Genomic DNA, 57671 nt, shown 5'->3' with positions numbered 1-57671 from the left:
GCGGCGGGAAATATTTCAGGTTTCAGACCTCAGCCTGCATGCCGTGCTTTCAGTGCCTATCTGGCTAACAAGAATTTAGGGAGTGGATTTGGAATTTATTCAGCAGAATATCTTATACGTCGCAATGGCCGCCATCAGCGGCAGCCTCTTTTTATTTTTGACGTTTCGCCGTCCCGACGCCAAGTACATGATCGATGCGGCGCGTGCGACACAACTGATCAACCGTGAGGATGCGGCGATCGTCGATGTCCGTGAAATGTCGGAATACGTCGAAGGCCATTTGCCGCAGGCGCGTAATATTCCCCTCGGGCAGCTCGAACAGCGTCTTGGCGATCTGGAAAAACGCAAGGATGCGCCAGTTATTTTGGTCTGCCAGTCGGGCGGGCGTTCGGTCGAAGCGGGCAAGAAGCTCGCAGGACTGGGTTTTTCGCGTGTTTACGTTCTGGAAGGCGGCGTTGCGGCCTGGCGCAGCGCCGGCATGCCACTCAAGAAAGGAAGCAAAAAATGAGTACCCCTCAGGTTGTAATGTATTCGACGGGAGTATGTCCCTATTGCATGCGCGCCGAACAACTCCTGCGCGCGCGCGGCGTCACTGAAATCGAGAAAATACGCATCGATTTGGATCCGGCGCGGCGCGATGAAATGATTGCGCGCACTTCACGGCGTACCGTGCCGCAAATTTTTATCGGCGATACCCATGTAGGCGGTTTCGACGATCTTGCCGCGCTGGATCAGGCTGGCAAGTTGGCGCCGCTGCTTGCCGGGGAATCACCGGCCTGAGCATCTGCCTGCCTCGGCGGCTTTTGGAGTATTTACGCCCTATTTCCCCATCTGACAGGAAACCTTCATCATGACTACGGAACAAGAACCCGCAGCACAAGAAACCCCGGCATTTGCCATTGAAAAACTGTATATCAAGGATCTTTCGGTGGAAGTGCCAAACGCGCCGGCCATTTTCCTTGAAAATCAGGGGCCTGAAGTGGCTCTGCAATTGCAAACCAAAGCGCAGCACCTGTCCGACGAGGCTTTTGAGAGTACGCTCACCGTGACGGTGACGGCCAAAATTGGCGAAAAAACCGTATTTCTCGTGGAAATCAGCCAGTCGGGCATTTTCCTTATCCGTAACGTTCCGGAAGAAAATCTCGAGCCGTTGCTCTCGATCGCTTGCCCGAACATCCTGTTCCCTTACGCACGAGAAGTGATTTCCGATACGGTTGCGCGCGCCGGCTTCGCGCCGGTCATTCTTCAGCCGGTCAATTTCGAGGCGCTCTATGCCGCGCAGCAGCAGGAACAGGCGCAAAAAGCCGCCAATGGCGCGACAGAGCCGACCCCTTGATTTTTCGGCCGCCTGGCGGAGTGGTGAGAGCTTTCTCCATAGTGGCATTCGATGAAAGAACTGCAATGAAACCTGTGACGAAACGTATACCGCTGCTATTGGCCGTATGTTGTGCGCTGCCTGTTGCTTCGCCCGTTTTTGCCGCCGATTTCCAAACGGTCGATACGGCGGCCATCCTGTATGACGCACCCTCGCAGCGCGGCAAAAAGCTGTTCGTCATCAGGCGCGGTACCCCCGTAGAACAGGTCGTCAACCTCGAAGCATGGGTCAAGGTACGCGATGCTGACGGCGGTTTGGCCTGGATCGAGAAAAAACATCTGTCGGGTCGGCGTACCGTCATCGTGACGGCCGCGCACGCCGAAATCCGCGAGCGTCCGGACGCGAGCGCGCCGCTGGTATTTTCAGCCGAGCAGAAAGTCTCGCTTGACTACCAGGAGACCGCGCCGGGCGGGTGGGTCAAGGTGCGTCATCGTGACGGCCAGTCTGGTTACGTGCGCACGAACCAGATCTGGGGCGTCTAGGTTTTGCGCCTTACGGTTGCGGGCGCGGGCGCCTGGGGCACGGCGCTCGCCATCACCTTCTGCGCCAGACATCACACCACCTTGTGGGCGCGGGATGCCCATGCTGCGCGCAGACTGGCAACGATCCGGGAAAATCAACGCTATCTTCCCGGCTGCCGCTTACCCGAGGCGCTCAATATCGAGGCGGATTTCTCTGCCGCAATTGCCGAGACCGATCTGCTGATATTGGCCGTGCCGCTTGCAGGCTTACGGCCGCTCTTGCGCCGTTTGCGCGATCTCCATTACGCCGGGCCGCTGCTCTGGGTCTGTAAAGGTCTGGAGTCGGAAACCGCTTGTCTCCCCCATCAGATCGTCAATGAGGAATTGGCGGGAACGGGCGCTTCCGGAGACGGACGTTATGGTGTCCTGAGCGGCCCGAGTTTTGCCCAGGAGGTTGCGCGGGGCTTGCCGACTGCGCTGACGCTTGCTGCCAACACTCTCGCATTTGCACAGCAAACGGCCGCTGTACTGCATAGCCCGCATTTGCGCATTTACGCCAATAGCGACCTGGTTGGCGCGGAAGTCGGCGGCGCCGTCAAGAATGTCATCGCGATTGCTGCCGGCATCAGCGACGGCCTGGGGTTCGGCCACAATGCACGGGCAGCCCTGATCACGCGCGGCCTGGCTGAAATCGCCCGTTTAGGCATGGCCCTGGGCGGGCAGCCGGAAACCTTTATGGGGCTGACCGGCATGGGTGACCTGCTGCTGACGTGTACGGGCGACCTTTCACGTAACCGGCGCGTCGGGCTGGCGCTGGCTGCGGGTAAGAAATTGCCCGAAATTCTTGCCGATCTTGGGCATGTTGCCGAAGGCGTCAATACCGCGCAGGCGCTCATCCGTCTTGCTGAGCGGTTGGCGGTCGAGATGCCGATTACGCAGGCGGTAGATGCCATCCTGAATCACGACAAGCCGGCGGTGGATACCGTCGCGCAGTTATTGCAGCGCAACCCTAAAACAGAAGCGCTGTAATCACCGGCCGCCCCGGCCCATAGGCCGCGCCGCGCCGGGGTGAAGCATCACCGTCCGAAGCACAGCCGCCGCGACCGAAGACCCGCAACGACGCCTACCCCGAACCCCGCGTAAAACGGGCATCTCCGGAGGGACTGCCCGCTAGCCCAGTGTTTACGGGCGCTCCAGACCTGCCTATCCGCAAACCCAGTATTTACAGGGGTTCCCGGGCTACCTATCTTCAATCCCACTGTCTACGGGCACTTCCAGCCTGCCTGCCGGCAAACGCCCGACTGACACGGGTTTTGGAAGCGATCGGGCTGAAACGCCCAAAAGACGCGGGGTCCAGGCCGGCCGACCTAGCCAATTCCAGCCAACTGCGCATTACCGCCGGAACACGCGGATAAGGCAGCGCAACATCGCCGCAGAACGAGCAGCGTTTCTCGTCGCCGTTGCTACGAACCAGCGCTTGCCAACGCGGACGCGAAAAAAGCGAAGGCAAAGTTCCAGTGACTGAAGACCGGCAACGACGCCTACCCTGAACCCCGCGTAAAACGGGCATCTCCGGAAGGGCTGCCCGCTAGCCCAGTGTTTACGGGCGCTCCAGACCTGCCTATCCGCAAGCCCAGTATTTACAGGGGTTACCGGGCTGCCTATCTTCAATCCCACTGTTTACGGGCACTTCCAGCCTGCCTGCCGGAAAATGCGCGACTGACACGGGTTTTGGAAGTGACCGGGCTGAAACGCCCAAAAGACGCGGGGTCCAGGCCGGCCGATCTAGCCAATTCCAGCCAACTGCGCATTACCGCCGGAACACGCGGATAAGGCAGCGCAACAGCATCGCCGCAGAACAAGCAGCGTTTCTCGTCGCCGTTGCCACGAACCAGCGCTTGCCAACGCGGCCTCGAAAAAAGCGAAGGCAAAGTTCCAGTGACTGAAGACCGGCAACAATGCCTACCCCGCAGCCCGCGTAAAACGGGCATCTCCGGAGGGGCTGCCCGCTAGCCCGCATTTCTCACAGATAGAAGGTGCATCGCGGCCGGAGATATAAGAAAGTTTTTTTGCGAGAACGACTTAACCATATCTCTGAGGAAGCCGCGATGCCGACACAGTGTACCGTAGTCAGCCCATGCGCGAAGCGTATTGATGGCCGCCAGGTGGCGGTGGATTTCGACGGAGGGCAGATCAGTTCGGATGCGGGCGCGCTGTTGCTGCGCGAGGTCGATCGCACCTTGCGGCTGACCGAACGGGTGGCGGCCTGCTTCGAGGATGGGCGCGATCCGGAGCTGATCGAACACACGGTGCACACGTTGGTGATGCAACGGATCGTGGGGATCGCGCTGGGCTACGAGGACCTGAACGATCACGATCAATTGCGCCGTGACCCGGTACTGGCCACGCTGGCCGGTAAGCTCAGCGCTCGGCGCAAGGGCTGCGAGCTGCTGGCGGGCAAGTCGACCTTGAACCGGCTCGAACATGCCCCCGACACCAAGGACGGTTCGCGCTATCACAAGATCGCTCACGATCCGGCGGCCTTCGAGTCGCTGTTCGTCGCGTGCTTCATTGAGGCGCACGAGCAGGCACCTGACGAGATCATCCTCGATCTGGACGCCACCGACGACCCGCTGCACGGCCAGCAGGAAGGGCGTTTCTTCCATGGTTACTACGGCGGCTACTGCTACCTGCCGCTGTACATCTTCTGCGGCCGACATCTGCTCGCCGCCAAGCTGCGCCGGGCCAACACGGATGCCTCGGCGGGCAGCATCGATGAACTCGAACGCATCGTCACCCAGATCCGCCGCCACTGGCCGGAGGTGCGCATCGTGCTGCGTGCCGACTCGGGCTTTGCGCGCGATGCCTTGATGAGTTGGTGCGAGCAGACGCACATCGACTTCGTCTTCGGGCTGGCCAAGAACGACCGGCTCAAGGCCCAGATCGAAACCGAGATGAGCCAGGCGCAGGCCGAATGCACCCAGACCGGCAAGCCCGCACGGCGGTTTCGCGACTTCACCTACCGCACCCTTGACAGCTGGTCGTGCGCCCGGCGGGTCGTCGGCAAGGCCGAGCAGCTGCCGGGCAAGGCCAATCCGCGCTTCATCGTCACCAGCCTGGACGCTCAGCGCTGGCCGGCACGCGAACTGTACGAGGCGCTGTACTGCGCCCGAGGCGAAATGGAGAACCGCATCAAGGAGTGCCAGCTACACCTGTTCGCCGATCGCACCTCAACGGCGACGATGCGGGCCAATCAGCTGCGGCTGTGGTTCGCCTCCTTCGCCTACGTCATGCTCGAAGCGCTGCGCCGCATCGGGCTGGCTGGCACCGAACTGGCCGAGGCCACCTGCGAGAGCCTGCGCCTGAAACTGCTCAAGATCGGCGCACGGGTCAAGATCAGCGTGCGCCGCATCCATGTCAGCATGGCCAGCAGTCATCCGTTCCAGACCACCTGGCGCCTGGCCCAGGCCAGACTCGCCCCCGGCTGATCCGCCACGCCACCGTGGCCCTGCTGATCCGATCGCGCTCCCGTTCGCGCGAGGCGGTCTCATGCCCAAACAGCGCCGCTTGCCCCCTCAACGCACCTGACCGCCCGCAGAACCTCACCCGCCTGCACTCCATTGGCCGCTCGCGGGCCTGAATCCTCGCGGTCACGGCAACGCGTGAAGGAAAAAGCCGCGCCAACGGGGGCCGAACCGTGAGAGTGTGAGAAATGTGGGCTAGCCCGCTATTTACGCGGGTTTCCGGCCTGCCTATCCGCAAGCCCACTGTTTACGGGCACTTCCAGCCTGCCAGCAAAGGCCCGAATTTGGCGACATGAAAAGGGTTTTGTGGCGCTATAACAAACTGAAGCAAGAGCCAGATACCAGGTACGGTTTATAAGGAGTTATTTTTCGAGAGAATAAGGTTAAGTCTGGACATTAAGGTGGGAAGGCGGTGCGCTGAAGATAGTACGGCTCGTGCGGCAAGGCGCAGCAGCGCATTGATATTATTTTTTGGATGGGGAGGTGACTTTGCGCAGGCGTTTTGGCGATTAGCGGCAAACGTCTCGGGGAAAGCATGAAATTTAGCCAGTACCCAGATTTGCCCTGCCGCATAAAAAAGGCTTGCCTTTGGGCAAGCCTTGAACTGCGGGGAAATCGTGTTCAGGTGAGATTCTTACCAACGACGCAGGCGCAGATTGCCAGTGAGACGGCCCCTGCGTCGGGGTGGCCCAGGCTTCTCTGCGTATGCGCGCGCGCCCGGCCGAGCTTCGGCGCGAGCTGGGCAGTTGCCTCAGCCGCTACTGTTGCTGTCTGTGCGGCATTTTGCCAGGCTGTTTTGAGCGCCATGCCTTTGCCGATCTCAGCCGCCAACGAAGTGACAAATGGCTCGAAGGCATCCACCAGCGTCTTGTCGCCAACCTGAGCGCGGCCGAGGCGCTTGACCGCATCCAGTGCTATCTGCGCTCCCTTGACCACGGCCGCCGCATCCAGCGCCTGCTGGTCGCTGAAGGCAGTGCTCCAGGTTCGCAGCATCAGCCCCCATAACGCGCCCGATGTGCCGCCCGCCCGGTCGACCCAGGCATCGCCGGCGGTGGCCAGCGTACTGGCCAGCCCCGCGCCGGCGGCGACAGCCTTTGCGGCTGCTTCGGCGGCTGCGGCCGAGCCGCGCGCCATTCCCATGCCGTGGTCGCCGTCACCGGCTTGTGCGTCGATCTTACCCAGCGTGTTTTCTGCCTCATGCATGGCATTGGCGATTTCATCAATCAGTTTGGCAACACATTGGGCGCTTTCATGCGAAGGCGCGGCGGCTTCCGGAAAGTGAGTGGTTTCCGGTGGGGTTTCGGAGAGCGGTTCTGCCGGCTGTGTCGGGATAATGTTGCCGCGCCGCAGAACCGGGGTGTCCGATGGCGCGCACCAGTATTCTTCCAGTTCCTCATCAAGCCAGGCCAGCGTCAGCGAGCATCCAGCCATGTCCAGGCTGGTGACGAACTCACCCACCTCCGGCATGACGGGGGTCAGCCCGGCGTTCTTGAGAGCCGCCTCGACGCTGACCCAGAGGACAAACAGTTCCTCATATTTGGTGCAGCCCAGGCCATTCAGGATAACGGCGACGCGGCCGCTCGCTGTGGCGGGTTTTTCTGCCACCAGACGGCTGACCAGTTTTTCTGCCAGCGCCTTGGCCGGCAAGATATCTTCTTCGCTGATCCCCGGCTCGCCGTGGATGCCCAGGCCAACGCCCATTCGCTTGGGCGGTACGGTGAACAAGGGCTGCTCGGCGCCGGGCAGCGTACAGCCGGTGAAGGCGACGCCGAAAGTTACGGTGCTGGCGTTGGCTTTGCGTGCAAGGCGTTCGACTTCGTCGAGATTGAGCCCCGCTTCGGCCGCTGCGCCGGCGATTTTGAAGACGACCAGATCACCAGCCACGCCGCGCCGCAGCTCCGGCTTGTCCGCCGGGCCGCTGGCGACGTCATCGGTAACGGCCATGATGCGCACGTCGACGCCTTCGGACTGGAGGCGTTCGGCCGCCAGGCCAAAGTTCATCATATCGCCCGCGTACTTGCCAAAGCCGAGCAGAATGCCGCCGCCACGGTTTGCCATACGGCTCACGTGCGCTACGCTATGCGCCGACGGAGAGGCAAAAATATCGCCCGCCACGGCGGCGTCGGCCATCCCCGGCCCGACAAAACCGGCAAACGCCGGATAATGGCCGGAACCGCCGCCGACGACCAGCGCTACCTTGCCTTGCGGCGTTGCCGTTGCCCGCACGACGCCGCCCGTGATCAGGCGGACTTGCCTGGAATTGGCAGAAGCGAAACCGGCCAGCGCGGTCGTTGCAAAAACTTCGGGGTCGTCATGAATGCAGGTCATGGGATTTCTCCGTTGGGTACGTTGGGTAGTGGGGGCGAGCAATGTGATGGGGTTTTGTAAAGCTTCCGCAGCTTCTTTTTCACGCGCCAGGCGATCAGCCAGCGCTTCCCGATGATGCGCGGCTTGCCGGACCAGATCGATGATGCGGATGAAACCTTCGGGTTTCCAGGCGGCGCGGCCGACGAACAGACCGTCGACATCGATGATTTCCAGGATGGCTTTGCCGTTTTTCGGCGTCACCGAGCCACCGTAAATGATGCGCGTTTCTTCCGCGACTTCCGCGCCGTAATATTTGCGCAGAATTTCACGCAGAGCGCCATGCCGCGCTGCAATGTACTCGGGTGAGGCCGCCTCGGCGCTACCGATGGCCCAGCGCGGTTCGTAAGCGAGCACGACATCGGGGATGCGCGCACTCGCTTGTCCGGTCAATGAAGTCAGCAGTTGTTCCTGCAATACCGTGTCAGCACGGCCTGCGGCTTTTTCTTTCTGGAGTTCCCCCAGGCAGATGATCGGCGTTAAGCCGGCGGCCAGCGCTTTGTCGACTTTCAGCCGAACGCAGGCGTAGGTTTCGCCAAAGAACTGCAAACGTTCCGAATGCGCCAGTTCGACATAACGACAACCGGCCTCGACCAGCATCGGCGCGGAAATTTCGCCCGTCCAGGCGCCCGCATCCTGCCAATGCATGTTCTGCCCGCCGATGGCGACAGGGACGCCGGCAAAAGCCGCGTGTGCGGCGTGCAGCGAAGTAAAGGGCGGCAGGACGAAAATATCGATGTTCGACAGCGCCTTGCCTGTCGCCCAGGATGAAATTGCTGCGGCGTAACGCCGGGTTTCGGCAACGGTGTTGTTCAGCTTCCAGCCGGTTCCGGCAATCAGGCGGCGCATGGTAGTCCTTTCCGGGCGATACGGTTACTTGCGGTACTTTTCATCGAGTGCGTCAATGGCTTTGACATTGTCGGCCGAGGCGCCTTGCGGATCAAATTCGGATGCCAGCCAGGCATTGACGATGGTTTTTGCCAGTTCCGCGCCGACAACCCGGGCGCCGAGCGTAATGATGTGCGCGTTATTGCTCTTGGCGGCGCGTTCGGCGGAATAGGTATCGTGCGTTTGCGCCGCGCGGATGCCGGGCACTTTGTTGGCCGAGATCGCTACGCCGATTCCCGTGCCGCAGCAGAGAATGCCGCGGTCGTATTCACCGGCCAGAATGGCTCTGGCCACCCGTTCGGCGATATTGGCGTAATACTCGCTGCCCCCGCTGGGCGAGCGGCTCAGGTCGGTGACGTCGACCCCTTTGCAGCCGGCCAGATGCTTGGCCAGAACTTCCGACAGGACAATGCCGGCGCTATCACCGGCCACTGCGATTTTCATGGGCAGATCCTTTCCTGATTCTGATCGAGACAATAAAACGGCGTTCCGGATGCCGGGCGGGCGTCTGTCGAACGCCCATCCAGTGGCAGTGTATTGTTTTTATATTTTCATCACAATATCTCCGCTCCCTGTGCCGGCAAAATGATCCGCGCCATACGCCGCTGCAAGCCTGCCGGCGTCCATCCGGCAGGCAATTAGAAACCGTGGCGGCATGGTTTGGGTCCCTGTCAGGGAACCCGGCGAATTCGGCGAAACCGGAACTTGAACTTGGTCGATTGGCAAACCATGACTATGCGGCGGCTTCCCGATGAGCGCGTTTCATTCGCCGGAGAAGCGCACTGACTGCCGGCCACATCAGCAGAATGAAGGCCAGGCTCATGATGGCCGCGACCAGCGTGGAATTCGTCCAGAAGATCGACAGCGACCCCTTAGACATGATCATCGACTGACGGAACGCATCTTCGGCTTTATCGCCCAGCACCATCGCCAGCACCATGGGCGCGATCGGATAGCCGAGTTTCTTGAAGGCGTAGCCGAGCAGACCGAAAGGCAGCGCCAGCCAGAGGTCGAGGCGCGCGCCGCTGATGGTGTAAGCGCCGATAAAACAGACGACGACGATCATCGGCCCGATGATCGAAAAAGGAATGCGCAGGATGGCGGCGAATATCGGCACGGTCGCCAGCACCAGAATGACCGCCATGACATTGCCGAGATACATGCTGGCGATGGTGCCCCAGACGAAATCGGGGCGTTCGATGAACAGCATGGGGCCGGGCGTCAGTCCCCAGATCATCAGGCCGCCCATCATCACGGCCGAGGTGGCCGAACCGGGCACGCCCAGCGCCAGCATGGGCAAAATGGCGCAGGTGCCCGCCGAGTGGTCGGCGGTTTCCGGCGCGACGACGCCGGCTGGCTCGCCTTTGCCAAAGCGCTCTTTGTTGCGCGAAAAGCGTTTGGCCAGGCCATAGCTCATGAAGGAGGCGGCCGTCGGCCCGCCGGGCGTGATGCCCATCCAGCAGCCGATGAACGCGCTGCGCAGGAGCGTCAGCCAGTGACCGGGCATCGAGGCCACGGCCTTGAAGACGTCACGGACGCGGACGCGCGCGCGAATGCCGTCAAAGCGCAGGCCTTCCTCCATCGTTTGCAGCAGTTCGCCAATGCCGAACAGGCCGATAACGGCAACCAGAAAGCTGATGCCCTTGACCAGTTCGGGGAATCCAAAGGTCAGCCGCATATTGCCCGAGATGCCGTCCATGCCGACGGTGGCGAAGGCAAAGCCGAGCATCATCGACACGATGGCCTTGAACGGAGAGCCGCTGCCCATACCGATGAAGCTGGCGAAGGTCAGCAGAAATACGGCAAAGTATTCCGGCGAACTAAATTGCAGGGTAAACTGGGTGACCCAGCCGGAGAGCAGCGTGATCACCACCACGCCGAACAGCGCGCCCGTTCCGGCGGACATGAAGGCCAGCGTCAGGGCGTGTGCGGCCTGCCCCTGCTGTGCCATCGGATAGCCGTCGAACGTCGTCGCCACCGACGACGGCTCGCCCGGGATATTGAAGAGGATGGAGGTCGTCGAGCCGCCGAACAGCGCGCCCCAGTACATGCTGGTCAGCAGAATGATGGCGGATACCGGATCCATGACAAAGGTCAGCGGCAACAGCAGGGACACGCCGTTCGGCGCGCCCAGACCGGGCAGGACGCCGACCAGAATGCCGAGCAGGACGCCGCCCGCCATGAGCGCAAGATGGAACATGGAAAAAGCGATGCCGAATCCATCCATCAGGTTGCTGAAGTTTTCCAAGACAGAACTCCTGTGCAGAATGGGCGCTTGCCTGCCGGATGGGCGTCAATGGATGCCCAGCAAGGCTTCGAGCGGCCCTTTGAGCAAGGGCACCTGAAACCAGATCTCGAACAGGCAGAAATTTACTGCGGCGGCGGCCAGGCTGATGGCGGCCGCTTTCATCACGCTGTAGCCGCCCTGAAAGACCATGGCGCCGAATAGGTACAAAACCATGCCGACGTAAATACCGAGGAAGGAAGAGACCAGCACGAACAGAAGCATCGGGCCGAAGAAAGCGAGAATGCGCCGGCCTTGTTCGCGTGTCAGAAAAGCCTCGGCCGCATCGCGCCGGTGACGCACAAAGGCCATAATCAGATTGACGGCGCTGGCGGCGATGATGAGCGTGCCGACGTAGAAGGGGAAATAGCCCGGTTCCGGGCCGGCGTCGCCCCAGCCGATGCCGAACTCCAGCGAGCCGTAGCAGACGATGCCGCCGATCAGGCCGGTCAGCAGGGCGATCGCCGCTTCCATGGCGAAGCGGGACAGTAAGCTTGCGGATGGATTTTGCATGCAGCCTCCCAGTCGGGTTTGTTCAGGTTAAAGATTCGGGTCGAAGCAGTCGTCGGGCTGTTGCCGCGCATCCGGCATTGGCCGGAGCCCGCGTCCTTTGGGCTTCTCCGGGCGCCTGCCCGGAGATCCTTTATCCATGCGGGTTTCCGGAGGGGTCTCCGGAGACGCCCTGTTTACAAGGGGTTCCGGGCACCTCCTCGGAGATGCCCTATCCACGCGGATCTCCGGGCAGCCACATCAGCAAGGCAACGGATCAGCGCGCCAGCCACTTCTCGCGCTCGAAAACCCCGCGCGCCCGCGCCGTGTCCTGCTCAATATACTTGCGCAGTTCATCGCCGCTCATGAAGGTTTCCGTCTGCGAGGTCCGCTCGATGTAAGCCTTCCATTCCGGCGTGTGGCGTACCTTGTCCATCACCTCGGAGTAAAAGCTCACAACCTCCTGCGGCACGCCGGCAGCCAGCCAGATCGTGCGCGGCATCTGATAGGCGTCAATCGGTACGCCGGCTTCGCGACAGGTCGGGATCTCCGCCCAGCTCATGGTCTTGGTGACCTTCGGGCCGGCGGCCATGCGCTTGCTGCTGAATACGCAGAGCGGGCGAACCATGTTGGCCTTCCATTGGCCGATGTTCTCGTTCGGGTTATTGACGTTCGAATCAATGTGTCCGCCGGCCAGCTGAACCGCCGCTTCACCGCCGCTTTTGAACGGGATATAGGTAAATTTGCCGCCCGTGGTTTCGCTGATGATGCTGACCAGCGTCTGGTCGGTATCCTTGGATTGCGAACCGCCCATGCGCAGTCCATCGCCCTGCTTTGCCGCGTCGATGAAGCTCTTGGCGTCCTGGATCGGCGACTTGGCGTTGACCCAGATCAGGAATTCATCAAGCGCCATGGCGGCGACGGGCACGAATTTGTCGGCGGAATAGCCCATTTTGGCGACCAGCGGCAGCAGATATTCGTTGTTGGTGCCAAAGGTCACGCGGTGCGGATTGGTCTGCTCGCTGGAGCCATAGACAAAGCCTTCGCTACCCGCGCCGCCGCCTTTATTGACGACCACGATCGGCACGTTCATCAGCTTGTTCTTGATAATGATCGACTGGATGGTGCGGGCAAAGGTATCCGTGCCGCCACCCGCGCCGCTGGTGACGACGAATTCGACGGGTTTTTCCGGCGTCCAGGCGGCTTGCGCCGTCGCGCAGAACAAAGGGAGTGCCGTTGCCAGTGCAACGGTCAGCGTTTGGGTTTTGAACATGAGGGCGCTCCTTGAAAATTGCAGTGGAACCGCATGGTTAAAAGTGCTGCGTGCGTGAATCGAAGGCCACGGCGTCGTGCCTGATCGCCTCAGGCATTGCCGGCAATACACTTTTCCGCGGCCATTTTTGCTGCCATCAGGAAGGCGGCGCGGGCGCCGCCGACGTTGGCAATGCCTTTCCAGGCGATGTCGTAAGCCGTGCCGTGCGCAGGCGTACAGATCGGGAAAGGGAAGCCGCCCAGCAGTGTGACGCCCCGGTCGAAGCCCATCAGCTTCATGGCAATCTGCCCCTGGTCGTGATACATGGTCAATACCGCGTCGAAGGCGCCACCGCGGGCGCGGACGAAAACGGTATCTGCCGGATAGGGGCCGGAAGCATCGAAACCGCGCGCCACGGCGGCCTTGACGGCCGGTTCGATGATCTCGATTTCCTCGCGGCCGCAATTGCCGCCGTCGCCGGCGTGCGGGTTGATGGCGGCCACCGCAATGCGCGGACGGGTAATTCCGGCGGCGCGCAGGCAGCGATCAGCCAGTTCCAACTCGGCCAGAATATTTTCGGTCGTGATTGCCGAGGCGACTTTCGCCAGCGGAATGTGCGAAGTTACCCGGGCGTTCCAAAGACCTTCCAGCACATTGAATTCACGCGCGATGCCCGTAAAACCGATGGTGTCGGAAACAAAACCGATTTCGTCCTCGTAACCGGGATATACGTAGCGCATCGCCTGCTTGTTGAACGGCGTAAAGCAGACGGCGTCGACCGCTCCGGCGTGTGCCATGTGCAGGGCGCGACTGAAGTTATCGATGGCGAAGGCGCCGCCGACCTTCGTCGCCTTGCAGCGCTCGACCTTATCCGGCGAGAGGTTTTCCAGATCGATGAAATGCGGGTCGGGGGCCGAAGTCAGCGGCTGCCCCTGGCGGAGATAGACCAATGCCGGATCCACGCCGGCAACCTGGGCGCCCTGCTCGAAAATACGGCGGTCGCCGAGGACAACGATTCTTGCGGCGGCGCGGATTTCATCCAGCGCCAGCAGTTTTGCCGTCAGTTCCGGGCTGATGCCTGCCGGGTCACCCATCACGAGGGCAATGCGAGGAAGTTCTGAGGCCAAAATCCTTCTCCTTATAGAAAATTCGATATGACCAGACAAAAACCAACGACCTTGCTGATTATGTAGCATTCCGCATGCGCGATTCAATGGCGACAGGCCGGCTAGGCGGGTTTTGTATGAAGCCGGTCTGTCCGGGCGGTCGCATAGCCTTGTGTGCCTTGTTTCTCATACCGTCTATGCCAGGCGCTTGCTGCGTGCCCGCTTTTCGTTGCGTTGTGAAGGAAGTTGAAAGAAATGGGCTAGGTGTTGCCGGCGACGGGGGGCAATGGCGAGGCCGTGAACGCGGCGTGTTTTTCTGAACAATCCGGGCGTTCGGACGGGGCGCGCGAGTTACCGTGTAATGTCTCCTCTGGCAGATTGCCGGCACGCGTTCCGACAATTTCCCGATAGAATCGCGCCGTGAAAAAAATTCGAGCACCGCGCCATGTGCGCTCCATCCTGATCGTCGGTGGCGGCGATATTGCGCGCCGGACATTGCCTGTTTTGTGCGGTCGCTATCGCCTGTTCGTCGTCGTGCGTGATGTGGCGCAAATGGCCTTTTGGCGCGCGCATGGGGCGTACCCCTTGCCCGCCGATCTGGATGAGCGGCGCAGTCTGAAGCGTTTGTCTGGCCTGGCCGATATCGTCCTGCACTTTGCGCCGCCGCCCCGGCATGGGGCGGGAGACGCGCGAATGCGCCGCCTCCTGGCTGCGCTGGCGTGCGCGGCGCGGCCGCCCGGACGCATCGTGTATGTCAGTACTAGCGGCGTCTATGGAGATTGCGCCGGGGCGCGGGTGGATGAAACGCGCCCCGTGCATCCGGCGACACCGCGCGCACGGCGCCGTGTCGATGCCGAGCGCCAGTTGCGGCGTTTTGGCCGGACGCTGGGCACGGCGGTCAGTATCCTGCGCGCGCCGGGCATTTATGCCGCCGGGCGTCTACCGCTCGAACGTCTGCAACGCGGCGTGCCGGCATTGCGTTCGGAAGACGACGTATTTACCAATCACATTCACGCCGATGACCTGGCGCGGCTGGTGTGTGCCGCGCTGCGGCGCGGCCGCCCGAACCGTTGCTATAACGCCTGTGATAACTCCGAGCTTAGAATGGGCGACTACTTCGATCAGGTGGCGGATGCTTTTTCATTGCCGCGTCCGCCGCGCATTGCCCGTGCAACGGCGGAAGACACGCTTTCCGCCGCCCAGCTTTCTTTCATGAGCGAGTCGCGGCGGCTGGATAACCGGCGTCTGCGCCGTGAGTTGGGCGTGCGTCTGCTGTACCCACAGGTTGCGGCGGGTATCGCGGCGGCTCGGGCGGAAGCGTGCAGGCAGAACATGGCAGAGGGTATGCCGCAATAGAAAGTGGAATACCCTGGATTCAGGACATCAGGCATAAGGAAACACGTTTGGAAAATTTTTTTGCCACTTGCCCGCGCGGGCTGGAAACGCTGCTTGCCGAGGACCTTGCGGCGATCGGTGCGCAGGGTGTTCAGTCTGTACCGGGCGGCGCCCATTTCAGCGCCGACTGGGATGCCTGCTACGCCGCCAATCTGCATTCGCGCATCGCCACGCGCATTTTGTGGCGCGTAGCGCAGGGGCGCTACGCAAAGGAGGAGGATATCTATCGGCTGGCGTATGAAACGCCATGGCCGCGCTGGTTTGCCCCCGAGCGAACGATTCGGGTCGATGTGACGGCAATCAAAAGCCCGCTGAAAAGCCTTGAATTCGTTACCCTGCGCATCAAGGATGCCGTATGCGACCGCTTTCGCGCCGACGCCGGACGCCGCCCTGACATCGATACGCGTGCGCCGGAGGTGCGCGTGCATGGCTTCCTAACTGCCGATGGCTGCACGCTCTATCTGGACACGTCGGGCGCGCCCCTGTATCAGCGCGGCCTGCGCCAGAAAACCGTCGATGCGCCGCTCAAGGAAAATCTGGCGGCTGGCATTTTGCGGCTGTCTGGCTGGCAGCCCGGTGTACCGTTGCTCGATCCGATGTGCGGTAGCGGTACGTTTCTTACCGAGGCTGCACAGATTGCGCTCAATATTGCACCCGGCGCGGGCGGGCGTAGCTTCGGCTTCCAGCGCCTGAAAAATTTCCGGCTGGAAACCTGGAAGCATCTGCTCGACGCCGCGCAGGAAGCCGAAAAACCGGCCCGGTTCGCCCAGATTTGGGGCAGCGATATTTCGCCGGTGGCTGTGCGCGCCGCGCTGGCCAATCTCGATCGCGCTGGCCTGCTGCCGGCGGTCACGCTGAGCGCCGGCGATATCCGGGAAATTGCCGCCCCTGCATCGTCCGGTATTCTTGTCGCCAATCCACCCTATGGCGAACGCCTGTCGGAACAGGATGATCTGGTGGCGTTTTACCCGCAGCTGGGGAGTGCGCTCAAGCGTAATTTTTCGGGCTGGGATTGCCATATTCTGACTTCGGATCTCCGTCTGCCCAAGTTGATGCGCCTTGCGCCGAGCCGGAAAACGCCGCTCTACAACGGCGCTATCGAGTGTCGCCTGTTCCGGTTCGTCATGGTGGCGGGGAGCAACCGTTAGACATCAAGGTCGGGCATCAGGCGGCGCGGCGCCGGAACATGATGCCTGACGGCACGCGCATGCAGCGTCTTATGCCGTTATGCGGATTTGAGTGATTTTTTCGGATAGATGTCGAAACGGCTCGACTGGCCGTGCAACGTGTATCCAGGCGGCTGGCCGTCGAGTGGCGGCGCTTGGCGCGGCCGTTTGACGACGACGCGGTGGGAGGCCAGATCGAGCGCGGCCGCGAGCAGGGCCGAAGCATCCCTGTCGTCGCCTGCCAACGGGCGCAGCAGACGCATTTCTTTTTTGACCAGTGCGCTTTTCCGGCGGGGCGGGAACATCGGATCGAGATAAATGACCTGGGGAATATCAGGCGGAGCGCTGTCACTATGGCTGTCCCCATGACCGTGGCGCCAATCGCGCATGAGCGTGATGGCGTCGCCGACGATCAGGGACATGCGGGCAACGATGGCCGCCAGTTCGGCGTTTTCCGATGCGCGCCGCAGCCCGTCTTCAAGCAAGGCGGCAATCAGCGGCTGTCGCTCGATCAGCCTGAGCGGGCATCCGAGTTGCGCCAGGACAAAGGCGTCGCGGCCCAGCCCGGCGGTGGCGTCCAGCACCGTAGGGCGAAGGCCGGGTTGAATGCCGACCGCCTTGGCGATCATCTGGCCGCTACCGCCGCCGAAATGCCGTCGGTGAGCGACGGCGCCGGAGAGAAAGTCGACACGGACGATTCCCGACGTATGGGTGCCGTCCGTTCCGGACGGGGGCAGGTACAGCTGCAATCCCTCGGCGCCGACCTGCAATTGCATGCCGGCTGCCTCAACCGGGTCAACGAGGCGGGAGGAGGACGGAGCCGCGCATCTGTGCTCTGCCGGGTGTGGTGATGGCTGCGGCAGCAGCGGCAGATGCAGGCGTGTTGCCCAGAAGGCCGCCTGTGCGGCGTATTCGGGCAACAGCGGAACGACGTGGATTTGCGACGAGGGCGACAGAATCATGGGTGTGTGTGAGTGTGTGATTCTATGAAAAATGTACGCGAGATTATGCGGGCGACACAGGTTTGACGGATTGAACGAAATTGGGTGGAATTTCTCGCGATCGGAAAATAACCTGATTTCCAGGCGTTTTCCAAAGATTCCCAAACGGCGATCAAAATTCTTTCCGCCTGCTAGCGCCAAATTCCCTAATACTTTCTATCCAATTGATTTGTAAGCGATTAAATTTGTGTGCGCTCACAATCGGTTACGAAAGAATGGAACTTCTGCCACAGACGGTTTTAGGGGGCGGACGTAAACTGCAGCCGTTGCTTCGGTCTCTGCCGCGAGCAACGTTTTGACCCTCCCTGACCCATCGCAACGATGGGATTTACATCCCGTGCCACACCGGCGCGGGATTTTTTTATCCATATCGGTCGTATTTGCTGGCTATTTCGCCGAATTTTCCTGAAGTTTGACCAGCATATGCAGCAGACGATTAACCGGCACGTTGATGTCATGCACCTGCGCGCGGGCAACAACATAGCCGTTTAGACAGTCGATTTCCGTACGGCGGCCGCGCCGCAAATCCTGCGCGGTCGAAGAATACTGGTGAGGCATCGTTTGCGCGATGCTGCTGACCGTATGCTGAATATCCGCAGGCACACTGATGCCGTCTGCTGCGGCGACCTGCAAGCATTCCGCCAGAATGGCGCTCATCGTTTCCGGCGCGCCGGGGGTTTGCACGAGCTGACCATAGGGCAGGCGGGTGATTCCGGACAAGGCGTTATAGACGCAATTGACGATAAGTTTGGCCCACAGATCCTCGCTAATTTTTGGTGAAATGCGTGCCGGAATGCCGGCCTCGCCGAATAAGGCGAGCAACATCTGGCGATGGCGTGTTTCACCGATGACCAGCTCGCCGCGACCGTGATGGCGCATATGGCCGGGGCCGGCCATTTCGGCGGCGACATAGACTGCCGTCGCAATGACTTCCTGCGACAAGTGCTGGCGTAGTCGTTCTGCATTGTCGATGCCATTTTGCAGACTGAGCACGATGGCCGAGGGAGCCAGATGCGGGGCGAGTTGTGCCGCTACGGCCGGCGTATCGGTCGATTTAACGCAAAATAGTACGATGTGCGCAGCCTGCGCCGCTTCGGATTGAGTGCTGGCGGCTACGGCAATTCGCTCGGAGAACGTTGTGGTTTCCAGCCAAAGGCCGTCGCGGCGGATGGCATCGACATGGCTTTCGCGGCCGATCAAGACGACATCATGGCCGGCGCGCGCTAACAGGCCGCCATAGTAACAACCCACGGCGCCTGCGCCCATCACGGCAATTCTGGTCGGTTCATTCATTTTCATACCTCCTGTAATCCTGTTGTTCACGTCGCGATGCCCCGCATACTTCGGGTAGATTTCAGGCAGATGAAAAGATTGTAAACGCGGGCTTTCTCAGGATGTTTTTCCTTTCTGCCATGAGCCAGCCGATGCAGCATTTTCATATGGATGCGGGATCTTCCGGAATCGCCCAAATCGCCGGAATCGCCCGTTTTCCGATCGCCGCCCGGACTTGATGGGCGGTGACCTTACGCCATGCATCGCCGGCTTCTTCGATCGTCAATGCAAAAGTGGCTGGAATGCCGGTCGGCTCGCCCGGTGCGCAGAATTATAGTGAGGGGAATCCGCTTCCAGACTATTTGCCGTCCGCAAAATCCATGCAAAGTTAATGAAATGGCGCAATGACGGGCAATGGTACTGGGTTCGACGGTACCCGCCGGTTTGCCTCATAATCCGGCTTCACTTCCGTGCGGTATTTGTTGGTGTTTCGGCCGTCTATCCGCGCCAGCTGGCCTCGCCGGGCGGGTGTTTTTCAGAGCGCGGCGGGTGAGGGTATCCGCCGTCGTTCAACGACCTTTTTATGAATTACGAACTTTTCTCTTTTTTTATGCTGGGCGTTGCGGCGCTGTTTGCCGGTTTTATCGACGCAGTGGTCGGCGGTGGCGGCCTGATTCAGGTGCCAGCCTTGTTTTCGTTGTACCCGGATACAGCGCCGGCGAGTCTGTTCGGCACCAATAAGATTTCCAGTCTTGTCGGCACGAGCAACTCCGCCATCCGCTACGTCCGCAGCGTCAGAATGCCGTGGCGGGCCGCCTTGCCAGCGGCTGCGGCTGCCTTCATTTTTGCCTATCTCGGCTCGATGTCGGTCGCCTGGCTGCCGATCCGCCTCCTGCGCCCAATGATTCTGGCGTTGCTCATCGGTGCGGCGATCTATACGTTTTGGCGCAAGGAATTTGGCACGGTTCATGAGCCGCGGCATTGCGGGCGCCGCGAATTTTTTCGCGCCCTGCTGCTGGGCGCGGCGATTGGTTTTTACGATGGATTCTTCGGACCGGGTGCGGGCAGCTTCCTGATCTTTCTCTTCATCCGCGTGTTCGGCTTCGATTTCCTGCATGCTTCTGCGGCATCAAAAGTTGTCAACGTCGCCACCAATCTGGCCTCGATCGGATTCTTCATCCCGCATGGCTATTATCTGCCGCTGGTCGCCGTCATGATGGCCGCCGCCAACCTCACCGGTTCGTTCATCGGCACGCGCATGGCGCTCAGGCACGGCAGCGGCTTCGTCCGCCGTCTGTTCTTCGGCGTGGTCTGCGTGCTGATCATCAAGTTCGCTTGGGACACCTTCGCGTGAAGAGTGTCGAATTCCGCACCGACAAGCGCTTTATCCGCCGGGCGCGCGAGCTGAAAACCGTCGGCGCCATGGTGCGTCTCTATTGCCGCGCGCACCACCACACCCTTCAGGGCCTGTGCGGCGAATGCAGCACCCTGCTCGACTACGCCCGGCGACGGCTGGAAGCCTGCCCTTTCGGCGATGCCAAGCCGGCGTGCAACAAGTGTCTGGCGCACTGCTACAGCGCCCATCACCGCGAACAGATACGCATCATCATGCGCTGGGCGGGGCCGCGCATGCTGCGCTACCATCCGCTGATGGCGATCCGTCACCTGCTTGCTGCCCGCCGGCCGCCGCCGCGCCTGCCGGAAAAGAAGGCCAGGGTGCGCAAGATGGCGAACTGATGGACACGGCCGAAAGAAGGGTGCCCGCAACCCCTTATGGATAGGGCGTTTCCGGGCAGGTGCCTCTGAAGCCCTTATAAATAAAGGGCTGGCGGGCAGGTGTGCCGGAGAAGCCCTAAATACGCGGGCTTCAGGCCACCGCTTTTTAGAGATGCGCCTGCGCTTTCGCCCCAGCGTTTTCCAATTCTCCCACTGTGAGGGAGACGTCCCGAAACCCGCGCGGATAAAGGACTTCAGGGCAGTGTGCCCGGAAGAACAAAAAACAAGGATTGAAAGGATTGTTTGACTGTAGGCGCTGTCTCCGCCCGCGAGGGTTTCTTTTGATGCCGTTGCGCTGAGCGGCAGCGCGCCCCGCTGACTTTCTTTGCCTCGCCAAAGAAAGTCAGCAAAGAAAGGCGACCCCGAGGCGCAGAAAACCCCTTGTCGCGGGTTGCTTGGCGGCGGGCTTGATTAACTCGCGGCGCTCAGACAATCAGCCCTTGTTCCCGCCAAGCCGCCCCGCGCCTGCGGCTGCGCCTAAGGGGTTTGGGGGCACTCCGTGCTTGCCTTATGCGCGAAAGGGTATGCCCGGAAACCCCTGTGGAGTGGGCGTTTCCGGGTAGATGCCTCTGGAACCCTTATAAATAGGGTGTTTGCGGATAGGTGGCCCGGAGATGCCCTAAATACGGGGGCTAGCGGCCAGGTGCCCTGAGACACTTTAAATATAGGAATTGCCAAGGTCTGTGCGCTGACTTTCACCCACGGAACTTCTCTTAATGCCGTTGCGCTGAGCGGCAGCGCGCCCCGCTGACTTTCCTACCTTCTTTCTTTATCTCGCCAAAGAAAGTCAGCAAAGAAATGCGACCCCAGGTGCAGAAGACTCCTTGTCGCGGGTTTGCTTGGTGGCGGGCTTGATCACTCGCTTGCGCTCAAACAATCAAGCCCTTGTTCCCACCAAGCTGCCCCGCGCTTTTCTGAAATAGCGGCTTCCTTTGCCAAAATACCGCGTTGGCTCGCCTTGCCGTACTAAACGTACTGTCAGCGGCTCGCCGCCTTGTCTTTTGGCAAAGTCGAGCCGCTATATTTAGGGCGTCTCAAATATGGGTACCCTGAACCCCGCGTAGATAGGGTGTTTCCGGGCAGGCACCTCTGTAACCCTTATAAATAAAGGGCTTCAGGGTAGGGTGCCCAGAGATGCACTGTTTACAAGGGTTCCGGGTATCCTTGGAGATGTCCGAGCATAAAGGGTTTCAGAGGGTTGGTCGGGTATGGTGTTCCAGTTTATGTTTTTTGATGCCCTGAACCCCTTTATTTACGGGGACCTCCGGGCATTTTATGTTTTCTACCCTGTTTTTACGGATTTCAGAGGGGTGCTACAGAAGCTTAATGGCGGCTCGACTTTGTTAAAAGACAAGGCGGTAAGCCGCCGGCAGACCACGCAGTAAATGGCGATCCGTCACCTGCTTGTTGCCCGCCGGCCGCCGCCGCGCCTGCCGGAAAAGAAGGCCAGGGTGCGCAAGATGGCGAACTGATGGGCACGGCCGAAAGAAGGGTGTCCGCAACCCCTTATGGATAGGGTATCTCCGGGTATGTGCCTCTGAAGCCCTTATAAATAGGGCGTTTGCGGGCAGGGTGCTCTGGGATGCCCTGTTTGCGCGGGGTTCAGCGCATCTATATGTAAGACAGCGCAAAATATAGCGACCCGACGTTGCACAAAGACAAGGCGAGCCAACGCCGTATTTTGGCAAAGGAAGACGCTATGGCTTGACGTTGCCAAAGACAAGGCAGTAAGTCGCCGGCAGATCATTCAGTACGGCAAGGCTAGGCCAACACAGCAACGCCGTATTTTTCAAAGGGTGCCGCTATCCCTACCCCTCGCCCCAGCGCGCGGCAAGTTGGTGTGGGACGTTCAGCTGGTCGAGGATGCGGGCGACGACGAAGTCGACGAGTTCGGCTGCCGTGCGCGGTCGGTGGTAGAAGCCCGGGTTGGGCGGCAGAAGAACGGCGCCGGCACGTGACAGCCGCAGCATGTTTTCCAGATGGATTGCCGAGAACGGCGTTTCGCGCGGCACCAGAATCAACGGGCGGTTTTCCTTGAGCATGACATCGGCGGCGCGCTCGATCAGATTGCTGGCCAGTCCCTGCGCAATGGCGGCGAGTGTGCCCATTGTGCAGGGGCAGACGACCATTGCCGAGGGCGGGTTCGAGCCGCTTGCCATCGGAGCAAACCAGTCTTCGTGCCCGTAAACATCGAGTCTGCCGGGCAATTCGGCAAAATGTGCGCGTAATTGTCGTTGCGCGTCCGCCGCCCCTTCCGGCAGGGTGACATCGGTTTCTTGGCGGGCGACGATCCGCGCTGTCGGAGAATACACGAGCTGCACATGGCGGCTGGCGTCGAGCAGGCATTCGAGCAGGCGCAGGCCGTAAGGCATGCCGGATGCGCCGGTCAGGGCAAGGCAGACGGCGGCAGTGGGCCGGGATGCGGAATTTGCGGAATTGGCCTCAGGCATGGCGCGTTTTTGCAGGCTGCAAGGCCAGGGTTTCTGCCGGCGGCAACGGTGGCGACGGTGGTAATTCGCGGTGGCGAACGAGAACGCGCACCTGCTGCGTTTCTTGCACATACGACTGCGCCTGAAAATGGCTGGCCAGCCATTCGGCCAGATAAACCGAGCGATGGCGGCCGCCCGTGCAGCCAATGCCGACGGTCAAGTAATTGCGGTTGTCGCGGATGTAACACGGCAGCCAGGTTGTGATGAAGCGGGTAATGTCCTCGCGCATGCGGCGTACCTCGGCCTCGCCATCGAGGAACGCAGCAACTGGCGCATCGCGCCCGGTCAATGCGCGCAACGCCGGGTTGTAATGCGGATTGGGCAGGCAGCGGACATCGAAGACGAGTTCTGCATCGAGCGGTACGCCGTGTTTGAAGCCGAAAGACTCAAAAAGTAGCGTCAGCGTTTGCCGTTCGTTGGGCGTAATGAACTGGCGGATCCATTCGCGCAGCGCGTTGGGCGCCAGTTCGCTGGTATCGATGCGGTGGCCGAGGTCAGCCAGACGGGCCAGTCGTCGGCGTTCTTCGCTGATCGATTCGACAAGGGTGCGCGAGTCGCTGGCTAGCGGATGGCGACGCCGCGTTTCGGAATAACGTTTGAGTAATGTCTCATCCTTGGCGTCGAGAAAAAGGAAGTGGACTTCGTGTCCGGCTTTACGCAGGACATCAGGCTGCTGCGGCAGCGCGGCGATGCTGTCGCCGCTGCGGCTGTCGATGGCGACGGCCGCTTTACCGACGCCCTGGTGGACGAGCTGGTCGATGAGCGTCGGCAACAGCGTGGCGGGCAGGTTGTCGACGCAGTAATAAGCGGTGTCTTCAAACAGGTTGAGAGCGATCGTCTTGCCCGAACCGGATAGCCCGCTGATGATGATGATGCGCATGGCCGCCAGCATAGCGGAACGACAGGCGTGCCGGCAAGCGGCGGCATGGGGAGCGGAATACCGGCGACCCGGCGGGTGGGATGTCGGAAGCGGCGGGATTCGCTATACAATGGCTCCGTCACATTTGCCTGTGTAATTGAATCATGACGCCATGCCTTTCTACGCCTCCTCTGCTGGAGATCCCGTTTCTTTCCGACATCATTGCCATCCGCCACGATCTTCACGCGCATCCCGAACTGGCTTTTAATGAGGCGCGTACGGCGGCGCTTGTCGCCCGGGAACTGGCCGCCTACGGACTGGAAGTGCATGGCGGCCTGGCCGGCACCGGCGTGGTGGGGGTCTTGAAAAAGGGGACGGGTCAGTGGCATGGGCAAAGCGATGGCATGCGGGCGATCGGCCTGCGCGCCGACATGGACGCTTTGCCGATCATGGAAATCAGTCAGGCCGACTATGGCTCGACGCAGGCCGGCCGGATGCACGCCTGCGGCCATGACGGGCATACGGCGATGCTGCTCGGCGCAGCGCGTTATCTGAGCGCGTACCGTGACCGATTGGATTTCGAAGGCGTTGTTTACTTCATTTTCCAGCCGGCGGAAGAAGTGGGCGGCGGCGCGCAGAAAATGCTGGAGGATGGCCTCTTTCGCCGGTTTCCGATGGATGCGGTGTTTGGGTTGCACAACTGGCCGGGGCTGCCGGTCGGACAGATCGCTGCTTTTCCGGGGCCGGTCATGGCAGGCTCCAGCTGTTTTGAAATTACGGTGCGTGGCCAAGGCTGCCATGCCGGCATGCCGCATCAAGGCATCGACGCGCTGGTCGTTGCCAGCCACCTGACGCTGGCTTTGCAGACGATCGTCGCGCGCGAAATCGATCCTGGCGAAGCGGCCGTCGTCAGCGTCACGCAGATTCACGGCGGTGATGCGCTCAACGTGATTCCCGAAGCGGTTGTGCTGCGCGGAACAATCCGCACCCTGCGCCCCGAAGTCGAACGGCGCGTCGAACAGGCCGTGATGCGCCTCGGCGCGGGCATCGGGCAAACCTTCGGCGCCTCCGTCGAAGTGAGTTTTCTGGAACGCTACCCGGCCACGATCAACCACCCCGCCGAAACGGCCTTGTGCCAGCGCGCTGCGGCGCAGGCGATCGGCGGTGAGAACCTGCGCACGAGCGCAGCGCCGTCGATGGGCGCGGAAGATTTCGCCTATATGCTGCGCGAGAAGGCCGGATGTTACGTCTGGCTCGGCAATGGAGACGAGGCGGGAAGCGCCGGCGCGTATACGCTGCATAATCCGCGTTACGATTTCAATGACGCGGCGATTCCGTTCGGTGTGACTTACTGGGTCCGGCTGGTCGAATGCGCGCTGGGCGCTGCGGCGCAGAGATAAAACGGGGCGCGGCATTGGATGATAGACCTCTCTGATAGGCGCCTCTGGAGCCCGCGCCAATAGGGCGTTTCCGGGCAGGTGCCCGGAAACCCTCGTGGATAGGGCATCTCCGGGCACCTCCCCCTGAGATGCCCTGTTTATAAGGGGTTCAGGGCGCCCCCTTTGGAGATGCCCTAAATACGCGGGCTTCAGGGCTGCGGGTTGCGGAAGTTCGCCGACCAAGCCAAAAGCAGCGCGCGGCGCAAAATTGTCCGCTGCGCCGGCCTCTACGCCGGGCGAAGCGAGCCTAAAATGGATAATATTTGTGAATCTGTCACGATTGGTTGAAAAAACCCTTTAGAATCCTGACACGATAAACACAAAAGTCGGGCTGGTGTCGTCGGCTCGACAGGTGCGGAAACGTTGGTGGAAAACGGCTGAGCGTCGGTGTTGGTTGCCGCCGTGAAAGAAAGCGCTCCGGACCGCAGTGTTCGTCGGCTTTTCAAGGTCGCCAGCGGGCGGCGGATATTCTTGCATTTTCAAACAAGAGAGGAAACTTCGATGAAGCTGAAGAAAATTCTGATGACGTGCCTGGCGCTGGCGGCTGCAAGCAGCGTGTTTGCCGCGCCGGTGACCATTAAAGTCGGCGACAACTGGGGGAATACGCACCCGATGGCGGCGGCGCTGGATACCGTATTCAAGCCGCAGATCGAGAAAGGGACAAACGGCGCCATCAAGGTCGATATTTATCATTCCGGCACGCTGGGCAACGAGGCCGACCTCTGGAACGGCGTACGCAACGGCACCATCGAAGTGGCCGTCATCGGCTCGAACATGAATCAGGAATACCCGACCATGTTGATTACCGACTGGCCGTTCCTGTATCGCGACCTGAATCATGCGAAAAAAGTCTGGACCGGCCCGATCGCCGATGAACTGAGTGCAGATTTCCATAAGAAATTTCCCGCCGTTCATCTGCTGAGCTGGGGGCCGAACAGCGCGCGCACCTTTACCAGCAATAAAAAACTTACTTCGGTGGCCGATTTCAAAGGCCAGAAATTCCGTATGCCATCCAACCCGATCCACGTCGGTATCGCCAAGAATCTGGGCGCCAGCGCCCAGGTCATTCCGCTGGGCGACCTGTTCAGCGCGCTGGAAACCGGCGTCGTCGACGGCCAGGATAACGGCATGGTGACGGTTATCAGCGAGGCCTTCTACGAAGTGCAGAAGTATCTTTACGAAACCAACCACATCATCGCCACGCTGGAAGTGATCGTCAGCGCACCGTTCTTCGACAAGCTCAGCCCGGAGCATCAGAAGGTCGTGCGCGAGGCCGCCAAGGCAACCGCCGTAACCGCGTGGGATAACTATCTTGCCAGCGTCGACAAGGATCGCCAGTTCCTCAAGAGCAAGGGCGTGACGGTGACTTCCGTGACGGATGCTGACCGGCAGAAAATCATTGAAATGCTCAAGCCGCTGACCGACAAGTTGTATGCCGATCATGCCTGGGCGAAGCCGCTGACCGACAAGATTCGGGCGGTGCAATAAAAAGCCGCCTGGTCGCCGGGCGCAGCCGGAAAAGCCCATCCGCAAACCCTCATGGCCTTATGGCGGCGCCATGAGGGTTTTTCATCCCGTCGGGGCCACAGGCCCTACCAGGCCCGACCCCTACTGCCGCGAGGATTGTGATGAACCGACTTAACCTCAACCTGCTCTTCCGCAGCATAGAAGCGCTGATGGCCTTCTTTCTGGCGGTGATGATCGTTTTGGTTTTTACCAATGTGGTGCTGCGTTATGTTTTTTCGACCGGCTTCGAGTGGTCGGAAGAAATCGCCCGCCTCTGTTTCATTTATCTGGTTTATCTGGGCGCCATTGGCGCCATGCGCGAAAACCAGCATCTCATCATCGATAGCGTGCTTTCACGCATCCCCGATATTTGGCAAAAGGCTATTTATTTTCTGGTGCAGGTCGGCATCATCTGGATGATGGTTGTCCTGATCCGCGGTAGCTGGCAACTCGTCATGCAAAACCTGGGAGATCGTTGGGTGGCGACACAATTCCCCATTTATCTGGTGTATGCCGTCGGCCTCGTCACCGGCGTTTCGATCATCGTCATTGCCTTGGCGAATCTCTACCGGCTGGTCGTGCTCAAGCGACCGGTCGGTGAATTGCTCTCGGTGCGTCATGAACCCGAACAAGACGCCATGCAATAAGGACTGGAGAACGCCATGACCCTGATCGTTTTGTTCCTCGTTTATCTGTGCGGCGCCATGATGCTGGGCATGCCCATTGCGTTTTCCCTGCTGCTCGGTTCCGTTGCTACAGCGCTGCACATGGGCGGCAGCGCGACCAATCCGCAGATTATTGCGGCGCAGCTTATGCGCGGCGTCGACAGCGTGACCATGATGGCGCTGCCGTTCTTCATCATTGCCGGCGAATTGATGAACCGGGGCGGGCTGACCCGTCGCATCATCGATTTCTGCAATATTTTCGTCGGTGGTATGCGCGGCGGGCTGGGCTACGTCACCATCCTCGCCTGCCTGATTTTCGCCAGCCTGGTTGGTTCGGCCGTCGCCAGTACGGCGGCGCTCGGGGCTATCCTCATCCCCATGATGGCCGATTCTGGCTATAGCCGCGCCAAGGCCGCCGGTCTGGTCGCCGCCGGCAACATGGTGGCGCCGATCATGCCGCCTTCGGTGCCGATGATCGTTTATGGCGTCGCCGCCGGCGTATCGATCAAGTCCCTGTTCCTCGGCGGTATTGCGCCGGCGGTCTATCTGACGCTGATCATGGGCCTGGCCTGGTTTTTCATCGCCCGCAAGGAAGGCATCACGTCGCACATGCAGCGGCCGACGCCGAAGGAAATGCTGCGCATCTTCATGAGCGGCCTGTGGGCGCTGCTGCTGCCGGTGATTATCATCGTCGGGCTGCGCGGCGGCGTCTTTACCGCTACGGAGGCCGGCGTGATCGCCGTGGTTTATGCGCTGCTCATCGGTGTTTTCGTCTACCGCGAGCTGACGCTCAAGGATATGTTCAAGGCGCTCACCAATGCGGCAAAGACATCCAGCGTCGTCATGTTTCTCGCGGCTGCCGCGCAGGTAGCCGGCTACATCATGACGATCGCCCGTATGCCGCAGCTCATCACCGCGCTGCTTGATGGGCTAGTCGACCGCCCGCTACTGCTCAACTTCACGCTGATGGTCGTCGTACTGCTGGTGGGTACGGCCATGGACGTGGTGCCGACGATTCTTATTCTGACGCCCATTTTCTTGCCGCTGCTCAAGGCGGCAGGCATTGATCCGGTTTACTTCGGGATCATTTTCACCCTGGTCAATGTACTCGGCCTGCTGACGCCACCAGTGGGGCCGGTGCTCAATGTCGCCTGCGCCGCAGGGCGGGTCAGGATGGAGGAAATATTGATGCCGGTGATGCCCTATTTCACGGCGCAGTGCATCCTGCTGCTGGTGATGACCCTGATCCCCGAAACGATCCTGACCCCGCTTAAATGGATTGCCGGCTATGTGCCGAGAGTGCCGCCGCCGTCACTGCTCAATTATTTCTAGCGCTGTACGGCTTCGTTTCTAAATCCAGGGTTGGCGCCGCCGGATAAGCCGTCCGGCGATCACCAGCCCGGTTTGATCGTCGATCCGTTCAGATGCCGCTTTAGGCGCGGCCGGCTGCCTGACGGCGCTGGCGGATGTTTTCCATGGCGCGTTCGCGCTCGGCGGGCGTCATTAGCGCCCAGGAAACGATCTCATCCATATGGCGGTAGCAACCGCCGCAAATCTGGGTTTCCGGATCGATCGAGCACATACCGATACAAGGCGGTTCAACACCGATTAGGCGTTGACGTTCGGCGTCGGAAAGTGGTGTGCTAGTATTCATTGACCGACTCCCTTGAAGGAAAAGAAAAACGGGAAAACAGCAGACCTAATTGTACTCTCGTCCTTGCCACGGCGCTTTGTGTGTGGGGTGTGGCATGAGGGCGCACCGTGTAATGGTGTGTTCCGGAATTCGGCTAAACGCCCGTGCGACGTGGGTTTGCGGGCAGCGGTTTTGGCTATAATCCATCGCTGGAAGACCGGATGCGGGAGCGCGTATGTACAGGATAACGAAAGGGTGGAGATGACAGATTCGGCCAAGCGGGCACATGCCGACCGGATGGTCGTCGAAGCTGTTCAGCGCCGGCAGCAGCGCGAAATGGGCTACCGCGAACAGGCATTGAAACTTTTTCCCTGGGTGTGCGGCCGTTGTGCGCGCGAATTCACCCATGCCAACGTCCAGCAATTGACCGTGCATCACCGCGATCACAACCATCACAACAACCCCAAGGATGGCAGCAACTGGGAGCTGCTGTGCATCTATTGTCACGAAAATGAGCACGCGCGCGAGCTGGATGCGGCGGCGAGCGCAGGGCCGGGCAGCGCGGTTGATGGCAAGGCGCCTGCCCGGCCGGCGACCTCGCAGCCCTTGGCTAATCTGAAAGCATTGCTTGAACGAGCGGGCAAATGATGAGGGGTCGGCGCATTGTTGGTAAATCTGTCCGGTTTTCTCTGTTTGGCGTTGCTGGGATTTTTAGAAGATTCTTAGGAGATTGACGATGGAAGTGATGAGTCTGATGATGCTTGGCCTGCTGGCCGTGGTCGTCATTTACGCCGTTCAGCTTTACAACGGGCTGGTTTCGCTCAAACATAACGTCGATAAAGCCTGGGCGAACATCGATATCCTGCTCAAGCAGCGCCATGATGAGCTGCCCAAGCTCGTCGAAACCTGCAAACAATACAAACAGTTTGAGCAGGAGACCTTGCAGCGTGTGATTACGGCGCGTTCGCAGGTGCAGGAAGCGCGCCAGGCGCAGGATATTGCGGCGCTGGGCGGTGCGGAACATGCATTGCGCAGCGGTTTGGGACGACTGTTCGCGGTGGCCGAGGCGTATCCGGAACTGCGGTCGAACGAGAATTTCATGCAGTTGCAGCAACGTATCAGCAGCCTGGAAAATGCAATTGCCGACCGCCGCGAGCTGTATAACGAGTCGGTCAACCTCAACAACGTGCGCATTGAACAGTTTCCCGAGGTGCTGCTTGCCGGAATGTTCGGCTTTACCGCCAAGCCGCTGCTCGAGTTTTCCGGTGCCGAGAAATCGGATGTCGATCTCAAGCAGCTTTTCAGCTGAGCGGAGAGCGGGGCAAGCTACGCACTGCCGTGAGTCGTCAAAAAACGGCGAATGGCCGCAATGCCATATCTGTAAGCCGGCCGGCACGATAGCGCAACGACGGCAACGTGACGCCATGATGCGGCCAGTACGGGGGGAGTAGGGCGCTTGAGAACGTTGCCGGTCATAGTGCTGTCGTGGCTGATCTCTTTTCTGCCTTCATTCGGTCAGCCCCGTCTTAGCCAGTTCATTATTTCAGGCGGACAGATCTGCCTGCTGATTTTGTTGTTCCAGTTCGATGATCCGACATGGCGGACGTTCTGGCTATCCACCATGGCTGCGCTGAGTCTGCTCGGCTGGACGCTGGCCTTGCGCCGCCGCCGTGCAATTACCGACTGCCCTGTATCACCGATCGCTTCTGCCGCGCAGGGCTACGTCAGCCTGCATGGCCGGGGGAAGCCGCACGATCCGCCGCTGCGCTCGCAGGTCTTCCAGAGGCCCTGCGTGTGGTATCGGTTCGAAACGGAGCGGCGGGAGTCAAACAACCGCTGGGAGCATGTTGCCAGCGGCGAGAGCGAGCTGGATTTCCTCATTGATGACGGCAGTGGCGAATGCGTGGTCAGTTGTGACGGTGCGGAAATCGAAACGACGCATCGGGAAACGCGGGAACACAGCAATTACCGCACGACGGAGTGGACGCTGCGCATTGACGACAAAATTTACCTGCTGGGCTACCTGCGCACACGCAACCACATGGCCGAACTCGATACGCGCGAGGATATGAAAATACTGCTTGAGGAATGGAAGCGGGATCCGGACGCCTTGCTCAGACGCTTCGACCTCGACAAGAATGGTGAGATCGACATGCAGGAGTGGGCACTTGTGCGCCGCGCCGCCCGTCGTGAAGTAGAAAAGCAGCACCAGGAGGCGCGCGAACTGGCCGATACGCACCTTGTCGGGCGCCCGCCCGACGGCCGGCTTTACCTGATTACCAACCGCGATCCGTCGCGGCTGGTGCGCCGCTATCTGTTATGGATGATTTTTCACCTGATCGTTTTCTTCGGCAGCCTGATCGGGATTGCCGCGGTGCCGCATTTCACATAAGAAAATTGTTCGGATGTGTTTACCGATAAGCAGATATTAGCGCTTTCCAGAAACATAGAATCACATCCCACCTGTTAGTTAGCAGAAGATAGATGCTTGCTTGATCTAATATGTTGTGGTGGTCCATGAACTAGAAACTAGAAAAATTCAATTAATCCAGCTGCCAGAACCATACCTCTTTTGAAGAGAAATAGCATGCTGAATTACATACATGCATGCTATTTGCTGTTTCGATCAAATCTATGTGGCTACCTCCATAGCCATCAATCTTCCAAAAAAATACTATCCCCTTTTTCCCTGCCAATTTGGTTGGTGCGTCGGATGCGTCGAATATTTTTGGTTTGCCCAGGATTTGTGGCTTTGCAAGCTGATCGGCGAGAAGTTTTGCACCAGACTCAACCTTCAGTCCTTTATATTTCCCCTTTTTGATCGGTAGGCGTCCATCAAAGAGAACTCCAGATTTGATCAATGCTAAACTCATTCGTGTTGCGCAAGTATTTTTATACGCATTATCTTGTGTGATCAATGTTTTTTGATCGTATCCAATCTCATTATAGAGATCTTCTCCCGACACGTAGTCGGATTTATATATATCCGAAGTATAGTGATTGCTCTTCAGAATTGAATATAAAAGTTTCATTTATTTTTAGCCTTGCAGGAAAGATCTTTCTTCAAAATATCCATAATGACAAGCGCGGCTCTCTTCTGAAGAAAAACTGGGTCCGCTTTTTTCAAGCCTTCATAAATAGTTTCATTTAGAGAAATTGTTTTGATATGATAATAATCACACCATACGGTTCCTTCAGTAGCATCGAGAACACCAAGAAGGTACATCTCGGCATAACGTCTTTCAACTATATTTTTACTCATGAAGGCTGCAAAGAATTCAGCGGCAGTTAAATTATTATTCTCAATAATCAATGATTGGGAATCTGGCAGTGGCCGCAGTAGCTTGGTTTCAGCATAAACATGAACAGAAATACCAAGGAATAGCAACATAATTAAACAGCGGACGTTTAGTTTGAGCATAAGTTTTTATCCTTCTGTATTGATAAAAGAATAGATTTGATTTTCACATTTTATCAATCAATGTATATGGGTACCAGTCAAATAGCTATGAACTTCAGATGCCCGATAAGGTAAATCCTATTGTTTTATTTCAGCAAATAGTAGGCATATCTCGGAATTTCGGCCATTCAAGGGCATCCAGCATGTTTTTGACGATCAGGCCGAGTTCGGTGTCGCCTTCAATGGAAAGCTGTCGGTTGAAGAACAGCGTATCCGGGTCTTCCTGGCGCACGGCCAGTTGCAGAAAGGCCGAAAGATCGGCGCGGAAGGCAAGATCAGGCGTTTCCGGCAGCGAGAACAGCGGGCAGAAGCATTCGTCGCGGTAGGTGAATGCAGCCTTGCCGCCGGTGTCGAGTACGTCGATCAGGAAGGTTTTTCCGGCCAGCGGCTGCAAGTCATCGCGCGACAGCAGTTTGGTACGCAGCGCGCCGTTCAGAATCGCTGTCAGTACGCAGGCGTGTGGCCATTGTGGCAGGCGGCCGCCAATGCGGGCGATGAACGCCGGCAGTGTGAAGTGCGGGATGGTCGGCAGTTTGAAATGGTTTCCGGACATATTCAGACTCCTTGCAAAGTGTTGAGCGCCATTTGGTGCTTGGAAACGATGCCCGCCTCGCCAAACCAATAGCCATCAACAAAGCCATTATCTGCCCATTCCTGTTTAGGCGCGGGTACGATGCCCTCCATCGTACCCGCCACGTGGCGGGCGGTGTCGAAGGCGGCGATGATTTCCGGCATATACGCCGGTTGTGGACTCAGACGCAGGATATCGATCCCCATCGCCTGCATGTCGGGAACTTCGGCCAGCAGGTTATAGGTTTGCGCCGACATCGTTTGAATGCCGTTGAGCGCAAGGAAGGGCTGGCCTTCGCGGGTTTTCAGCGTGGCCGCTTCGGGGTGCTCGATGCATTTGAACTGACAGTTATCCTTGTTAAGCCCGTAGTGGCGCGCGGTAAAGCAGCGCGCCGAAAAAGCCAGCGGCAGCTTGCCGAAAACGAACACTTCGGTTTCGACGCCGGCTGGCCGGTGCGCGTGCAGGGACTGGATGTGCGCACGCGAGGCTTCCAGCGGCGGCACCCAGCGCGTCAACCCGTAACGGTGAAAAGTAGCGAGCGTCGCGGCGTTGTAAATGTTCAGGTGCGGGCCGGCGACGAAAGGGCGGCCGGCGGCGACGTTGACTGCGCCGAGATCATTGGCTTCAACCTTGCAGCCGGCGCCGTCGATCAAACGGCGCAGCGCTTTTAAATCACCTTCCGATTCAAGTAGCGCCTGCGCCGAGACGACCACTTCTTTGCCAGCATCGGTCAGCTGACGCGCCAGTGTCAGCCAGTCGGCGGTGCGCAGCAGCTGGCGGCGCGAACAGACGACTTCGCCCACGTAGATAATGTCGAGCGCGGCGATCTCGGCCATCTCGGCGTAGAAATCGAATACGCGGGTCTTTGGCCAGAAAAAAAGCAGCGGACCGAGCGAGAGTCTCATGGCCGTTTGTGTTCAGCGCCAGGGCCGGTCGTAGGCGCCGAGCGTGACTTGCGACCCTTCGGAGACTTTGCCGAGTTCGGCCTGCCAGGCGGGTTTAACGCTGAAATGATCGGCATCGCGGCCCAGTTCATCGAGCGCCGCGCGTAAGGTGCGCGTCACCTGTGCAACGTAGGCTGGGCTGCGCTGACGCCCTTCAACCTTGATGGCGGCAACACCGATGCGGGCGATGTCCGGCAGCAGCTCGAGCACATTGAGACTGGTCGGCTCTTCCATCGCGTAATAGGTTTCGCCGTTGACCTCGAAGCGCCCTTTGCACAGCGTCGGGTAGCCGGCCGGTTCGTTGTCGCCGTAACGGTCGATGAGAATGCCGTTCAGGCGGGTATTCATTACGCCCGGTTTTCTTTCCCATTTGACGAACTTGGCCGGCGAGCAGGCGCCGACAGTATTCGGCGACTCGCCCGTGGCGTAGGACGAGAGCCAGCAGCGCCCCTCGTTCATGACGCACAGGCTGCCGAAGCCGAAGACTTCGATCTCGACGGGCGTGTTCCGGATGACCAACTCGACCTGCGCCAGCGTCAGTACGCGCGGCAGCACGGCGCGCCGGATGCCGAATTCGCGATGGGCGAAATTGACCGCCTCGTAACTTGTCGCCGAGCCTTGCACCGAAAGGTGCAGGCGCAGCTGCGGGTGGCGCCGGCTGGCATAGTCGAGCAGCCCGACATCGGCGAGAATCACGGCATCGACGCCCAGGTCGGCGGCGCCGTCGACCGCGCGATGCCAGTCAGCCTCGCGCCCTGGCTGCGGGAAGGTGTTGATCGCCATCAGCACGCGACGGTTACGCCGGTGCGCGTAATCGATGCCCTCGACCATCGCCTTGTGATCGAAATTCAGGCCGGCGAAATTACGCGCGTTGGTGTCGTTCTTGTAGCCGAGATACACCGTGTCGGCGCCATGATCGACGGCAGCCTTGAGCGCCGGCAGACTACCGGCCGGGCAGACGAGTTCGGGAATCTTGTGTTGCGGCATGGCGTTGCTTGGCATCGTCATTGTTTATCGATATTCGGAATCGGCAAGTATACCGGCCACGCGCCCCCGGCGCATGGGCGTTGTGATGCGTGATTGGACGCAGGGCGGCGGCTTTTGTTCCGCGCGGGCAGCGCGGCTTCCTTTGTCAAAAGATAGGGCGGATCTCGGGTAATTTTCCGTTTTATGTTTTTTGATGCCCTGAAGCCCTTTATTTACGGGCGCTTCCGGGAAATTTATATTTTCTGACCTGTTTGAGCAGGTTTCAAAGGAGCACCCCAGAAGCGCATATGGCGACCCTTTTTGTCAAAAACAAGGCGAAGCCAACACCGTATTTTTAAAGGCAAGCCGCTACAGAACCTTCGGCTTGCGCGGCGCTTTCGCGAACAGTCGGTCATAGAAGCCGTTAGGCAGCAGACGCAGCACTTTGGCGACGATTCCCATTTGCCAGGGAATGACGGTGTAGCTGACGCCCCGGTCGATGGCGCGGGCGAAGCGCTGCGCGGCCTCGTCCGCCGACAGCAGAAAAGGCATGGGGTAGGGATTAACCGCCGTCATCGGCGTTTTGATATAACCTGGGGCAATGGTCACGACTTTGATACCGGAGCTGCGCAGTTCGACGCGCAGGCTTTCAAGATACGTGATGGCGGCGGCTTTCGAGGCGCTGTAAGCGCCCGCGCTCGGCAGACCACGGATGCCGGCGATCGAAGCGATGCCGACCAGCCGGCGGGCACGGCCATCCCCGACCGCATTGCGCATGGCGGCGATAAATGGCGAAAAGGTTGCGCTCAGGCCGAAGACGTTTGTTTCGAGAATGCGCCGGAAAGCGGCAAGATCTTCGGCATATTCGGTCAGCGTGCCGGAAGATACGCCGGCATTGGCGATGACAATGTCGGGCGCACCGTGGCGGGTGATGAAATCCTCCGCGGCGGCCTGTAGCTGCGCTGCATCGGCGACATCAAGCGGATAGCAGGTAACCTGCCGTGCACCCAGCGTTGCCAGGGCTTTCGCTACCGTGACCAGTTTTTCGTGATCTCGCGCCGCCAGGCCAAGCGTGCCGCCGCGCGCGGCGTAATACTTCGCCAGCGCCTCACCGATGCCCGATGAGGCACCGGTGATAAACAGGCGCGGCGGCGCGTTCATTCACCGTTTATTTTTTGCCGGTTTTCGGTGCGGCTTTCGACGCAGTTTTGGGCGCGGTTTTGGCTGCGCGTTCGGCACGCCGCTTTTCGATGACCAGATCGGTGCGCGTGAGCAGTTCGTGCGCTTCCTTGATGCCTTTGGTCAGCACCCGGTAACGCCCATCGACGACGAGGGCGGGTACGCCGGGAACGCCGGCGGCCTGCGTCATCTGGTCGGCGCGCCGGGTTTTGCTGACCACGCCAAAGGCATTGAAAGCGTCATGGAACTTCTTGGCGTCAACACCTTGTGAGGCAACCCAGTCGGCCAGGCTTTTTTCATCGACAAGCTTGAGCCCCTTCATATGAATGGCTTCAAAGGCGGCCTTGTCCAGGCGTTCCAGCTCGCCCAGCGCTTCCAGCGCGTAGTAGAAGCGCGCCATCAGCTGGTAGTACGGCTGGTTGAAGCCGACGGGCACACGGTAGAACGTGACATCGGCCGGCAGTTTGGCTGCCCAGCGGTTGAGGCTGAAACTCAGGTCAAAGCAGTGCGGGCAGCCGTAGGAGAAAAATTCGACGACCTCGATTTTGTCCGGATTGTCGGTCGTCAGCGGCGGATCAATGGCGACGTAATGCGTACCGGCGACGGGTCGTTGCGCCTGCGATTGCGCCTGCGCCGGCAGAACACAAGCCAGGAAAGACAGGCCGAAAGCGGCCAGCCAAAGAGAAATGCTGCGTTTCATGAACTATTCCTTTTTAACGATGGATGCACTAATACCCTGTTTGGCCAGTTCGGATCGCATGCCGTTGATTTCGTCAAGCCGGCGGAACGGGCCGAGGCGAACGCGATACCACACTTTGTCCTGCAACATCACCTGCTGCACCGTTGCTTCCATACCCAGCATGGCCAGACGCGCCTTCTGGTTGTCGGCCTCGGCCGGGTTTTGATAGGAGCCGGTTTGCAGATACATCGGTTGTGTCAGCGCGCCGGGTTTTTCCTTTTCCTTATTGTCCGCGGTTTTTGTCTCCTTCCTTTCTTCTGGCGTCGCCTCGCCTTTGCCGGGCAAAATCTTGTAAAAATCAAAGCGTGGCTTGTCGCCCTCATTGCCGCCATCGGCGCGTGTCTGGGTCTGCGGCGCCGGGTCGCCGGGCTTGCCGGGCAAGGTGAGCGGCCCTTGCGGCACCGGCTTGTCGTCGGCCTGTCCATCGTTCGCTGCGCCGGCCGTTCTGGCGGGCGGCTGGATTTTGTTGGAGAACGGTGCGGGCGTCTTGAAGATGTACCAGACGACCGCCGCTGTCGCCAGAACGCCGATGATCAGCCCGACGAATAGACCCGTCAGCACATTGCCGGCCGAAACGGAGGGCTTGCTTAGGCGTCGGCCGCTACGCGCTTGCGCTTTCATATGAGACTTCTTCCTTATGTCTATTTAGCCGAAACGGTTTGCATACAGGTGCCAGTTCTTGATGCTGCAAGTCGGCAGTTTACATGGATTGCGGGCAACTGACGCCAATGATACCCATGCCGTTGCGCAAGGTCTGACGCACGGCCGACGCCAACGCAACGCGTGCGTCTTTCAGTGCGGCGTCCTCGACCAGCATGCGCTCGGCATTGTAATAGCTGTGGAAGGCGGCGGCCAGATCCTTCAGGTAGAAGGCGATCATGTGCGGCGCCAGATCGCGCGCCGCCGCTTCGACGACTTCAGGAAATTCGCGCAGCTTTGCCGCCAGCGCCAGTTCATACGGGCTGTCGAGCCGCGCCAGGTCGATCTGGCCGAGCGTAGCTTCATCGCCGTCCCATTGCATCAGTACCGAGCAGATGCGGGCGTGCGCATACTGGATGTAATAGACGGGATTTTCGTTGGTCTGGCTGGTGGCTAGATCGAGATCGAAATCCAAATGCTGGTCGGATTTGCGCAGCACGTAGAAAAAACGGCAGGCGTCGTTGCCGACCTCGGCGCGCAGTGCGCGCAGAGTGACGAATTCGCCGGAGCGCGTCGACATCTGCGCCTTTTGTCCGTTGCGGTACAGCACGGCGAACTGCACGAGTGCGATGTCGAGCTTGTCAGGATTGAGGCCGAGCGCTTGCAGGGAACCCTTGACGCGCGGGATATAGCCGTGGTGATCGGCGCCCCAGATATTGATCATGCGGTCAAAACCACGCTCGTATTTGTTCAGGTGATAGGCGATGTCTGAGGCGAAGTAGGTATACAGACCGTTGTCGCGCTGGACGACGCGATCCTTTTCATCCCCGAAGGTGGTTGAGCGGAACCATTTGGCGCCGTTCTTGAGATAAATGTGCCCGGCAGCCTCCAGGCGGGCGACGCAACGCTCGACGAGTCCGGCATCGAACAGCGCTTTCTCCGAGAACCAGACTTCATAGTGCACGCCGAATTCGGCAAGGTCTTCGCGGCAATCGTCGAGCTGTTCGGTGAGAACGTAATTGTGTACGTACTGCCATTCCTCGCCGAGCAGGCGTTTGGCATTGGCGATCAGTGCGTCGAGATACGCTTCGTGCTGCTGCTTGGCCTCGTCGTCGCTGCCCCCGGCCTCGGGCAGGCCCGGTGTGTCTGCGAGTACGTCCGCTGCCTTATGCAGCAGGGCTTCGCCCCGCGTCTGCTTCATGGCGGCCGCCATGGCGCGCACATAGTCGCCTTGATAGGCGTTCAGCGGGAAGGCCACCTGCTCGCCGCACAGTTCGAGATAGCGCAGCCATGCGGAAAGCGCGAGGATGTCCATCTGCCGGCCGGCGTCGTTAACGTAGTATTCGCGCGTCACGTCCCAGCCGGCGAAGGCCAGCAGGTTGGCCAGGCTGGCGCCATACGCGGCGCCGCGCCCATGACCGACATGCAGCGGCCCGGTCGGGTTGGCTGATACAAACTCAATTTGAACTTTCTGTTTGCCGCCAAGCGTTGAGCGGCCAAAGGCATCGCCCTGCGCCAGGACTTCATGCACGATGGCCAGTTTGGCGGCTGGTTGTAGGTGGAAATTGATGAATCCTGCCCCCGCGATGTCGACCTTGGCGACGAAGGGGGAGGCGGGCAGTGCGGCGACCAGTCCTTGCGCCAGCTCGCGCGGATTGCGCTTAAGCGCGCGCGCCAGCTGCATGGCGGCATTGCAGGCGAAATCGCCATGTGCAGCCTGCTTGGGGCGTTCGAGAAGAATGTCGGTGCCTGCCTGGTCAGGCGCAATGTGCGCCAATGCGGTGCGTATCAGGTCGGCAAGATGCGTCTTGATGTTGTGATTCATCGGAAAAGCGGTGAAAAAATAAAGCTAAGCTGTCAACAGCAGAGAAAAAATTCGGAAAACGGAAATAGGAAAGCAGGTGCGAAAAACGGCTATCAGGCGCTACAAAAGGGCCGGGCGCCGATTATACGATGCCCGGCGCGCGCAAGGGCGTATTTTCAAATGCGCTGCCTGCGGATCGTTTTCTCAACGCATGATTTTGCTGTTTTTGCATGATGGGCCCGTGTGGGCCATAAATCAGCGATGTATTCAAACTCAACCGTACCCTTGCGTTGGTAGATTCGCGCTCACCCGCAGGTAGAAAATACGGGTTATCGACACAATTGTTTACATTTCACTGGGGGTCGCACGTGGACAGCCCTTCCGGGCTGACCTAGACTGATTCATACACGCCGATGCATGAAAGGATGAGCATCGTTGACATGATGAGGATAAAAACATGAATGCAAATAAGCGCAAAAAATGGCTGCTGGCCGGCGCGGTGCTGCTGGCGCTGGGTTCGGGCAGCGTCTGGGGGCATGGGCGCGTCCATTTCGGCTTTGGCTTCGGGCCGGGCTTTTGGGATCCGTGGCCGTTTGACTATTACCCGCCACGGCCGATTTACTACTATGACTATCCGCCGATCATCATCCAGCAACCACCGCCCGTCTATATCGAACGCGCCCCTGCGCCAGCGCCGCAGCAGTACTGGTATTACTGCGCCGCTTCGCGCGCGTACTATCCGCGCGTGAAAACCTGTCCGGGCGGCTGGATGCCTGTCCTGCCGGAAACGCCCTAAACACAAGGGATCCAGGCATGCTGTTTGCCCTGCCTGCACGGCGGGGCGCCGCATGAAATGAGGAATTTTGTTGCTGAACCGGAGATATTTCATGAAACGGATTGCAGGCATGACGGCGCTGGTCGCCATGGGTATTCTGTCCGGCTGCGCCACGGCGCCGACGGGGCCGAGCGTGCTGGCCTTGCCTGGCACGGGCAGAAGTTTCGAGGACTTTCGGGCGAGCGACACGCAGTGCCGCGCTTATGCCTGGCAGCAGATCGGCGGCACGGCGCCGCAAACCGATCCCGGTGTGCGCGATGCCGTCGTCGGCACGGCGGTAGGGGCTGCCGCGGGCGCGGCAATGGGCGGCCACCACGGGGCAGGCATCGGCGCCGGTGCGGGGCTGCTGCTTGGCTCCGCGGTAGGCGCGGGGGATAGCCGGCATTATGGCTATGATGCCCAGGAACGCTATGACAACGCCTACATCCAGTGCATGTATGCCAGCGGGCATCGGGTGCCTGTCCCGGCTTCCATGGCGCAGATCCTGCGCGAGCCGACGCCTGCATTCGCGCCCACACTGTCTCCCGCCACGCCTGCCGCAGGCAGCATCCCGCCGCCGCCCAAAGGCAGGCCGCCGGCCTTGCCGCCGCCGGATTACGTCCCGCCGGTACGATAGCGGTTTTCCTTAACAGCGTCTTCCTTTGCCAAAATACGGTGTTGGCTCGCCTTGCCGTACTGCTTGTACTGTCAGCGGCTTACCGCCTTGTCTTTTGCAAAGTCAAGCCATAGCGGCTTCCTTCGCCAAAATACTGCGTTGGCTTCGCCTTGCCGTACTAGGCGTACTGCCTGCGGCTCGCCGCCTTGTCTTTTGGAAAAGTTAAGCCGCTATGTTTTGGTCGTCTCAAATATGGGTGCCCTGAACCCCGCGTATTTAGGGCATCTCCGGGCACCCTACCCTGAAGCCCTTTATTGATAAGGGTTCCAGAGGCACCTGCCCGGAACGCCTTTATCCGCGTCGGGTTCGGAGTACCCCAAAAAACCCTTACCCTTTGGGAGAGGATAAAAAAGCAAATAAAGCGCAGGAGAAAAATCAAATCCCATCTGAAGTAACAGAAGCCAAGCCTTTGGCGTGTTGCCCTCTCTGCCCCTTCGGGGCATCTCCCCCACAGGGGGAGAATTAAAAACCCATCGACCGCCGATGCGACGGTTCCGTGACGCCTTCCCCAAAAGGGGGCTGCCCGCAAGCCCACGTATTTAGGGCATCTCCGAGAGGTATGCGCTGAAACCCTTATAAATAGGGCGTTCCAGAGGTGCCTGCCCGAAAACGCCCTATTCACGCGGGGTTCAGAAGTGTGCCCCGAAAGCCTCATAGCGGCTCGGCTTTGCCAAAAGACAAGGCGGCGAGCTGCAGGCAGTACGATTAGTACGGCAAGGCGAGCCAACGCCGTATTTTGGCAAAGGAAGCCGCTATTTCAGGGACGCGGGGCAGCTTGGCGGAATCAAGGGCTTGATTGTCTGAGCGCAGCGAGTTATCAAGCCCGCCGCCAAGCGACCCGCGACAAGGAGTTTTCTGCGCCTCGGGGTCGCTTTCTTTGCTGACTTTCTTTGGCGAGATAAAGAAAGAAGGTAGGAAAGTCAGCGGGGTGCGCTGCCGCTCAGCGCAACGGCATCAAGAGAAGCCTTGCGGGCGGAGTCAGCGCCTACAGTCAAACAATCCTTTCAATCCTTGTTTTTAGGTTCTGCCGAGAGACTGCCCGCTAGCCCGCGTATTTAGGGCATCTCCGAGGGGGATGCTTTGAAACCCTTATAAACAGGGCATCTCCGGCACCCCTGCCCGCCAGCCATTTATTTATAAGGGTTTCAGAGGCGCCCGCCCGCAAACGCCCTATCCACGCGGGTTTCCGGGGAGGTGCCCTGAATGATGTTTCGGGGCGGGATGCAGTCCGCCCGCTGATTCGGGATAAACTTGTGTCTTTGCTTTTTCCATCAGTCCGATGCGTCTTTTTCGCTTCATCAAGATTATCGCGGTGGCGCGCCGTTACGGCGTCGATACGCTGATTCTCGAACAGGAACCGGGCGGCTGGCTGGGCCGGGCGGCCCGCTTTTTCCGCGTATTTAGCGCCCGCGCTGCCCCCTTGCCGCGCGGGGAGCGGATACGCCGCATGCTGGAAGATCTCGGCCCGATTTTCGTTAAATTTGGTCAGGTGCTGTCGACGCGGCGCGACTTGTTGCCTGTCGATATCGCCGATGAGCTGGCGAAGTTGCAGGATCGCGTGCCGCCGTTTTCCGCCGAACAGGTGCGCGCGCAGATCGCCGCCGCTTACGGCGGGCGTCGGGCAAACGAGGTGTTTGCCGAGTTCGAGGAAACGCCGGTAGCCAGCGCTTCGGTGGCGCAGGTGCATTTTGCCCGCCTGCGGGCGGAGGATGGCGGTCATGAGGTTGCCGTCAAGATTCTGCGCCCGGGTATGGAAAAGGTGGTCGCCAACGATCTGGCGCTGCTCGATTCGGCGGCGGGTCTGCTGGAAGCCGTCTGGGCCGATGGCCGGCGGCTCAAGCCGCACGAAGTAGTGGCCGAATTCGCCAAATATCTGTACGACGAGTTCGACCTGATGCGCGAGGCGGCCAACGCTTCGCAGCTGCGCCGCAACTTCGCCGGTTCTGCGCTGTTGCGCGTGCCGGAAGTGTATTGGGATCTATGCACGACGACTGTGATGGTCATGGAGCGCATGCATGGCCTGCCGATCAGCCAGAAGGATGCGCTCGTGGCGGCCGGCGTTGACCTCAAGGCGCTTTCGCGCGCGGGGGTCGAGATTTTCTTCACGCAGGTATTCCGCGACGGTTTTTTCCATGCCGACATGCACCCGGGCAATATCTTTGTTGCCGTTGATCCGGAACATTTCGGCAAATACATCGCGCTGGATTTCGGTATCGTCGGTACGCTGTCCGAGCGGGACAAGGATTATCTGGCGCAGAATTTCCTTGCCTTCTTTCGCCGTGATTACCGGCGCGTTGCCGAAGCGCATATCGAAGCCGGCTGGGCGCCGCCGGAAACGCGCGTCGATGAATTCGAAGCAGCCATTCGTGCCGTTTGCGAGCCAGTATTCGATCGTCCGCTGCGCGAAATTTCCTTTGGCAAGGTGTTATTGCGCCTGTTCCAGACGTCGCGCCGGTTCAAGGTCGAAATCCAGCCCCAGCTCGTCATGCTGGAAAAGACGCTGCTCAATGTTGAAGGCTTGGGGCGGCAGCTCGATCCCGATCTCGATTTATGGACGACGGCCAAGCCTTTTCTCGAACGCTGGATGAGCGAACAGCTTGGCTGGCGCGCGTTGCTGCGTAATATGCAGCAGGAAATGCCGCTCTGGTCGCGCAGCCTGCCACAGTTGCCGCGCCTGGTGCATCGTGCCTTGGCGCATGGGTCGGCAGACGATCTGGCGCCGTTGCTGGCCGAGTTCAACGCCAGCCAGCGCCGGCAGAATCGGCTGCTGGCGGCGATTGCCGTGCTGCTCGCAGCGGCGCTGGTATTCCTGTGCTTTTTCTTCCTGACGCTTCATTGATATTTCACTGCCGCAACAAGGTTTTCCCGCGATGTCCATACAACTCAATCCGCCTCAGCGGGAAGCGATTCATTATCTCGACGGCCCGCTGCTCGTGCTGGCTGGCGCGGGGTCGGGCAAGACGCGCGTCATCACGGAAAAAATTGCCTATCTAATCCGCGCGTGCGGCTTGTCGCCGGCGACGATCGCCGCCATCACCTTTACCAACAAGGCGGCGCGGGAGATGCGGGAGCGCGTCGAAAAGTTGCTGGGTAGCCGGCCGGAGGGGCTGACCATTTCCACCTTCCACGCGCTGGGTATGCGCATTTTGCGCGAGGAGGCGCGGGCGCTTGGCTACAAGCCGAACTTTTCGATTTTTGATGCGGCCGATGCGTTGGGCATCGTGTCCGACTTTGCCGGCAGCGCCGACAAGGCGACGATCCGCCGCCTGCAAACGCAAATCTCGCACTGGAAGAATGCGCTCGTTTCGCCCGATGCGGCACGCCGCGCCGCTGGCAACGAATCTGAAGCACGAGCCGCACAGGCCTATGCGGGCTATGTGGCGACGCTGAAAGCCTACCAGGCGGTGGATTTTGACGATCTGATCGCGTTGCCGGTCATGCTGTTCGAGACCTTTCCCGAAACGCTGGAAAAATGGCAGCATCGGCTGCGTTATTTGCTCATCGATGAATATCAGGATACGAACGCTTGCCAGTATCGCCTGCTCCGCCAGCTGGCCGGCGTGCGCGCCGCCTTTACCGCCGTGGGCGACGATGACCAGGCGATTTACGGCTGGCGCGGGGCGGATATCGAGAATTTGCGCGGGCTGCCGCGCGACTACCCGCAGCTCAAGGTCATCAAGCTCGAACAGAATTACCGCTCGACGGTGCGCATCCTGAAAGCGGCCAATGCGCTGATCGCCAATAACCAGAAGTTGTTCGAGAAGAAACTCTGGTCCGATCTGGGCTACGGCGATCCGATCCGCGTCACCGCTTGCAAGGACAATGAAAAAGAGGCCGAACAAGTAGTGATGAAGCTGCAAGCGCATCGGTTTGAGCATCAGGCGAAGTTTTCCGATTACGCGATTCTTTATCGCGGCAATTTCCAGGCGCGCCTGCTCGAACAGCATTTGCGCGACCAGCGCGTGCCCTACATTCTGTCCGGCGGGCAGTCGTTTTTCGACAAAACGGAAATCAAGGACATCACGGCGTATCTGCGCCTGCTGACCAACCGCGACGATGACCCCGCTTTCATCCGTGCCGCGACCACGCCGCGGCGCGGCATCGGCAGCGCGACGCTGGAAGCGCTGGGAGCCTACGCCGGCGAGCGCCGCCGTTCGCTCTTCGCTGCCGTGGGTGAGGAGGGCTTTGCGCAGCGCGTGCAGGCGCGCCAGTTATCGGCCTTGCAGGATTTTTGCCGGTTCATCGACCGCCTCGAACAGCGCGCCCACCGAGAACCGGCCGAGCGCGTGATGAATGACCTGCTCGACGCCATTGGTTACGAAGCCTGGCTGCGTGGGGAAGACGAGCGTAAAGCGGCCGAGACGCGCTGGGCTAACGTGCAGGAACTGGTGCAATGGTTGGTGCGGCGCGGCGAGGAAGACGGAAAGACGCTGATTGAACTGACGCAGATGATCGCGCTGATCAATCTGCTCGATCGCCAGCAAGAGGGTAGCGCCGGCATGCCGGATGCCGTACAGCTTTCTACGCTGCATGCGGCCAAGGGCCTGGAGTTTGGGCACGTATTTCTGATCGGCGTCGAAGAAGGTGTGCTGCCGCACCGTGAATCGCTCGATCCGGCCAAGCTTGAAGAAGAACGCCGGCTGATGTACGTCGGCATCACGCGCGCGCGGCGTTCCCTGCATATCAGCTACGCCGAGCGGCGCAAGCAGGGGCGCGAGTTTTTGCCTTCCGCACCGTCGCGCTTCATCGCCGAGATGGGCAAGGACGATCTGCGCTTTTCCGGCAGTGGCGCCAATGCCGCAGCAACGGACAAGGCCAGCGGCAGCGCCCGGCTGGCCGCCATGCGGGCAATGCTGGCGGGAAAAGCAAAATAAATACAGTTTTCCGTGGGAGGCGGATACACTTTGCCGCCGCATCAAATGCGGCTCCGGGGCACGCTGTTTCTTTCTGGGTATTTCGAACAGGTCTTTCGCAATCCAGCAATCCGAACCGGCTCTGATCAGGCGACAACGCCTCTGACCGATAGGTATCGGGATGCCGATGTTGCATGTGTAGTCGTTGTCTGGAAGAGTGCGACCAGTGAGGTAAAAAACTCTCGTGCCGAGGCGTATTTGTATCTTTTTCCGCTTCGTTGGGAATATACTTTTGAAATAGTTGGAGACCTCATGCCGTCTGTTAGGGTGAGGGCATAGCCACTGACTGGAAAATTCGTGCATCCCAGTGTCCCCTGCCCTTCAAGGTGCATCTTTGCCAGATATCGACACGACACGGTGTTTTTGGGAACGGTGCCGTGTGTTTTGCGGGAGGGGATGGTGAAGCTAGAAATGACAAAAAAGTGCAGGAAAGTGTGAAATATTGCACAAAAATCGACCTATCTCCGGCCTATAATGAGCCGTCTGCAGCATCAATCAGTTATTTTCGGCAGAGAGCGAAATTGTGTTGTTCAATGATTTAAGATCAAAAGACAGGCCGTGGGGAAAATGGTTTCGCCTTGGTCAATGGCAATTACCAGAATCAGAAATTTCGTTAATTCGCGCTTATTTCCGTTTGTATGCCCAGAATCCGGGGTTTCGTTGGAATTTTGTTGAAGAACCGCCTTTTGATGCGTTATTGATTGATGAAAGCGTTACGGATATTAATAGCGTTCTGAAAAAATTTGCGCCGCGTATTTCAATGCTTGTGACGTGGGAGCAAAAAAATAATTCGGGTTCTTTTTTGCAGCGACCTTTACGTTCGGATAATCTGGAAAAATGGCTCAGGCGAATAGAGTATGAGATTTCTCAACAGGAGTCTTCTTCAGAACGCTCTGTTTTAACCTCTGCCGCATCATCTACTATACAGGCAGCGAATCCCGCCTTGCCGACTTTTTCACGTCCAACCGGAATGGGGGGTGATGAGAAATCAGCCAGCCATTCTTCGGAATACTTCAAATTGCGTCGCTGGCCGCCTGCCATGCTTTTACAAAAAAATCCAGTGCGTACCCGGCTGGCAACCATGCTGTTGCGTCGTGCAATGCGGCTTGAAGAAATGACGGCTATAACACAAAGACCCTTACAGGAATGCGCCAGTTTTCTTAATTTGCTGAAAAATTCCGGTTTAATTGAAGTCTACGCGGAAGCTGTGCCAATACCCCAGCCTCAGCCTTCTGCCAGTAAATTACAGTCAGAAGAAGAAAAAATGCCAAAAATTCCTGTAGTAAAAGGATTTATTGCTATGTTTCGTCGTAAGTTAAGGTTATAATCCGTGCCATGCGTGAATATAAAATCTTATTTACAGGGACAACAGGGGCGGGAAAAACAACGGCTATTAAGGCCGTCAGTGAAACAGCGCCAGTAGTTACTGACGTGGCGAATACGGATAGTTCCATTGTTAAAAAACAAACGACGGTTGGGCTGGATTTTGGTCTTTTGACGCTCGATAATGGTGATCGTATCCGTTTGTTTGGAACACCGGGGCAGGGTCGTTTTAGTTTTTTATGGTCTATCCTTGCCGTTAATGCAATAGGTATGATTATCTTGATTGATAATTCACGCCCTGATCCTCGTGCCGATCTAAAAATGTATCTGGATGCTTTTGCAAAGTATCTTGCCAGCATACCCTGTGTTATTGGGGTCGGGCGGATAGATACCAATCCTCATCCAAATATTGATGAATATGCAGATCTTTTGGCTCTGCGCAATTTGCCGCTACCGGTCATTGATGTTGATGTGCGTCAACGTGAAGACGTAATTCTAATGATCGATATGCTGCTTGCCCAGATTGAAGTTAATATGATGGAGTTGGGTAATGCGTAATAAGCAATATCTTCCCAAGCCGGTTTTTGCTGTTGTCCAGAAAGAGGTTGAAAATATTGCCAAAGAGGTCAATGGTATTAAAGCAATTGTAATTGCGACCATTGATGGATTTGATATTATTTCTACTTCGCTTGATGATACGGATCCTAAGCGCATTGCAGCAATGGCCAGCTCTATTTCGGCAATTAGTCACGTTGTTGCTCAGGAAGCCGGGCTTGGATATGGTAAGAATATTATTATTAATACAACGAATGGCTTTATTGTTGTACAGAATGTAAAGTTTCAGGATTATGAGATTGTTATTAATATTGTTGCAAAGGATTCTGCCATTCTTGGCCAGGTTTCTTATTATGCGACGCATTTAGCGGGGGTTTTAATTTCTGCTGCCTAGTATGGTTTGTTAAATGGCTGGGTTTTTATTCCACGGATCAATACGACGGGTATGTTTTTATATGCTATGTCGGCTTGATAAATTAACTTTCATTTAAAGGAGAGAATAATGGCTAGTGCAATTATCACCAAGTCACTTGAAGAACTGACAGCATTGGATGGCTTCATGTGTGCTGCCTTGGTCGACTCATCAAGCGGTATGATTCTTGGCTCGGTTGGTTCGGGTATTGATATTGAAGTCGCCGCAGCAGGCAATACAGAGGTCGTTCGTTCCAAGCTGAAAACAATGCGGGCGCTGGGACTTAACGATATTATTGAAGACATTCTGATTACTTTGGGCAAGCAGTATCATATTATTCGCCCGTCGTCTAAGAAAGAAGGTATCTTTATTTATTGTGTACTTGATAAACAACGTGCCAACTTGGCATTGGCGCGCCGCAAAGTGCAAGATGTCGATAAAGAACTCAATTTCTAGTCTTTAAATAATAATTAACAATTACTGCCAGTGATATTGGCGGTATATTAGTTGTTCCCGGTTGAATCCGCCTTACCGCATTGTTTGTGGTGGCGGATTTTTCTTGGCTAATTGCTGTATCCAGAATAATCAAGTATTTGTGAAATTGTCTGGATTTGACAGATTGCTGATCATTTTATGGTGATTGCGAATCTGAACTATTAAAAGGCGCTTGTCATGGCAATAGCAGAAATTACAAACCGTTATCGTGCGGAATCCTTGCGGAAGTTTGCGGCATCTCTGTTTATTGCCGCGGGCATGGACGCCGATAAAGCCGTCGTGGTCGCCGAGGTGTTGGTGACGGGCGATATGGTTGGCCAGTGCACGCACGGTATAGCCTTGTGCCCACAGTATATCGACCAGATTGAACAAGGGTTGATGGCAACGCACGGCGAACCGTCGGTGATTCGCGACAGCGACAGCCTATTCGTCTGGGATGGCGCTTATCTGCCCGGGCCTTGGCTGGTATCGCAGGCCATTGGGCAAGCCTGCGAACGCGTCGGCGCGCAGGGCGTGGTCACCGGCGTCATTCGCCGTAGCCATCATATCGCCTGCCTGACGGCCTCGCTCAAACAGGCGACTGACCGCGGCTACCTCATTTTGCTGGCGTCTTCCGACCCGGCCTTTGGCTTTGTGGCGCCGCATGGCGGCAAGGAACCGTTGCTGACGCCGAATCCAATTGCGTTTGGGTATCCGGGAACGCGGCAACCAGTCTGGATCGACATCAGTACCTCGATTACCACGGTCGGTATGGCTCGGCAGAAGGCGGCGGCGGACGAACGCTTTGCCCATCCCTGGCTGATGGATGCTGCAGGCCGGCCGAGCGATGACCCGCACGTCCTTGATCCCGGCGCGGGCGGGGCGCTGCTGCCGCTCGGCGGGCTGGAGTACGGGCACAAGGGCTTTGGCTTGGCGCTGATGGTCGAAATGCTCACGCATGGATTGGCCGGCTTTGGCCGTCCGGATGCGGAGAAACGCTGGGGCGCCGGCGTGTTCCTGCAAGTGCTCGATCCACAGGCCTTTGGCGGCCGCGAGGATTTCCTGCGCTTGGCGGATGACATGACGGCGCGTTGCCATGCCAATGCGCCGCGTGATCCGGCCAGACCCGTGCGTTTGCCGGGTGAAATGGCACAGCAGCGGATGCGTGAAGCCGAGCGTTCGGGCATCGAGCTGGCCGCCCCGGTACGCGCGGCGTTGGCGGACAAGGCGCGGCGGTATGGCGTGCCGTTGCCGGAGCCGATAAATGCCGGCGTTTGAGGCAATGGCCGCGATTTCATGTTTCCCCTCTCGGCGCAGCGCGGTGAAAGGTGTAACGAATTGTCTGCGGTGTTTGCCGAAGGCAGGTAAATACGCGGATGCGTCGATGTTCGGATCACACGCCGAAAAATGTCGGCGGAGGCATGCGGTACATGCACAGTCACTGATTTCCAGAAGATTTGATCCTGACACGAGGCGAACGCAATAGCCAAAAATTTCGACCGCCCTCTTGGCATCCGCCATAGAAATATTTATTTTTCTATGCGCTTAGCTGGGGTATGCCCCGGCCAACGTGGTAATGAATAACCGCAGCCGTCAGCCACGCGCGCTGCCCGTTTGTCCGCAAGGATAAGAAGCAATGGACGGTCTGCCCTGGTGAGCAAGCCTGTCCGATTTGATGTTTCTGAAAAGATGCAAACAGCCCTGGAAAATAAAACACTGCCGCAATCCCCGTGAATCCGCCCAAAGAATTTTCGTTCGCCGCCCGTCTGATCGCCTGGCAAAAATCGCAGGGGCGTCACGATTTGCCGTGGCAGGGCACAGGCGATGCGTACCGGATCTGGTTATCGGAAATTATGTTGCAACAAACGCAGGTGGCGACAGTGATTCCGTACTTCCGGCGCTTTCTTGCCGAGTTCCCGACAGTGACGGCACTGGCGCAGGCGCCGCTCAATGCCGTGTTGGAGCGCTGGGCGGGACTGGGCTATTACGCCCGGGCGCGCCACCTGCATCGCTGCGCGCAACAGGTGGCGGCGGCATACGGCGGCCATTTTCCAGAAACGCCGGCAGAACTGGCGGCCCTGCCGGGCATCGGCCGTTCGACGGCGGCGGCAATTGCCGTTTTCGCCTTTGGCACGCGCGCGGCGATTCTCGACGGCAACGTCAAGCGCGTGCTGGCACGCTATTTCGGTATTGAAGGTTTTCCCGGCAGCGCGCCGGTCGAGCGTAGGTTGTGGGCCTTAGCAGAATCATTGCTGCCTGATGCCGATCTCGAAGCCTATACGCAAGGCCTGATGGATCTGGGCGCAACGGTATGCCGGCGCAGCCGTCCGGTCTGCGAGAACTGCCCGGTGCGGCCGGAGTGTGTTGCTTTCCGTAAGGGACGTCAGGTGGATTTGCCGACGCCGCGCCCGCGCAAGGCGCTGCCCGAGCGCAAGACGGCGATGCTGCTGTTGATGGATGAGCATACGCTGCTGCTTGAAAGACGGCCGGCATCCGGCATCTGGGGCGGTTTGTTAAGCCTGCCCGAGGCGGATTGGGACGCTGCGAATCAGGCCGCCGATGCCCTGGCGGCATCGCATGGCTGCCGCATACTGGCGCGCGCGCTGTTGCCGGAAGTACGGCATGCTTTCACGCATTTCCGGCTCAATATCCGCATTCTTTCCTGCCGGGCCGAGCACTTTCATGGCGAACGGGCGGCCTCCGAGGGGCATAAGGATTTCCCGGACCGCTTGCATCAGATCTGGTTGCCGCGAGCGGATGTGGCAAAAGCGGCGCTGCCCGCGCCGGTGCGCCGGGCGTTGGCGGCGATCGTGGCAGAAGATTCGTGAAGCCGCTTAAACCGATGAGCGGGGTCTCGTTGCCACGGGCCGTTTTATATACTGCACTAACCTAGGCGCGTGAAATGACCTTGCCCGGCGGGAGGAAACTACGTGGTGAAAAACCCTTGCTCCGGCGACGAGCGCCGCTTGCGCTAAAGGTTGAAGCGCCATCGACCAGTTTTTGCGGAGGTCAAAGAGCCTGATTCGGTGCGCCCAAACGGTTTTTGAATCCGGCAGAAATGGGTGCCAAAGAGGGGCGACGAACATGGGCGCCAAAATATACGCGGGCAAATATATACGTGGGTGTTTACATCGCATTGCCAGCGCGGAGATGGCTTCGATAGCTAGAGGCGGCTGGTTATGGTTGTTGCGTTGGCAGTGCCACGCGATGGGGACCTTGCTGGAACCACGGGTTGCGCTATTGTGTGTGAAAGCCGTCCTGAAATTTGCGCGGAGTCTTTCTGACCGGCGTTGAAGCCGATCCCGCCGATGTCGGCGATGGGCAGAAAATATGAGGAAGCGATGAGGTAGTGGCGAGGCAGCGTTCAAGGCATGGGGAAGAAAATCGCAGGGCGCTGGCGACGAGGGCCGGGCGATAATACGCAATCAAACTGAAAATTACAGGAAAGGAGCGCATTCATGGAAGCAATGAAAACCGTCGTCTTGCCCGATGGAAAACAGGTGCCTGCGCTAGGGATGGGAACCTGGATGATGGGTGAGAATCCAGCTTGCCGCACCCGTGAGATTGCCGCGCTGCAACACGGCATCGACTTGGGCATGCGCCTGATCGATACGGCCGAAATGTACGGCGAAGGCGCTTCGGAGGAACTGGTCGGGGAAGCCATTCGCGGACGGCGCGACCAGGTGTTCCTTGTCAGCAAAGCCTATCCGCACCACGCCGGGCGCAAAAGCGCCCCGATGGCCTGCGAGCGCAGCCTGGAACGGCTGGGCGTGGAGTGTATCGACCTGTATTTGCTGCATTGGCGCGGCGGTATTCCGCTGGCCGAAACGGTGGAGGCTTTCGAAAAGCTGAAAGCCCAGGGCAAAATCCGGCGCTGGGGCGTTAGTAATCTCGACCTTGCCGATATGCGCGAGCTGTATGCCATACCGGAGGGCAAGGCCGCGGCCGTCGATCAGGTGTTGTACAACCTGACGCGGCGCGGCATCGAGTGGAATCTGCTGCCCTGGCTCCAATCCCAGAAGACGGCGCTGATGGCCTATTCGCCGATCGAACAGGGGCGCTTGCTGCGGCACACCGCTTTTTGCCGGTTGGCCGAGCAGCATGGCTGGCGGCCGGCGCAATTGGCGCTGGCTTGGGTCTTACGCCATGAAGGGGTCATCGCCATCCCCAAAGCTTCGCGGCGTGAGCATGTCGAGGAAAATTTTTCCGCGCTGCAATGTCCGCTCAGCCCAGAAATACTGGCGCAAATCGATCGCCTGCTGCCACCGCCCAAAGCAGCGACGCCGCTGGAGATGCTGTGATGATTCACTGCCTGGAGTGAACGGAAAAATGATGAAATCGTGCCGATACGCGCACGCATTGCTGCCGGCGCTGATGGCGCTGGTGTTCAATGCGGCGCATGCCGGGGGCGAGGAAATAGCGCCGGAAGGTCACCGATTTTCTAAGAACGTGTTCATAGTCTCTGCTGTAAAGTATCGTTATGAACAGAAAAGCCTACCCAAGCGATATAAGTCGCACACAATTTGCTACTCTTCTTCCTCTTTTGGAAAGTGCTCGCAGACGCACAGCACCGCGCAAAGTGGACTTGTACGATGTCTTTTGTGCCATTCTCTATCTTCTACGCAACGGCTGTGCCTGGCGTGCCTTACCGGGCGATTTTCCCAAATGGCGCACCGTTCATTCCTACTTCCAAAGATGGAGTGAGCCCCGCGAAAGTGGCATCAGTCTCCTTGAGGAAGCGTTAAAAAAAATCAGGTGGCCGCAGCACGTCGCAAGCAGGGACGCCATGAAGCAACCACTTTCCTGATTATTGATGCGCAGAGCGTGAAGAACACGGATACCGCCATGGAAAAAGGCTACGATGCGGGCAAGAAGGTTAGCGGTATCAAGCGACATATAGCGGTTGACACGCAAGGTTTGCCGCATGCCCTTGCGGTAACGACGGCGGATGTTACGGATAGAAAAGGCGGCCTGGTGGCATTGGAACGTGACAGAGATAATCTTGGTGCGGTACAAAAAGTCCTTGCCGACGGAGGTTACACGGGTCAGGCATTTGCTTCGTCGGTACAGGAGTTGATTGGTGCGGAAGTAGAGATTGCCAAACGAAACGAATTGCAGCGTTTTGCGGTATTGCCAAAGCGATGGGTAGTAGAGCGCAGTTTTTCCTGGTTGGAAAAGAACAGGCGGCTTTGGAAAAACTGCGAGCGTAAGTTGAGTACCAGTCTGCAAATGGTAGTTTTGGCTTTCTTGGGAATCCTGCTACGAAGACTATGAACACGTTCTAAGAGCGGTAGTCATGTCGGGCGTTGGCGCGCCGCAATCCTTGGCGACAGCTCCCGGTGACGGTAAGCGTCGGCGGCGCTAAACCCGCCGGCCGGTAGCCCGCGTGTTTCGGGCATTCCAGCAGGCGGTTCCCTGTAGCCCCCGTATTTACGGCCTTCCCGAGAAGGCTGTCCTGAAACCCGCATGAATAGGGCGATGTAGCGATGCCTGCCCGCCAGCCCAGTGTTGACGCGGGCTGTAGCGGCACCTATCCGCAAACGCCCTAAATACACGGGCTTCCGGGCAGGCTATTTTGGGATTGCGATCAACGATGGGCGGATTGATGCACGCCGCTCTCTGTCTTGCAGCCTTAGCCCGCATTTCTCACAGATAGAAGGTGCATCGCGGCCGGAGATATAAGAAAGTTTTTTTGCGAGAACGACTTAACCATATCTCTGAGGAAGCCGCGATGCCGACACAGTGTACCGTAGTCAGCCCATGCGCGAAGCGTATTGATGGCCGCCAGGTGGCGGTGGATTTCGACGGAGGGCAGATCAGTTCGGATGCGGGCGCGCTGTTGCTGCGCGAGGTCGATCGCACCTTGCGGCTGACCGAACGGGTGGCGGCCTGCTTCGAGGATGGGCGCGATCCGGAGCTGATCGAACACACGGTGCACACGTTGGTGATGCAACGGATCGTGGGGATCGCGCTGGGCTACGAGGACCTGAACGATCACGATCAATTGCGCCGTGACCCGGTACTGGCCACGCTGGCCGGTAAGCTCAGCGCTCGGCGCAAGGGCTGCGAGCTGCTGGCGGGCAAGTCGACCTTGAACCGGCTCGAACATGCCCCCGACACCAAGGACGGTTCGCGCTATCACAAGATCGCTCACGATCCGGCGGCCTTCGAGTCGCTGTTCGTCGCGTGCTTCATTGAGGCGCAGGAGCAGGCACCTGACGAGATCATCCTCGATCTGGACGCCACCGACGACCCGCTGCACGGCCAGCAGGAAGGGCGTTTCTTCCATGGTTACTACGGCGGCTACTGCTACCTGCCGCTGTACATCTTCTGCGGCCGACATCTGCTCGCCGCCAAGCTGCGCCGGGCCAACACGGATGCCTCGGCGGGCAGCATCGATGAACTCGAACGCATCGTCACCCAGATCCGCCGCCACTGGCCGGAGGTGCGCATCGTGCTGCGTGCCGACTCGGGCTTTGCGCGCGATGCCTTGATGAGTTGGTGCGAGCAGACGCACATCGACTTCGTCTTCGGGCTGGCCAAGAACGACCGGCTCAAGGCCCAGATCGAAACCGAGATGAGCCAGGCGCAGGCCGAATGCACCCAGACCGGCAAGCCCGCACGGCGGTTTCGCGACTTCACCTACCGCACCCTTGACAGCTGGTCGTGCGCCCGGCGGGTCGTCGGCAAGGCCGAGCAGCTGCCGGGCAAGGCCAATCCGCGCTTCATCGTCACCAGCCTGGACGCTCAGCGCTGGCCGGCACGCGAACTGTACGAGGCGCTGTACTGCGCCCGAGGCGAAATGGAGAACCGCATCAAGGAGTGCCAGCTACACCTGTTCGCCGATCGCACCTCAACGGCGACGATGCGGGCCAATCAGCTGCGGCTGTGGTTCGCCTCCTTCGCCTACGTCATGCTCGAAGCGCTGCGCCGCATCGGGCTGGCTGGCACCGAACTGGCCGAGGCCACCTGCGAGAGCCTGCGCCTGAAACTGCTCAAGATCGGCGCACGGGTCAAGATCAGCGTGCGCCGCATCCATGTCAGCATGGCCAGCAGTCATCCGTTCCAGACCACCTGGCGCCTGGCCCAGGCCAGACTCGCCCCCGGCTGATCCGCCACGCCACCGTGGCCCTGCTGATCCGATCGCGCTCCCGTTCGCGCGAGGCGGTCTCATGCCCAAACAGCGCCGCTTGCCCCCTCAACGCACCTGACCGCCCGCAGAACCTCACCCGCCTGCACTCCATTGGCCGCTCGCGGGCCTGAATCCTCGCGGTCACGGCAACGCGTGAAGGAAAAAGCCGCGCCAACGGGGGCCGAACCGTGAGGGTGTGAGAAATGCGGGTTAGCAGCAGCCTGCGCCTTTCAGGGAAAACGGCCCGCAAATGCCCAGTACACTAGGGCTGCAGGCCATTGATTGTAAAAGTAATTTTTACTCGTTTCCCGTTGCCCGTTTCCCGCTGTACGCGATGGCGCGCCCTGGCCTGACTTGGGTTGTTATCCCCGCCCGAGCCGCCGGCAGATTTCCAGGGTGAGTTCGGCCTGGTTCATCGAGTAGAAGTGCAAGCCGGGGGCGCCGCCGGCGAGCAGACGTTCGCACAGGCGGGTGACGAGGTCGAGGCCGAAAGCGCGGATGGACGCCGTGTCGTCGCCGAGGCTTTCGAAAGCCCGCCGCATCCAGCGCAGCAACTACGCGCCGCCGGCGCAGAAATGCAGGCGCAGCGACTGGGCCGGGCGAAAGCCTGCAAACAGGGCAGAAAACATAAAATGCCCGGAGGCCCGCGTAAATAAAGGGCTTCAGAGCATCAAAAAACATAAATCGGAAAATAACGGCTTTCTTTGCTGGAATGCCGCGTTAGCTTGTCTTGCCTTTTATAGCGGCTTCCTTTGCCGAGATACTGCGTTGCTGTGTTGGCCTGGCTTTGCCGTACTCAATGTACTGTCTGCGGCTTGCGCCTTGTCTTTGGGCAAAGTCGGGCCGCTATTTAAGCTTTCGGAGTGCTCCGATGAAACCCGCGTGGATAGGGCGTTCCCCGGTACCCTCTCCGAAACCCGCGTGGATAGGGCCTCTCCGGGCAGGGGCTTATCGCGCGCGGTGCGCCTGACTATAATCGCCAGACAAGATTCTGGAGGGAGCATGGCGCAGCAATCAGACGAACGCAAAACTCACCGCCGCAGCGGGCGGCGCGCCGGGTCGGACGAGGCGCAAACGGTATTCACCATGCAGGAGGCCGATGCGCCGGACATTGTGCCCTTCTGGCAGCGTTTGCCGGAATTTTTCCGCTATCCGCTGCACGCCGAGCCGCTCACGCATATGGTCTTTTGGTCGCTGGCGATGCTGGTCGGCGCGCTGTTTTCGCCGCGGTTCGTGCAGTTGGTCGCGTGGCTGTTTTTCATCCGCTATGCCTATGAGGTGCTCGATGAAACGGCCATCGGCCGCCTCGACCCAGACAAGTACCACGTGTCCAGCGCTTCGGGGCGCGACAGTCTGCCGTACAAGCAGTTTGCCATTTTTGTGGCGCTGATCTTTTTGCTGGCCTTTGCTGCGCGCGCCGGCGGGCTGATCTACGGCGCGGTGCTGATTTTTATCCTGCTCTCGCTGCCGGCCAGCGTAATCAACCTGACGATGACGCGCAGCTTCTGGGCGGGTGTTAACCCCCTCGCCGCCATCAGCGTCATGACGACCATCGGCCTGCCGTATCTGGCGCTGTGCGCTTTTCTCTTTCTGCTTTTTGCCAGTGATGCGACGCTGCTGGCGCTGCTGAAGCCGCATCTGCCACTCTGGCTGATTATGCCCGTGCGCAATTTTGTCGACATGTATTTCACGCTGATCATGTTCCACATGATGGGCTACGTGGTGTATCAGAACCATCAGGCGCTGGGCATCGACGTACTGACGCCGCCAAACAACGCGCGCACAGACGGGGGCGAAGCGCCCCTGTCTGCGGAGGATGCCATCGGCCAGCTCATCGGCGCCGGCCAGATTGAAGAAGCGCTGGATCTGGCCGAGGACGCGCAGCTCAGCGCACCGGACGACCTGCGCGCCAATGCGCGTTACCACAAGCTGCTGGCGCTGGCGGGGCGCGAAGATCGCCTGCGGGAACACGCCAGAACCTACCTCACGTTGCTGCTGGACAAAAAGCGCGGCGACGAGGCGCTGAAGCTGTTTGACGAAATGCGCGCGCGCGACGCCGACTTTGCGCCAGAGCAGCCGGCGCAGCTTTTGCCGCTGGCTAGGGCGCTGCGCGGACGGCGGCGCTT

General features: G+C 59.2%; 51 protein-coding genes and 1 pseudogene (1 of these 52 only partly in view). 31 read left to right on the top strand and 21 right to left on the bottom strand.

The genetic code is table 11. The features are described from left to right. Positions 1-124: 124 nt before the first annotated feature. From ABCS64_RS10295 to ABCS64_RS10270, 6 genes are all read left to right on the top strand, one after another. A complete protein-coding gene (locus ABCS64_RS10295) occupies positions 125-508 on the top strand; it encodes a rhodanese-like domain-containing protein (protein WP_418891746.1) in 384 nt (127 codons plus the stop codon). After that, positions 505-780, top strand: a complete 276-nt coding sequence (gene grxC / locus ABCS64_RS10290) for a glutaredoxin 3 (protein ID WP_418891745.1) — start codon at positions 505-507, stop codon at positions 778-780. Before ABCS64_RS10295 ends, grxC begins: the two co-directional genes overlap by 4 nt. A gap of 70 nt (positions 781-850) precedes the next feature. Next, complete coding sequence (gene secB, locus ABCS64_RS10285) at positions 851-1336, top strand: protein-export chaperone SecB (protein ID WP_418891744.1); 486 nt, start codon at positions 851-853, stop codon at positions 1334-1336. A gap of 74 nt (positions 1337-1410) precedes the next feature. Then, the gene (locus ABCS64_RS10280) at positions 1411-1857 is read left to right on the top strand and encodes an SH3 domain-containing protein (protein WP_418891743.1); all 447 of its coding nucleotides are present in this window, start codon (positions 1411-1413) and stop codon (positions 1855-1857) included. A gap of 3 nt (positions 1858-1860) precedes the next feature. Continuing rightward, on the top strand, positions 1861-2865 hold the full coding sequence (locus tag ABCS64_RS10275) for an NAD(P)H-dependent glycerol-3-phosphate dehydrogenase (RefSeq protein WP_418891742.1): 1005 nt from the start codon (positions 1861-1863) through the stop codon (positions 2863-2865). A gap of 1079 nt (positions 2866-3944) precedes the next feature. After that, positions 3945-5324, top strand: a complete 1380-nt coding sequence (locus ABCS64_RS10270) for an IS1380 family transposase (protein ID WP_418891741.1) — start codon at positions 3945-3947, stop codon at positions 5322-5324. 657 nt (positions 5325-5981) lie between these two features. Here the strand turns inward: ABCS64_RS10270 and ABCS64_RS10265 are convergent. The 6 genes from ABCS64_RS10265 to ABCS64_RS10240 form a co-directional block, all read right to left on the bottom strand. Beyond that, positions 5982-8573: a dihydroxyacetone kinase family protein gene (locus ABCS64_RS10265; protein ID WP_418891740.1), complete on the bottom strand. Its 2592-nt coding sequence runs from the start codon at positions 8571-8573 to the stop codon at positions 5982-5984. Between the two features lie 24 nt (positions 8574-8597). After that, a complete protein-coding gene (gene derI, locus ABCS64_RS10260; RefSeq protein ID WP_418891739.1) occupies positions 8598-9056 on the bottom strand; it encodes a D-erythrulose-4-phosphate isomerase in 459 nt (152 codons plus the stop codon). Between the two features lie 289 nt (positions 9057-9345). Continuing rightward, positions 9346-10860: a tripartite tricarboxylate transporter permease gene (locus ABCS64_RS10255; protein ID WP_418891738.1), complete on the bottom strand. Its 1515-nt coding sequence runs from the start codon at positions 10858-10860 to the stop codon at positions 9346-9348. Positions 10861-10905: 45 nt separating this feature from the next. Continuing rightward, positions 10906-11409, bottom strand: coding sequence for a tripartite tricarboxylate transporter TctB family protein (locus ABCS64_RS10250; protein WP_418891737.1), 504 nt, complete (start codon positions 11407-11409; stop codon positions 10906-10908). A gap of 253 nt (positions 11410-11662) precedes the next feature. Further along, positions 11663-12658, bottom strand: a complete 996-nt coding sequence (locus tag ABCS64_RS10245) for a Bug family tripartite tricarboxylate transporter substrate binding protein (protein WP_418891736.1) — start codon at positions 12656-12658, stop codon at positions 11663-11665. 89 nt (positions 12659-12747) lie between these two features. Beyond that, positions 12748-13764 (bottom strand): 4-hydroxythreonine-4-phosphate dehydrogenase PdxA, encoded by a 1017-nt coding sequence (locus ABCS64_RS10240; protein WP_418891735.1) that lies wholly within the window; start codon positions 13762-13764, stop codon positions 12748-12750. A gap of 426 nt (positions 13765-14190) precedes the next feature. On the opposite strand from ABCS64_RS10240, the gene ABCS64_RS10235 reads away from it, so the two are divergent. Then, positions 14191-15099 carry an NAD-dependent epimerase/dehydratase family protein gene (locus tag ABCS64_RS10235; protein WP_418891938.1) on the top strand — a complete coding sequence of 303 codons (909 nt, stop codon included), beginning with the start codon at positions 14191-14193 and terminating at the stop codon, positions 15097-15099. A gap of 47 nt (positions 15100-15146) precedes the next feature. Beyond that, positions 15147-16286, top strand: coding sequence for a THUMP domain-containing class I SAM-dependent RNA methyltransferase (locus ABCS64_RS10230; protein ID WP_418891734.1), 1140 nt, complete (start codon positions 15147-15149; stop codon positions 16284-16286). A 77-nt stretch (positions 16287-16363) separates the two neighbouring features. Here ABCS64_RS10230 and ABCS64_RS10225 read toward each other — a convergent pair whose 3' ends face one another. Both ABCS64_RS10225 and ABCS64_RS10220 read right to left on the bottom strand, forming a co-directional pair. Next, positions 16364-17266, bottom strand: a complete 903-nt coding sequence (locus tag ABCS64_RS10225) for a class I SAM-dependent methyltransferase (RefSeq protein ID WP_418891733.1) — start codon at positions 17264-17266, stop codon at positions 16364-16366. A gap of 426 nt (positions 17267-17692) precedes the next feature. Further along, positions 17693-18598, bottom strand: a complete 906-nt coding sequence (locus ABCS64_RS10220) for a ketopantoate reductase family protein (protein WP_418891732.1) — start codon at positions 18596-18598, stop codon at positions 17693-17695. 562 nt (positions 18599-19160) lie between these two features. On the opposite strand from ABCS64_RS10220, the gene ABCS64_RS10215 reads away from it, so the two are divergent. Together ABCS64_RS10215 and ABCS64_RS10210 are read left to right on the top strand one after the other, a co-directional pair. Further along, positions 19161-19931, top strand: coding sequence for a sulfite exporter TauE/SafE family protein (locus ABCS64_RS10215; protein ID WP_418891731.1), 771 nt, complete (start codon positions 19161-19163; stop codon positions 19929-19931). After that, entirely contained in the window at positions 19928-20314 is a 387-nt protein-coding gene (locus ABCS64_RS10210) for a nitrous oxide-stimulated promoter family protein (RefSeq protein WP_418891730.1), read from the top strand. The genes ABCS64_RS10215 and ABCS64_RS10210 overlap by 4 nt, the downstream gene beginning before the upstream one ends. Before the next feature lie 1847 nt (positions 20315-22161). Here ABCS64_RS10210 and ABCS64_RS10205 read toward each other — a convergent pair. Beyond that, positions 22162-22803: a flavin prenyltransferase UbiX gene (locus ABCS64_RS10205; protein WP_418891729.1), complete on the bottom strand. Its 642-nt coding sequence runs from the start codon at positions 22801-22803 to the stop codon at positions 22162-22164. Continuing rightward, positions 22796-23722 (bottom strand): RNase adapter RapZ, encoded by a 927-nt coding sequence (gene rapZ / locus ABCS64_RS10200; RefSeq protein WP_418891728.1) that lies wholly within the window; start codon positions 23720-23722, stop codon positions 22796-22798. The genes ABCS64_RS10205 and rapZ overlap by 8 nt, the downstream gene beginning before the upstream one ends. Before the next feature lie 143 nt (positions 23723-23865). On the opposite strand from rapZ, the gene ABCS64_RS10195 reads away from it, so the two are divergent. The 4 genes from ABCS64_RS10195 (at position 23866) to ABCS64_RS10180 (ending at position 28643) form a co-directional block, all read left to right on the top strand. Further along, complete coding sequence (locus ABCS64_RS10195) at positions 23866-25101, top strand: M20 aminoacylase family protein (RefSeq protein ID WP_418891727.1); 1236 nt, start codon at positions 23866-23868, stop codon at positions 25099-25101. A gap of 540 nt (positions 25102-25641) precedes the next feature. Further along, entirely contained in the window at positions 25642-26628 is a 987-nt protein-coding gene (locus ABCS64_RS10190; RefSeq protein WP_418891726.1) for a TRAP transporter substrate-binding protein, read from the top strand. A 140-nt stretch (positions 26629-26768) separates the two neighbouring features. Then, entirely contained in the window at positions 26769-27293 is a 525-nt protein-coding gene (locus ABCS64_RS10185) for a TRAP transporter small permease (RefSeq protein ID WP_418891725.1), read from the top strand. Between the two features lie 15 nt (positions 27294-27308). Next, positions 27309-28643, top strand: a complete 1335-nt coding sequence (locus tag ABCS64_RS10180) for a TRAP transporter large permease (RefSeq protein WP_418891724.1) — start codon at positions 27309-27311, stop codon at positions 28641-28643. 100 nt (positions 28644-28743) lie between these two features. On the opposite strand, the gene ABCS64_RS10175 is transcribed toward ABCS64_RS10180, so the two are convergent. Continuing rightward, positions 28744-28965, bottom strand: a complete 222-nt coding sequence (locus ABCS64_RS10175) for a DUF1289 domain-containing protein (RefSeq protein ID WP_418891723.1) — start codon at positions 28963-28965, stop codon at positions 28744-28746. Between the two features lie 240 nt (positions 28966-29205). On the opposite strand from ABCS64_RS10175, the gene ABCS64_RS10170 reads away from it, so the two are divergent. The 3 genes from ABCS64_RS10170 (at position 29206) to ABCS64_RS10160 (ending at position 31336) form a co-directional block, all read left to right on the top strand. Then, the gene (locus ABCS64_RS10170; RefSeq protein WP_418891937.1) at positions 29206-29592 is read left to right on the top strand and encodes a YajD family HNH nuclease; all 387 of its coding nucleotides are present in this window, start codon (positions 29206-29208) and stop codon (positions 29590-29592) included. An 88-nt stretch (positions 29593-29680) separates the two neighbouring features. Next, positions 29681-30253, top strand: coding sequence for a LemA family protein (locus ABCS64_RS10165; RefSeq protein WP_418891722.1), 573 nt, complete (start codon positions 29681-29683; stop codon positions 30251-30253). Positions 30254-30400: 147 nt separating this feature from the next. Next, on the top strand, positions 30401-31336 hold the full coding sequence (locus tag ABCS64_RS10160; RefSeq protein WP_418891721.1) for a hypothetical protein: 936 nt from the start codon (positions 30401-30403) through the stop codon (positions 31334-31336). Positions 31337-31487: 151 nt separating this feature from the next. Here the strand turns inward: ABCS64_RS10160 and ABCS64_RS10155 are convergent, their stop codons facing one another. From ABCS64_RS10155 to argS, 9 genes are all read right to left on the bottom strand, one after another. Further along, a complete protein-coding gene (locus tag ABCS64_RS10155; protein ID WP_418891720.1) occupies positions 31488-31976 on the bottom strand; it encodes a T6SS effector amidase Tae4 family protein in 489 nt (162 codons plus the stop codon). Further along, positions 31973-32365 carry a Rap1a/Tai family immunity protein gene (locus tag ABCS64_RS10150; RefSeq protein WP_418891719.1) on the bottom strand — a complete coding sequence of 131 codons (393 nt, stop codon included), beginning with the start codon at positions 32363-32365 and terminating at the stop codon, positions 31973-31975. Before ABCS64_RS10150 ends, ABCS64_RS10155 begins: the two co-directional genes overlap by 4 nt. A gap of 130 nt (positions 32366-32495) precedes the next feature. Then, complete coding sequence (gene ubiT, locus ABCS64_RS10145) at positions 32496-32957, bottom strand: ubiquinone anaerobic biosynthesis accessory factor UbiT (RefSeq protein WP_418891718.1); 462 nt, start codon at positions 32955-32957, stop codon at positions 32496-32498. A 2-nt stretch (positions 32958-32959) separates the two neighbouring features. Further along, positions 32960-33880 (bottom strand): U32 family peptidase, encoded by a 921-nt coding sequence (locus tag ABCS64_RS10140; protein ID WP_418891717.1) that lies wholly within the window; start codon positions 33878-33880, stop codon positions 32960-32962. 12 nt (positions 33881-33892) lie between these two features. Next, positions 33893-34927 carry a ubiquinone anaerobic biosynthesis protein UbiU gene (gene ubiU, locus ABCS64_RS10135; protein WP_418891716.1) on the bottom strand — a complete coding sequence of 345 codons (1035 nt, stop codon included), beginning with the start codon at positions 34925-34927 and terminating at the stop codon, positions 33893-33895. Between the two features lie 327 nt (positions 34928-35254). Further along, positions 35255-36046: an SDR family oxidoreductase gene (locus ABCS64_RS10130; RefSeq protein ID WP_418891715.1), complete on the bottom strand. Its 792-nt coding sequence runs from the start codon at positions 36044-36046 to the stop codon at positions 35255-35257. 7 nt (positions 36047-36053) lie between these two features. After that, positions 36054-36764 carry a thiol:disulfide interchange protein DsbA/DsbL gene (locus ABCS64_RS10125; RefSeq protein WP_418891714.1) on the bottom strand — a complete coding sequence of 237 codons (711 nt, stop codon included), beginning with the start codon at positions 36762-36764 and terminating at the stop codon, positions 36054-36056. A 3-nt stretch (positions 36765-36767) separates the two neighbouring features. Beyond that, positions 36768-37424 (bottom strand): SPOR domain-containing protein, encoded by a 657-nt coding sequence (locus ABCS64_RS10120; protein WP_418891713.1) that lies wholly within the window; start codon positions 37422-37424, stop codon positions 36768-36770. A gap of 79 nt (positions 37425-37503) precedes the next feature. Next, the gene (gene argS / locus ABCS64_RS10115) at positions 37504-39267 is read right to left on the bottom strand and encodes an arginine--tRNA ligase (RefSeq protein WP_418891712.1); all 1764 of its coding nucleotides are present in this window, start codon (positions 39265-39267) and stop codon (positions 37504-37506) included. 436 nt (positions 39268-39703) lie between these two features. On the opposite strand from argS, the gene ABCS64_RS10110 reads away from it, so the two are divergent. From ABCS64_RS10110 to ABCS64_RS10050, 13 genes are all read left to right on the top strand, one after another. Further along, positions 39704-40042, top strand: coding sequence for a hypothetical protein (locus ABCS64_RS10110; protein ID WP_418891711.1), 339 nt, complete (start codon positions 39704-39706; stop codon positions 40040-40042). 91 nt (positions 40043-40133) lie between these two features. Further along, positions 40134-40697, top strand: a complete 564-nt coding sequence (locus ABCS64_RS10105) for a glycine zipper family protein (RefSeq protein WP_418891710.1) — start codon at positions 40134-40136, stop codon at positions 40695-40697. A gap of 1318 nt (positions 40698-42015) precedes the next feature. Then, complete coding sequence (gene ubiB / locus ABCS64_RS10100; protein ID WP_418891709.1) at positions 42016-43575, top strand: ubiquinone biosynthesis regulatory protein kinase UbiB; 1560 nt, start codon at positions 42016-42018, stop codon at positions 43573-43575. 31 nt (positions 43576-43606) lie between these two features. Beyond that, a complete protein-coding gene (locus ABCS64_RS10095; protein ID WP_418891708.1) occupies positions 43607-45610 on the top strand; it encodes a UvrD-helicase domain-containing protein in 2004 nt (667 codons plus the stop codon). Positions 45611-46175: 565 nt separating this feature from the next. Further along, positions 46176-46976, top strand: coding sequence for a hypothetical protein (locus ABCS64_RS10090; protein ID WP_418891707.1), 801 nt, complete (start codon positions 46176-46178; stop codon positions 46974-46976). 8 nt (positions 46977-46984) lie between these two features. After that, positions 46985-47530 (top strand): GTP-binding protein, encoded by a 546-nt coding sequence (locus tag ABCS64_RS10085; protein ID WP_418891706.1) that lies wholly within the window; start codon positions 46985-46987, stop codon positions 47528-47530. Beyond that, positions 47523-47921 (top strand): roadblock/LC7 domain-containing protein, encoded by a 399-nt coding sequence (locus ABCS64_RS10080; RefSeq protein WP_418891705.1) that lies wholly within the window; start codon positions 47523-47525, stop codon positions 47919-47921. Before ABCS64_RS10085 ends, ABCS64_RS10080 begins: the two co-directional genes overlap by 8 nt. A 108-nt stretch (positions 47922-48029) precedes the next feature. Further along, positions 48030-48395: a hypothetical protein gene (locus tag ABCS64_RS10075; protein WP_418891704.1), complete on the top strand. Its 366-nt coding sequence runs from the start codon at positions 48030-48032 to the stop codon at positions 48393-48395. Positions 48396-48611: 216 nt separating this feature from the next. After that, complete coding sequence (locus ABCS64_RS10070; RefSeq protein WP_418891703.1) at positions 48612-49691, top strand: Ldh family oxidoreductase; 1080 nt, start codon at positions 48612-48614, stop codon at positions 49689-49691. Positions 49692-50143: 452 nt separating this feature from the next. After that, entirely contained in the window at positions 50144-51241 is a 1098-nt protein-coding gene (gene mutY, locus ABCS64_RS10065) for an A/G-specific adenine glycosylase (RefSeq protein WP_418891702.1), read from the top strand. A 630-nt stretch (positions 51242-51871) separates the two neighbouring features. Next, entirely contained in the window at positions 51872-52714 is an 843-nt protein-coding gene (locus tag ABCS64_RS10060; RefSeq protein WP_418891701.1) for an aldo/keto reductase, read from the top strand. A gap of 179 nt (positions 52715-52893) precedes the next feature. Next, positions 52894-53687 (top strand): IS5 family transposase gene (locus tag ABCS64_RS10055; protein WP_418890083.1). Its coding sequence is split into 2 segments (ribosomal slippage): positions 52894-53170 and positions 53170-53687, totalling 795 coding nucleotides; the frame shifts between segments, so codons are not numbered across the junction. A gap of 457 nt (positions 53688-54144) precedes the next feature. Then, on the top strand, positions 54145-55524 hold the full coding sequence (locus ABCS64_RS10050; RefSeq protein WP_418891700.1) for an IS1380 family transposase: 1380 nt from the start codon (positions 54145-54147) through the stop codon (positions 55522-55524). Between the two features lie 383 nt (positions 55525-55907). On the opposite strand, the pseudogene ABCS64_RS10045 reads toward ABCS64_RS10050, so the two are convergent. Beyond that, positions 55908-56093: pseudogene (locus ABCS64_RS10045) on the bottom strand (methylenetetrahydrofolate reductase); the annotation flags it as partial. Between the two features lie 454 nt (positions 56094-56547). On the opposite strand from ABCS64_RS10045, the gene ABCS64_RS10040 reads away from it, so the two are divergent. Then, positions 56548-57671 carry the 5' portion of a hypothetical protein gene (locus tag ABCS64_RS10040; protein WP_418891699.1) on the top strand. It continues 238 nt past the right edge of the window, so 1124 of the gene's 1362 nt are visible here — the first part of the coding sequence; the start codon lies at positions 56548-56550; its stop codon lies off the right edge, out of view.

It is taken from the genome of Dentiradicibacter hellwigii (genome assembly GCF_041770905.1).
In the GTDB taxonomy this organism is placed as follows: domain Bacteria; phylum Pseudomonadota; class Gammaproteobacteria; order Burkholderiales; family Rhodocyclaceae; genus Propionivibrio; species Propionivibrio hellwigii.
The sequence above is the reverse complement of the archived record's forward strand: the minus strand, read 5'-3'. Positions and strand labels throughout refer to the sequence as shown.

Excerpts from the sequence above, each read along its gene's own strand:
- ABCS64_RS10295 (WP_418891746.1), top strand. The coding sequence starts at position 125 with ATGGCCGCCATCAGCGGCAGCCTCTTTTTATTTTTGACGTTTCGCCGT.
- grxC (WP_418891745.1), top strand. The coding sequence starts at position 505 with ATGAGTACCCCTCAGGTTGTAATGTATTCGACGGGAGTATGTCCCTAT.
- secB (WP_418891744.1), top strand. The coding sequence starts at position 851 with ATGACTACGGAACAAGAACCCGCAGCACAAGAAACCCCGGCATTTGCC.
- ABCS64_RS10270 (WP_418891741.1), top strand. The coding sequence starts at position 3,945 with ATGCCGACACAGTGTACCGTAGTCAGCCCATGCGCGAAGCGTATTGAT.
- ABCS64_RS10265 (WP_418891740.1), bottom strand. The coding sequence starts at position 8,573 with ATGCGCCGCCTGATTGCCGGAACCGGCTGGAAGCTGAACAACACCGTT.
- derI (WP_418891739.1), bottom strand. The coding sequence starts at position 9,056 with ATGAAAATCGCAGTGGCCGGTGATAGCGCCGGCATTGTCCTGTCGGAA.
- ABCS64_RS10250 (WP_418891737.1), bottom strand. The coding sequence starts at position 11,409 with ATGCAAAATCCATCCGCAAGCTTACTGTCCCGCTTCGCCATGGAAGCG.
- ABCS64_RS10245 (WP_418891736.1), bottom strand. The coding sequence starts at position 12,658 with ATGTTCAAAACCCAAACGCTGACCGTTGCACTGGCAACGGCACTCCCT.
- ABCS64_RS10225 (WP_418891733.1), bottom strand. The coding sequence starts at position 17,266 with ATGATTCTGTCGCCCTCGTCGCAAATCCACGTCGTTCCGCTGTTGCCC.
- ABCS64_RS10220 (WP_418891732.1), bottom strand. The coding sequence starts at position 18,598 with ATGAATGAACCGACCAGAATTGCCGTGATGGGCGCAGGCGCCGTGGGT.
- ABCS64_RS10215 (WP_418891731.1), top strand. The coding sequence starts at position 19,161 with ATGAATTACGAACTTTTCTCTTTTTTTATGCTGGGCGTTGCGGCGCTG.
- ABCS64_RS10205 (WP_418891729.1), bottom strand. The coding sequence starts at position 22,803 with ATGCCTGAGGCCAATTCCGCAAATTCCGCATCCCGGCCCACTGCCGCC.
- rapZ (WP_418891728.1), bottom strand. The coding sequence starts at position 23,722 with ATGCGCATCATCATCATCAGCGGGCTATCCGGTTCGGGCAAGACGATC.
- ABCS64_RS10195 (WP_418891727.1), top strand. The coding sequence starts at position 23,866 with ATGACGCCATGCCTTTCTACGCCTCCTCTGCTGGAGATCCCGTTTCTT.
- ABCS64_RS10190 (WP_418891726.1), top strand. The coding sequence starts at position 25,642 with ATGAAGCTGAAGAAAATTCTGATGACGTGCCTGGCGCTGGCGGCTGCA.
- ABCS64_RS10185 (WP_418891725.1), top strand. The coding sequence starts at position 26,769 with ATGAACCGACTTAACCTCAACCTGCTCTTCCGCAGCATAGAAGCGCTG.
- ABCS64_RS10180 (WP_418891724.1), top strand. The coding sequence starts at position 27,309 with ATGACCCTGATCGTTTTGTTCCTCGTTTATCTGTGCGGCGCCATGATG.
- ABCS64_RS10175 (WP_418891723.1), bottom strand. The coding sequence starts at position 28,965 with ATGAATACTAGCACACCACTTTCCGACGCCGAACGTCAACGCCTAATC.
- ABCS64_RS10170 (WP_418891937.1), top strand. The coding sequence starts at position 29,206 with ATGACAGATTCGGCCAAGCGGGCACATGCCGACCGGATGGTCGTCGAA.
- ABCS64_RS10165 (WP_418891722.1), top strand. The coding sequence starts at position 29,681 with ATGGAAGTGATGAGTCTGATGATGCTTGGCCTGCTGGCCGTGGTCGTC.
- ABCS64_RS10155 (WP_418891720.1), bottom strand. The coding sequence starts at position 31,976 with ATGAAACTTTTATATTCAATTCTGAAGAGCAATCACTATACTTCGGAT.
- ABCS64_RS10150 (WP_418891719.1), bottom strand. The coding sequence starts at position 32,365 with ATGCTCAAACTAAACGTCCGCTGTTTAATTATGTTGCTATTCCTTGGT.
- ubiT (WP_418891718.1), bottom strand. The coding sequence starts at position 32,957 with ATGTCCGGAAACCATTTCAAACTGCCGACCATCCCGCACTTCACACTG.
- ABCS64_RS10140 (WP_418891717.1), bottom strand. The coding sequence starts at position 33,880 with ATGAGACTCTCGCTCGGTCCGCTGCTTTTTTTCTGGCCAAAGACCCGC.
- ubiU (WP_418891716.1), bottom strand. The coding sequence starts at position 34,927 with ATGACGATGCCAAGCAACGCCATGCCGCAACACAAGATTCCCGAACTC.
- ABCS64_RS10130 (WP_418891715.1), bottom strand. The coding sequence starts at position 36,046 with ATGAACGCGCCGCCGCGCCTGTTTATCACCGGTGCCTCATCGGGCATC.
- ABCS64_RS10125 (WP_418891714.1), bottom strand. The coding sequence starts at position 36,764 with ATGAAACGCAGCATTTCTCTTTGGCTGGCCGCTTTCGGCCTGTCTTTC.
- ABCS64_RS10120 (WP_418891713.1), bottom strand. The coding sequence starts at position 37,424 with ATGAAAGCGCAAGCGCGTAGCGGCCGACGCCTAAGCAAGCCCTCCGTT.
- argS (WP_418891712.1), bottom strand. The coding sequence starts at position 39,267 with ATGAATCACAACATCAAGACGCATCTTGCCGACCTGATACGCACCGCA.
- ABCS64_RS10110 (WP_418891711.1), top strand. The coding sequence starts at position 39,704 with ATGAATGCAAATAAGCGCAAAAAATGGCTGCTGGCCGGCGCGGTGCTG.
- ABCS64_RS10105 (WP_418891710.1), top strand. The coding sequence starts at position 40,134 with ATGAAACGGATTGCAGGCATGACGGCGCTGGTCGCCATGGGTATTCTG.
- ubiB (WP_418891709.1), top strand. The coding sequence starts at position 42,016 with ATGCGTCTTTTTCGCTTCATCAAGATTATCGCGGTGGCGCGCCGTTAC.
- ABCS64_RS10095 (WP_418891708.1), top strand. The coding sequence starts at position 43,607 with ATGTCCATACAACTCAATCCGCCTCAGCGGGAAGCGATTCATTATCTC.
- ABCS64_RS10085 (WP_418891706.1), top strand. The coding sequence starts at position 46,985 with ATGCGTGAATATAAAATCTTATTTACAGGGACAACAGGGGCGGGAAAA.
- ABCS64_RS10080 (WP_418891705.1), top strand. The coding sequence starts at position 47,523 with ATGCGTAATAAGCAATATCTTCCCAAGCCGGTTTTTGCTGTTGTCCAG.
- ABCS64_RS10075 (WP_418891704.1), top strand. The coding sequence starts at position 48,030 with ATGGCTAGTGCAATTATCACCAAGTCACTTGAAGAACTGACAGCATTG.
- ABCS64_RS10070 (WP_418891703.1), top strand. The coding sequence starts at position 48,612 with ATGGCAATAGCAGAAATTACAAACCGTTATCGTGCGGAATCCTTGCGG.
- ABCS64_RS10060 (WP_418891701.1), top strand. The coding sequence starts at position 51,872 with ATGGAAGCAATGAAAACCGTCGTCTTGCCCGATGGAAAACAGGTGCCT.
- ABCS64_RS10050 (WP_418891700.1), top strand. The coding sequence starts at position 54,145 with ATGCCGACACAGTGTACCGTAGTCAGCCCATGCGCGAAGCGTATTGAT.